The sequence below is a fragment of the Rhodoferax sp. ZS1R25 genome, from assembly GCF_056521335.1.
The window spans coordinates 507,323-561,857 of sequence record NZ_JBWMAZ010000001.1 but is presented as its reverse complement, the minus strand read 5'-3'; the positions used below and the strand labels follow the sequence as shown (position 1 = coordinate 561,857).

General features: G+C 63.9%; 60 protein-coding genes (2 of these 60 cut by a window edge). 23 read left to right on the top strand and 37 right to left on the bottom strand.

Features of this window, described 5'->3' with window-relative positions; translation table 11 throughout:
* From AC097R_RS02665 to AC097R_RS02655, 3 genes are all read left to right on the top strand, one after another.
* A protein-coding gene (locus AC097R_RS02665) for a TPR end-of-group domain-containing protein (protein WP_479596053.1) crosses the window boundary here: on the top strand, positions 1-248 show its 3' portion. 1,891 nt of this gene lie to the left of the window's left edge; the window shows 248 of its 2,139 coding nt (coding positions 1,892-2,139); its start codon lies beyond the left edge, outside the window; its stop codon occupies positions 246-248.
* A gap of 1 nt (position 249) precedes the next feature.
* Positions 250-831 carry a DUF1439 domain-containing protein gene (locus tag AC097R_RS02660; protein WP_479596052.1) on the top strand — a complete coding sequence of 194 codons (582 nt, stop codon included), beginning with the start codon at positions 250-252 and terminating at the stop codon, positions 829-831.
* Positions 832-952: 121 nt separating this feature from the next.
* A complete protein-coding gene (locus tag AC097R_RS02655) occupies positions 953-2,506 on the top strand; it encodes a methyl-accepting chemotaxis protein (protein WP_479596051.1) in 1,554 nt (517 codons plus the stop codon).
* A gap of 13 nt (positions 2,507-2,519) precedes the next feature.
* On the opposite strand, the gene AC097R_RS02650 is transcribed toward AC097R_RS02655, so the two are convergent.
* Positions 2,520-2,954 (bottom strand): DUF2798 domain-containing protein, encoded by a 435-nt coding sequence (locus tag AC097R_RS02650; protein WP_479596050.1) that lies wholly within the window; start codon positions 2,952-2,954, stop codon positions 2,520-2,522.
* Positions 2,955-3,041: 87 nt separating this feature from the next.
* Here AC097R_RS02650 and AC097R_RS02645 point away from each other — a divergent pair, with 87 nt between their 5' ends.
* Both AC097R_RS02645 and AC097R_RS02640 read left to right on the top strand, forming a co-directional pair.
* Positions 3,042-3,524, top strand: coding sequence for a MarR family winged helix-turn-helix transcriptional regulator (locus AC097R_RS02645; protein ID WP_479596049.1), 483 nt, complete (start codon positions 3,042-3,044; stop codon positions 3,522-3,524).
* Complete coding sequence (locus AC097R_RS02640) at positions 3,517-4,290, top strand: tRNA-uridine aminocarboxypropyltransferase (RefSeq protein WP_479596048.1); 774 nt, start codon at positions 3,517-3,519, stop codon at positions 4,288-4,290. The genes AC097R_RS02645 and AC097R_RS02640 overlap by 8 nt, the downstream gene beginning before the upstream one ends.
* A gap of 4 nt (positions 4,291-4,294) precedes the next feature.
* On the opposite strand, the gene alkB is transcribed toward AC097R_RS02640, so the two are convergent.
* Complete coding sequence (gene alkB / locus AC097R_RS02635; RefSeq protein WP_479596047.1) at positions 4,295-4,945, bottom strand: DNA oxidative demethylase AlkB; 651 nt, start codon at positions 4,943-4,945, stop codon at positions 4,295-4,297.
* A 205-nt stretch (positions 4,946-5,150) separates the two neighbouring features.
* On the opposite strand from alkB, the gene AC097R_RS02630 reads away from it, so the two are divergent.
* On the top strand, positions 5,151-6,605 hold the full coding sequence (locus tag AC097R_RS02630; RefSeq protein WP_479596046.1) for a sensor domain-containing diguanylate cyclase: 1,455 nt from the start codon (positions 5,151-5,153) through the stop codon (positions 6,603-6,605).
* 52 nt (positions 6,606-6,657) lie between these two features.
* Here the strand turns inward: AC097R_RS02630 and AC097R_RS02625 are convergent, their stop codons facing one another.
* On the bottom strand, positions 6,658-7,512 hold the full coding sequence (locus AC097R_RS02625) for a pirin family protein (RefSeq protein WP_479596045.1): 855 nt from the start codon (positions 7,510-7,512) through the stop codon (positions 6,658-6,660).
* Between the two features lie 113 nt (positions 7,513-7,625).
* On the opposite strand from AC097R_RS02625, the gene AC097R_RS02620 reads away from it, so the two are divergent.
* Positions 7,626-8,519, top strand: coding sequence for a LysR family transcriptional regulator (locus AC097R_RS02620; RefSeq protein ID WP_479596044.1), 894 nt, complete (start codon positions 7,626-7,628; stop codon positions 8,517-8,519).
* Between the two features lie 10 nt (positions 8,520-8,529).
* Here AC097R_RS02620 and AC097R_RS02615 read toward each other — a convergent pair whose 3' ends face one another.
* Positions 8,530-9,840, bottom strand: a complete 1,311-nt coding sequence (locus tag AC097R_RS02615) for a homoserine dehydrogenase (RefSeq protein WP_479598082.1) — start codon at positions 9,838-9,840, stop codon at positions 8,530-8,532.
* Positions 9,841-10,188: 348 nt separating this feature from the next.
* Here AC097R_RS02615 and AC097R_RS02610 point away from each other — a divergent pair, with 348 nt between their 5' ends.
* Positions 10,189-10,440 carry a hypothetical protein gene (locus AC097R_RS02610; RefSeq protein ID WP_479596043.1) on the top strand — a complete coding sequence of 84 codons (252 nt, stop codon included), beginning with the start codon at positions 10,189-10,191 and terminating at the stop codon, positions 10,438-10,440.
* A 12-nt stretch (positions 10,441-10,452) separates the two neighbouring features.
* A complete protein-coding gene (locus AC097R_RS02605) occupies positions 10,453-11,334 on the top strand; it encodes a PA4780 family RIO1-like protein kinase (RefSeq protein ID WP_479596042.1) in 882 nt (293 codons plus the stop codon).
* Between the two features lie 4 nt (positions 11,335-11,338).
* Here AC097R_RS02605 and fabF read toward each other — a convergent pair whose 3' ends face one another.
* On the bottom strand, positions 11,339-12,619 hold the full coding sequence (gene fabF / locus AC097R_RS02600) for a beta-ketoacyl-ACP synthase II (RefSeq protein WP_479596041.1): 1,281 nt from the start codon (positions 12,617-12,619) through the stop codon (positions 11,339-11,341).
* Between the two features lie 121 nt (positions 12,620-12,740).
* Between fabF and AC097R_RS02595 the strand changes: the two genes are divergently transcribed.
* A complete protein-coding gene (locus AC097R_RS02595; RefSeq protein ID WP_479596040.1) occupies positions 12,741-13,334 on the top strand; it encodes a TetR/AcrR family transcriptional regulator in 594 nt (197 codons plus the stop codon).
* Between the two features lie 43 nt (positions 13,335-13,377).
* Here the strand turns inward: AC097R_RS02595 and AC097R_RS02590 are convergent, their stop codons facing one another.
* Entirely contained in the window at positions 13,378-14,022 is a 645-nt protein-coding gene (locus AC097R_RS02590; RefSeq protein WP_479596039.1) for a TetR/AcrR family transcriptional regulator, read from the bottom strand.
* 98 nt (positions 14,023-14,120) lie between these two features.
* Between AC097R_RS02590 and AC097R_RS02585 the strand changes: the two genes are divergently transcribed.
* From AC097R_RS02585 to AC097R_RS02570, 4 genes are read left to right on the top strand one after another with little or no spacing between them, the layout of a single operon-like run.
* Complete coding sequence (locus tag AC097R_RS02585; protein WP_479596038.1) at positions 14,121-14,531, top strand: VOC family protein; 411 nt, start codon at positions 14,121-14,123, stop codon at positions 14,529-14,531.
* 17 nt (positions 14,532-14,548) lie between these two features.
* The gene (locus AC097R_RS02580) at positions 14,549-15,073 is read left to right on the top strand and encodes an SRPBCC family protein (RefSeq protein WP_479596037.1); all 525 of its coding nucleotides are present in this window, start codon (positions 14,549-14,551) and stop codon (positions 15,071-15,073) included.
* Positions 15,074-15,077: 4 nt separating this feature from the next.
* Positions 15,078-15,431 (top strand): GFA family protein, encoded by a 354-nt coding sequence (locus tag AC097R_RS02575; protein ID WP_479596036.1) that lies wholly within the window; start codon positions 15,078-15,080, stop codon positions 15,429-15,431.
* On the top strand, positions 15,428-16,870 hold the full coding sequence (locus AC097R_RS02570; RefSeq protein WP_479596035.1) for a DHA2 family efflux MFS transporter permease subunit: 1,443 nt from the start codon (positions 15,428-15,430) through the stop codon (positions 16,868-16,870). The genes AC097R_RS02575 and AC097R_RS02570 overlap by 4 nt, the downstream gene beginning before the upstream one ends.
* Before the next feature lie 8 nt (positions 16,871-16,878).
* Here the strand turns inward: AC097R_RS02570 and AC097R_RS02565 are convergent, their stop codons facing one another.
* Entirely contained in the window at positions 16,879-17,592 is a 714-nt protein-coding gene (locus tag AC097R_RS02565; protein ID WP_479596034.1) for a hypothetical protein, read from the bottom strand.
* 166 nt (positions 17,593-17,758) lie between these two features.
* Between AC097R_RS02565 and AC097R_RS02560 the strand changes: the two genes are divergently transcribed.
* Positions 17,759-18,163, top strand: coding sequence for a 5-carboxymethyl-2-hydroxymuconate isomerase (locus tag AC097R_RS02560; protein ID WP_479596033.1), 405 nt, complete (start codon positions 17,759-17,761; stop codon positions 18,161-18,163).
* A gap of 14 nt (positions 18,164-18,177) precedes the next feature.
* Positions 18,178-19,059: a hypothetical protein gene (locus AC097R_RS02555; protein ID WP_479596032.1), complete on the top strand. Its 882-nt coding sequence runs from the start codon at positions 18,178-18,180 to the stop codon at positions 19,057-19,059.
* Between the two features lie 21 nt (positions 19,060-19,080).
* Here the strand turns inward: AC097R_RS02555 and AC097R_RS02550 are convergent, their stop codons facing one another.
* Entirely contained in the window at positions 19,081-20,685 is a 1,605-nt protein-coding gene (locus tag AC097R_RS02550) for an EAL domain-containing protein (protein WP_479596031.1), read from the bottom strand.
* A 47-nt stretch (positions 20,686-20,732) separates the two neighbouring features.
* Positions 20,733-21,380: a pyridoxamine 5'-phosphate oxidase family protein gene (locus AC097R_RS02545; RefSeq protein WP_479596030.1), complete on the bottom strand. Its 648-nt coding sequence runs from the start codon at positions 21,378-21,380 to the stop codon at positions 20,733-20,735.
* Between the two features lie 113 nt (positions 21,381-21,493).
* Here AC097R_RS02545 and pdxR point away from each other — a divergent pair, with 113 nt between their 5' ends.
* Entirely contained in the window at positions 21,494-22,948 is a 1,455-nt protein-coding gene (gene pdxR / locus AC097R_RS02540; protein WP_479596029.1) for a MocR-like pyridoxine biosynthesis transcription factor PdxR, read from the top strand.
* 9 nt (positions 22,949-22,957) lie between these two features.
* Here pdxR and AC097R_RS02535 read toward each other — a convergent pair whose 3' ends face one another.
* Positions 22,958-23,452, bottom strand: a complete 495-nt coding sequence (locus AC097R_RS02535) for a MepB family protein (protein ID WP_479596028.1) — start codon at positions 23,450-23,452, stop codon at positions 22,958-22,960.
* Between the two features lie 41 nt (positions 23,453-23,493).
* Between AC097R_RS02535 and AC097R_RS02530 the strand changes: the two genes are divergently transcribed.
* A complete protein-coding gene (locus AC097R_RS02530) occupies positions 23,494-25,002 on the top strand; it encodes a PglL family O-oligosaccharyltransferase (protein ID WP_479596027.1) in 1,509 nt (502 codons plus the stop codon).
* A gap of 74 nt (positions 25,003-25,076) precedes the next feature.
* Here AC097R_RS02530 and AC097R_RS02525 read toward each other — a convergent pair whose 3' ends face one another.
* The 5 genes from AC097R_RS02525 to AC097R_RS02505 form a co-directional block, all read right to left on the bottom strand.
* Positions 25,077-25,595, bottom strand: coding sequence for an RNA polymerase sigma factor (locus AC097R_RS02525; protein WP_479596026.1), 519 nt, complete (start codon positions 25,593-25,595; stop codon positions 25,077-25,079).
* A gap of 21 nt (positions 25,596-25,616) precedes the next feature.
* Complete coding sequence (locus AC097R_RS02520; RefSeq protein WP_479596025.1) at positions 25,617-25,823, bottom strand: YgaP-like transmembrane domain; 207 nt, start codon at positions 25,821-25,823, stop codon at positions 25,617-25,619.
* Positions 25,824-25,907: 84 nt separating this feature from the next.
* A complete protein-coding gene (rarD, locus tag AC097R_RS02515; RefSeq protein ID WP_479596024.1) occupies positions 25,908-26,780 on the bottom strand; it encodes an EamA family transporter RarD in 873 nt (290 codons plus the stop codon).
* A gap of 67 nt (positions 26,781-26,847) precedes the next feature.
* A complete protein-coding gene (locus AC097R_RS02510; protein ID WP_479596023.1) occupies positions 26,848-27,711 on the bottom strand; it encodes a bile acid:sodium symporter family protein in 864 nt (287 codons plus the stop codon).
* Positions 27,708-28,232 (bottom strand): Mpo1 family 2-hydroxy fatty acid dioxygenase, encoded by a 525-nt coding sequence (locus tag AC097R_RS02505; protein WP_479596022.1) that lies wholly within the window; start codon positions 28,230-28,232, stop codon positions 27,708-27,710. The genes AC097R_RS02510 and AC097R_RS02505 overlap by 4 nt, the downstream gene beginning before the upstream one ends.
* Before the next feature lie 102 nt (positions 28,233-28,334).
* Here AC097R_RS02505 and AC097R_RS02500 point away from each other — a divergent pair, with 102 nt between their 5' ends.
* Positions 28,335-29,057 (top strand): Crp/Fnr family transcriptional regulator, encoded by a 723-nt coding sequence (locus AC097R_RS02500; protein WP_479596021.1) that lies wholly within the window; start codon positions 28,335-28,337, stop codon positions 29,055-29,057.
* Positions 29,058-29,380: 323 nt separating this feature from the next.
* Here the strand turns inward: AC097R_RS02500 and AC097R_RS02495 are convergent, their stop codons facing one another.
* The 5 genes from AC097R_RS02495 to AC097R_RS02475 are packed head-to-tail and all read right to left on the bottom strand — an operon-like array spanning position 29,381 to position 33,451.
* On the bottom strand, positions 29,381-30,805 hold the full coding sequence (locus AC097R_RS02495; RefSeq protein ID WP_479596020.1) for a carboxylesterase family protein: 1,425 nt from the start codon (positions 30,803-30,805) through the stop codon (positions 29,381-29,383).
* A gap of 24 nt (positions 30,806-30,829) precedes the next feature.
* Entirely contained in the window at positions 30,830-32,161 is a 1,332-nt protein-coding gene (locus AC097R_RS02490) for a replication-associated recombination protein A (protein ID WP_479596019.1), read from the bottom strand.
* Between the two features lie 56 nt (positions 32,162-32,217).
* The gene (locus AC097R_RS02485) at positions 32,218-32,574 is read right to left on the bottom strand and encodes a TfoX/Sxy family protein (RefSeq protein WP_479596018.1); all 357 of its coding nucleotides are present in this window, start codon (positions 32,572-32,574) and stop codon (positions 32,218-32,220) included.
* On the bottom strand, positions 32,571-32,984 hold the full coding sequence (locus AC097R_RS02480) for an MmcQ/YjbR family DNA-binding protein (protein ID WP_479596017.1): 414 nt from the start codon (positions 32,982-32,984) through the stop codon (positions 32,571-32,573). The genes AC097R_RS02485 and AC097R_RS02480 overlap by 4 nt, the downstream gene beginning before the upstream one ends.
* Positions 32,985-33,019: 35 nt before the next feature.
* Positions 33,020-33,451 (bottom strand): YybH family protein, encoded by a 432-nt coding sequence (locus tag AC097R_RS02475; protein WP_479596016.1) that lies wholly within the window; start codon positions 33,449-33,451, stop codon positions 33,020-33,022.
* A gap of 291 nt (positions 33,452-33,742) precedes the next feature.
* Between AC097R_RS02475 and AC097R_RS02470 the strand changes: the two genes are divergently transcribed.
* Positions 33,743-34,531, top strand: coding sequence for a helix-turn-helix transcriptional regulator (locus AC097R_RS02470; RefSeq protein ID WP_479596015.1), 789 nt, complete (start codon positions 33,743-33,745; stop codon positions 34,529-34,531).
* A 62-nt stretch (positions 34,532-34,593) separates the two neighbouring features.
* Here the strand turns inward: AC097R_RS02470 and AC097R_RS02465 are convergent, their stop codons facing one another.
* The 3 genes from AC097R_RS02465 to AC097R_RS02455 form a co-directional block, all read right to left on the bottom strand.
* Positions 34,594-35,271, bottom strand: coding sequence for a glutathione S-transferase family protein (locus AC097R_RS02465; RefSeq protein WP_479596014.1), 678 nt, complete (start codon positions 35,269-35,271; stop codon positions 34,594-34,596).
* A 66-nt stretch (positions 35,272-35,337) separates the two neighbouring features.
* The gene (locus AC097R_RS02460) at positions 35,338-35,958 is read right to left on the bottom strand and encodes a cysteine hydrolase family protein (protein WP_479596013.1); all 621 of its coding nucleotides are present in this window, start codon (positions 35,956-35,958) and stop codon (positions 35,338-35,340) included.
* A 38-nt stretch (positions 35,959-35,996) separates the two neighbouring features.
* Positions 35,997-36,749 (bottom strand): SDR family oxidoreductase, encoded by a 753-nt coding sequence (locus tag AC097R_RS02455; protein ID WP_479596012.1) that lies wholly within the window; start codon positions 36,747-36,749, stop codon positions 35,997-35,999.
* 143 nt (positions 36,750-36,892) lie between these two features.
* Between AC097R_RS02455 and AC097R_RS02450 the strand changes: the two genes are divergently transcribed.
* Positions 36,893-37,807, top strand: a complete 915-nt coding sequence (locus AC097R_RS02450; protein ID WP_479596011.1) for a LysR family transcriptional regulator — start codon at positions 36,893-36,895, stop codon at positions 37,805-37,807.
* A gap of 62 nt (positions 37,808-37,869) precedes the next feature.
* Here the strand turns inward: AC097R_RS02450 and gap are convergent, their stop codons facing one another.
* Both gap and tkt read right to left on the bottom strand, forming a co-directional pair.
* Positions 37,870-38,868 (bottom strand): type I glyceraldehyde-3-phosphate dehydrogenase, encoded by a 999-nt coding sequence (gap, locus tag AC097R_RS02445; protein ID WP_479596010.1) that lies wholly within the window; start codon positions 38,866-38,868, stop codon positions 37,870-37,872.
* A 46-nt stretch (positions 38,869-38,914) separates the two neighbouring features.
* Positions 38,915-40,990, bottom strand: coding sequence for a transketolase (tkt, locus tag AC097R_RS02440; RefSeq protein ID WP_479596009.1), 2,076 nt, complete (start codon positions 40,988-40,990; stop codon positions 38,915-38,917).
* 132 nt (positions 40,991-41,122) lie between these two features.
* Here tkt and AC097R_RS02435 point away from each other — a divergent pair, with 132 nt between their 5' ends.
* Together AC097R_RS02435 and AC097R_RS02430 are read left to right on the top strand one after the other, a co-directional pair.
* Positions 41,123-42,244: an NADH:flavin oxidoreductase/NADH oxidase gene (locus AC097R_RS02435; RefSeq protein ID WP_479596008.1), complete on the top strand. Its 1,122-nt coding sequence runs from the start codon at positions 41,123-41,125 to the stop codon at positions 42,242-42,244.
* A gap of 12 nt (positions 42,245-42,256) precedes the next feature.
* On the top strand, positions 42,257-42,640 hold the full coding sequence (locus AC097R_RS02430; RefSeq protein WP_479596007.1) for an S-adenosylmethionine decarboxylase family protein: 384 nt from the start codon (positions 42,257-42,259) through the stop codon (positions 42,638-42,640).
* Positions 42,641-42,681: 41 nt separating this feature from the next.
* Here AC097R_RS02430 and AC097R_RS02425 read toward each other — a convergent pair whose 3' ends face one another.
* The 12 genes from AC097R_RS02425 to AC097R_RS02370 all read right to left on the bottom strand — a co-directional run.
* Positions 42,682-43,314, bottom strand: coding sequence for a PEPxxWA-CTERM sorting domain-containing protein (locus tag AC097R_RS02425; RefSeq protein ID WP_479596006.1), 633 nt, complete (start codon positions 43,312-43,314; stop codon positions 42,682-42,684).
* A 139-nt stretch (positions 43,315-43,453) separates the two neighbouring features.
* On the bottom strand, positions 43,454-45,286 hold the full coding sequence (locus AC097R_RS02420) for a M48 family metallopeptidase (RefSeq protein WP_479596005.1): 1,833 nt from the start codon (positions 45,284-45,286) through the stop codon (positions 43,454-43,456).
* Between the two features lie 134 nt (positions 45,287-45,420).
* Positions 45,421-47,694 carry a penicillin-binding protein 1A gene (locus tag AC097R_RS02415; RefSeq protein ID WP_479596004.1) on the bottom strand — a complete coding sequence of 758 codons (2,274 nt, stop codon included), beginning with the start codon at positions 47,692-47,694 and terminating at the stop codon, positions 45,421-45,423.
* An 89-nt stretch (positions 47,695-47,783) separates the two neighbouring features.
* Positions 47,784-48,596 (bottom strand): hypothetical protein, encoded by an 813-nt coding sequence (locus tag AC097R_RS02410; protein ID WP_479596003.1) that lies wholly within the window; start codon positions 48,594-48,596, stop codon positions 47,784-47,786.
* Positions 48,597-48,628: 32 nt separating this feature from the next.
* Complete coding sequence (locus tag AC097R_RS02405; protein WP_479596002.1) at positions 48,629-49,561, bottom strand: TIGR01777 family oxidoreductase; 933 nt, start codon at positions 49,559-49,561, stop codon at positions 48,629-48,631.
* Positions 49,558-50,004 carry a cell division protein gene (locus AC097R_RS02400; RefSeq protein WP_479596001.1) on the bottom strand — a complete coding sequence of 149 codons (447 nt, stop codon included), beginning with the start codon at positions 50,002-50,004 and terminating at the stop codon, positions 49,558-49,560. Before AC097R_RS02400 ends, AC097R_RS02405 begins: the two co-directional genes overlap by 4 nt.
* A gap of 27 nt (positions 50,005-50,031) precedes the next feature.
* Positions 50,032-50,454 carry a thiol-disulfide oxidoreductase DCC family protein gene (locus tag AC097R_RS02395; protein ID WP_479596000.1) on the bottom strand — a complete coding sequence of 141 codons (423 nt, stop codon included), beginning with the start codon at positions 50,452-50,454 and terminating at the stop codon, positions 50,032-50,034.
* Positions 50,451-50,993: a GbsR/MarR family transcriptional regulator gene (locus tag AC097R_RS02390; RefSeq protein ID WP_479595999.1), complete on the bottom strand. Its 543-nt coding sequence runs from the start codon at positions 50,991-50,993 to the stop codon at positions 50,451-50,453. The genes AC097R_RS02395 and AC097R_RS02390 overlap by 4 nt, the downstream gene beginning before the upstream one ends.
* A 64-nt stretch (positions 50,994-51,057) precedes the next feature.
* Entirely contained in the window at positions 51,058-52,671 is a 1,614-nt protein-coding gene (locus tag AC097R_RS02385) for an FAD-dependent oxidoreductase (RefSeq protein WP_479595998.1), read from the bottom strand.
* Positions 52,671-54,245, bottom strand: coding sequence for a polyamine aminopropyltransferase (locus AC097R_RS02380; RefSeq protein ID WP_479595997.1), 1,575 nt, complete (start codon positions 54,243-54,245; stop codon positions 52,671-52,673). The genes AC097R_RS02385 and AC097R_RS02380 overlap by 1 nt, the downstream gene beginning before the upstream one ends.
* The gene (locus AC097R_RS02375; protein ID WP_479595996.1) at positions 54,242-54,460 is read right to left on the bottom strand and encodes a DUF350 domain-containing protein; all 219 of its coding nucleotides are present in this window, start codon (positions 54,458-54,460) and stop codon (positions 54,242-54,244) included. The genes AC097R_RS02380 and AC097R_RS02375 overlap by 4 nt, the downstream gene beginning before the upstream one ends.
* A 36-nt stretch (positions 54,461-54,496) precedes the next feature.
* Positions 54,497-54,535, bottom strand: the final stretch of a protein-coding gene (locus AC097R_RS02370; protein WP_479595995.1) for a transporter substrate-binding and LysM peptidoglycan-binding domain-containing protein. 1,101 nt of this gene lie beyond the right edge of the window; the window shows 39 of its 1,140 coding nt (coding positions 1,102-1,140); its start codon lies beyond the right edge, outside the window — the gene reads right to left on this strand; its stop codon occupies positions 54,497-54,499.

The window sequence follows — 54,535 nt, the reverse complement described above, 5'->3', positions numbered from 1 at the left end:
CCGCGGTGATGGCCACGCTGATAGGCCCCAAGTTTGACCCGGCCAAACAGACCAACGGCACGCTGATGTACAACCTGGCCTGCCACTACGCCGTGGCCGGCGACAAGCCCCACATGCTGGAGAGCATCACCGCCGCCCGCCGCCTGGGCAAGCGGCAAGAGCAGTTCATGGCCGACTCCGACTTTGAGAAGTACTGGAAGGACGCGGAGTTTTTGAAGGTGCTGGCGGCCACCCAGCCAGAGACCTGACATGCGCCGCCGCTGGTTTCTCCCCACCCTGTTGTGCCTGCCGCTCACCCGGCTGGCATGGGCGGCAGAGCCCGAGGCAGAAGACGAGCCTGGCGCGCAGCCGCACTACAAGGTGTCCATGGCGGCGCTGCAGGCTTCAGTGGGGCAGCGCTTTCCGCTGCGCTACCCGGTGCCGGGGCTGCTGAATCTGGATGTGCAGGTGCCTGCGCTACGCCTGCTGCCCGCGCAAAACCGGCTGGGGGCCGAGGCGGTGGTAGAGGCCGCGGGCCCCGCGCTGAACCGCAGCCACCAGGGCACGCTGGACGTGGAGTTTGCGCTGCGTTACGAGGCGACGGACCGCACGGTGCGCGCACACCAGCTGCGCCTGAAGCGCCTGCAGTTCCCCACCCTGCCGCCCGCGGCCATGGCGCTGATCAACGTGTATGGCCCGGCCCTGGCCGAGCGCGTGCTGCTGGAGGTGGTGGTGCACCGCATGCGCCCGCAAGACCTGGCCCTGCCCGACGGCCTGGGCATGCAGCCCGGCAGCATCACCGTGACGGACCAGGGGCTGACGATTGGGTTTGTGCCTAAGCCGCTGCCGTGACTAGGTAGGCCGGGCCGCGTGTTCAAACGCCGATGCCCGTTGCGAACTCTTGCCAAATGCCGCAGACTCAGCGGGGAGCAATCGTGACATTCACCTTGCAAAGCAGGAAAGTTTGGACCTCATGAAAAACCTCAAAATTGGCGTTCGCCTTGGTGTGTGTTTTGGTGTTGTGCTTTTGCTGCTAGCCAGTGTGGCTGTGTTGGGGCTGAGCCGCATGGCGCAGATCAATCAAGCGACCGCGCTCATCACGCACATCAATAACCCCGAGAGCAGGTTGGCGGTCACCATGCGCATTGATGTCAACCGATTCGGCGCGGCGGCGCGTGACATCGTGCTGTTAGCGGACCCTGCTGAAATGAATGCGGTCAACAGTGACCTGCAAAAAAACCGCGCGGAATACGACGCAGCGGAAGAAGCGCTAGGCAAGATGTTTGCCACGGAGGCAGGAACCACGCCCAAGGAAAAAGAGCTTTTTTCCAAAGTTAAGGAACTCAAGAACCAGACCCAACCGGCCTTGGCCAAGGTGGTCGATCTGGGCTTGGTCAATAAAAATGAGGAGGCCACCACGGTGCTCATGAAAGAGGCCTTGCCATCTCAACGTGCCTGGCTGAATACATTGGGCGAGTTGGCCGACTTTGAAACCAAAGCGAGTGAGGAAGCCGCCAGTGCGGCAGATGAGGAATACAAATCTGCACGCACGCTGATGCTGGCGCTGAGTGCCCTGGCCATTGCGGCCGGTGTTACCGCTGCCTTTTTTATTACACGTTCCATCGTGGCGCCCATCAACACCGCGGTGCGGTTGGCGCAAACGGTGGCGGCGGGTGATCTGACATCGCGCATTGATGTCAACACGCGGGATGAAACAGGGCAGTTGCTTGCCGCAATGAAGGACATGCAGGAAAACCTGGTGAAGGTGGTGTCGACGGTGCGCGGCGGCTCAGAATCCGTGGCCACGGCAAGCGCCCAAATTGCGCAAGGCAACAATGACTTGAGCCAGCGCACCGAAGAGCAGGCCAGCGCCCTGGAAGAGACAGCCGCCTCCATGGAAGAGCTGGGCTCCACCGTCAAACAAAACGCCGACAACGCCCACCAGGCCAATCAGCTGGCCCAGAGCGCCAGCACGGTGGCGGTCAGGGGTGGCGAGGTGGTAGCCCAGGTGGTGGACACCATGGCGGGAATCAACGCCAGCTCCAAGAAGATCGTGGACATCATCAGCGTGATCGATGGCATCGCTTTTCAGACCAATATTTTGGCGTTGAATGCTGCGGTGGAGGCGGCGCGGGCTGGCGAACAAGGCCGGGGCTTTGCCGTGGTGGCGTCTGAGGTGCGGAGTCTGGCAGGGCGCAGCGCCGAAGCCGCGAAAGAAATCAAATCGCTGATCTCTGCGAGTGTGGAACGGGTGGAGGCAGGTTCAGCGCTGGTGCGACAGGCGGGTACCACCATGGATGAGGTGGTGGGCTCGATTCGCCGTGTCACAGACATCGTGGGTGAGATCAGTGCGGCCAGTACCGAGCAGAGCCAGGGCGTAGCCCAGATCGGTGAAGCGGTACAGCAAATGGACCAAGTCACACAGCAAAACGCTGCGCTGGTGGAAGAGATGGCCGCTGCGGCGTCGAGCCTCAGGGGCCAAGCCCAGGAACTGGTCGGCACCGTGGCGGCTTTTAAACTGGCTTGAGGCGCGCTCGCCGCTACAGAGCGGCGCGGGCTTTCATCTGGTCTATCTTGGGCTTCATGTAGAAGCCCATGAAGAGCCCAATCACCAGTCCCACAGGTAGTGAGCGGCTGAACGCCTGCCACCAAAAGCGAGACAGCGTAGCGTCCCACGGGCTGTTGATGAGCGAGATCACCAGGGCCAGCACGCTTTCAATCACACACGCTGTCAGCAACGACACCAGCAGCTTTCGCCCGAACGGGCTCATGCGCGGCAGGCGCTCTGTGGCTAGGCGGTCCAGCCGGCCAATGCCCACCAGGATCAACGGCAGCACGACCAGGCTGGTCACAAAGTTGCGCGCCCAGATGGGCAGGAAATCAACACCCGGCCCCACGTTGGCCCAGGTCATGAAGGCACTTAGCAGCAGCGCCACGGTAGGCAGGATGAGGATGGCGGGGAAGAGTTTGCGCACGGGATGGGTTGGCAGCGGCGGCCTGATAGTTGACAATATCAACATTGTATTAATTATTGGTTGAAGTTGTCAACCAATTGCATCCCCATGCCGTCCAAACCCTCTGGCCCCCTGCAGGCAGATCCTGCCGCCACCGTGTCCACCTTCGTCGCCTTTATGACGGCGTTTGGCGGCGCCCAGCAGTTGCTCAAAACCCGCATGCAAGCCGACGCCGAGCAGGGCCTGGGGCCGCTGCACCTGCGCGCGCTGTGCCTGTGCCAGCGCAACCCGGGGGGCTCGCAGCAGCAGCTGGTGCAATCCCTGCTGCGGGACAAGGGGCAGATCGCCCGGCTGATCCGCGAGCTGGAGGAGCGCGGCCTGCTGGTGCGCACGCCCGACGAGCGGGACCGCCGCGTGTGGTGCCTGACCGTGACGCCCGAGGGCGAAGCCAAGTGCGCCTGGTTCTCCGCGCTGGAGGCCCGCGTGGCCCAGGACCTGCTGGGCACGCTGAGCCAAGACGACAGCGCGCTGCTGGACCAGGTGCTGGCCGTGGTGCAGGGGCAGCTGGACCGGTTGAATACCGATGCGTGAGGCCGCTGCACAGGCGCCACATGCGTCCCACGCGCCTCATGCGGTTTCGCGCCTGCGCACCGCGCGGCTGGCGCGCAGCACCAAGCCGTTTCTGGCACGCGGCGGCATGAAGACCGAGCGCTGCCCGGACTGCCGCGTGGCACCGGCACACTGCATCTGCGCGCTGCGTCCGCAGGTGCCCACGCGTGCGGGCGTGTGCCTGCTGATGGCGGACATTGAACCCATCAAACCCAGCAACACGGGCTGGCTGATTGCCGATGTGGTGGCCGACACCTGGGCTTTTGGTTGGGCCCGCACCGAGGTAGACCCCGCGCTGCTGGCCCTGCTGGCCGATCCGCAGTGGCAGCCGTATGTGGTGTTCCCCGGCGAGTTTGTGGCCGAGGGGCGGGTGGTGAACACGCTACCCCCAGCGGCCGAGGATATGCCGGGCAAACGGCCTTTGTTCATCCTGCTGGATGCCACCTGGCCAGAAGCACGCAAGATGTTTCGCAAGAGCCCGTATCTGGACCAATTGCCGGTGCTGAGCCTGCAGCCCGAGCAGATATCGCGCTACCGCCTGCGCCGCAGCCGGCGCGACGACCACTTTTGCACCAGCGAGGTGGGCGCCCTGTGCCTGGAGCTGGCCGGCGAAACGCGGGCCGCGCAGATGCTGGAGGCTTGGCTGGATGTGTTCAGCGAACACTACCTGCGCGCCAAGAACCAGCTGCCACCCCGCTGGGACAGCGAGGTGCATGCGCGGTTGCAGGCACTTGAGCGCGGGGGCTAGAGGCCTAACCGACCTTGCGAAACGTCACATTCACGCGCCGCCGCCCCACCAGCGGGTGGTCGCCATCCGCCACCGGCAGCACGCCGTGGAAAGCCAGCCGGGACGGGCCGCCCCAGACGACCACGTCGCCATGGGCCAGGCGCAAGCGCTGGGTTTTGCCCGTGCGCTGCAGGCCGCCGAACAGAAAGGTGGCGGGCAGGCCCAGTGAGAGGGACACCACGGGCGCGCGCAGGTCGCGTTCGTCGCGGTCCTGGTGCAGGCCGAGTTTGTTGCCGGGCAGGTACTGGTTGATCATGCAGGAGTCGGGCACAAAGTCGGGGTAGCCGGCCTCAGTGGCGGCGCCTATGGCAAAGCGCAACAGGCACTCCGGAATGGCGGGCCAGGGCTGGCGGGTGCCGGGGTTGCTGGTGGCGTAGCGGTAGCCGCCGGGCTCGGACACCCAGCCCATGCTGCCGCAGCGCGTGGTCTGGATGGACATGGTGTGGCCCCCCGGTGTTTGCAGGTGGCGCAACGGCAACTCGGCGATGACGGACTCGACCGCGGCCAGCATCTGTACATCGCCCTCGCGGCCCAGGCCGCGCAGCAGCACGGCGCCCGGCGCTAGCGGAATGCGCAGGTCTTCGGTCGGCAGGGGCAGGTCGTCAAACAGGTCCACGGGCGGGCTGGGAGGTTGTGAATACTGTATTTTTGCACAGTATTCAAATCACAGCTTGCGTCGGCTGGGCTTGGCTTGTCATCCTGAAATTAAGCGCACAGAATCCGCCACAGGGAGCAATTCCGACGTCGCGCGCCGGCACTTGCCGGCAGATGCCCTCGCAGAAGGGCGCAAGCTGGCGATGCGTATGGCTGGAAAGCGTGCGATGGATCAACGTATTGCGGACATGTCACTGGTGACGCCAGCCAATGGGCCAGCCGGCGTATCGGGTCGGCAACGCCAGTGGGCGATGGTGACCAGTGGGCTGCTGGTGGTCTGGGGCGCGGTGTTGACGCCGCTTGCCAACAATCTGTGGTCCCCTGTGCCCGGCTACATGGCAGCATTTGGCACGGCCATGTTTGTGACCAACGTGCTGCTGGCGGCGTTGCTCTTCAACCGCGGCGTGGCCGAGCGCAGTGCGGCCACCGTCAAGCTGGGGTCGGCCTACCTGTTTGTTGCGGCGATTTTCTTGCCGCTGATGGCGGCCTTTCCCGGTGCGTTTGTGCCCGGCAATCTGATCGGGCAGACGGTCAGCGCTGTCTGGCTCTGGAGTTTTTGGCACGCGGGGTTTGCGGTGCTGATCTTGCGCTACGCCTTTGGCATCCACCGTCTGGCGGCGGGCCATGCCGCAAAACGCCCGTGGCCTGCCCGTGAATGCATTGCCATCGTGGCGGCGGCGGCGGTGCTGGCATGCATTGCCACCGTGGGCCTGCCTTGGCTGCCGGCGCTCTTCACCAATGGGATGACCTTTTTTGAAGGGCCGATGCAGCTGATCGCCTGGGGCGTGCTGAGCTTGAATGCAGCGGCCTTGTTCAGCGTTGTGCGCATCCGCGACAAAACGTCAGAACAAGTCTGGCTCGCGGTGGGGATGATTGCGGCCTGCCTGGATGTGTGGCTGACGTTCCATGGTTCCGACCGGTTTTCAGTGGGGTGGTACCTGGCCAAGGTGGGCAGCCTGTTCACGTCCATGGTGGTGCTCATGTCGCTGTTTGTGGACTTGACGTCGCTGTACCGCCGCGTGTCGCAGGCCAACACGATGCTGGCGCAGCTGGCCAGCCGGGACGGCCTGACCGGCCTGGCGAACCGACGCACGTTTGACATGATGCTCGCCACCGAATGGCGGCGCGCCCAGCGGCTGCAGCAGCCGCTGGCCTTGCTGATGCTGGACGTGGACCATTTCAAGGCCTACAACGAGACCTACGGCCATCTGGGCGGGGACGACTGCCTGCGCCGCGTGGCTAGCCTCATTGCCACCCAGGGCGAGCGGCCTGGCGATCTGGCAGCGCGCTATGGTGGGGAGGAGTTCGCGGTCATCCTCCCCAACACCGACGTCGCTGGTGCCAGCAACCTGGCCACACGCATCCGCGACGCGGTGGCCGCACTGGGGTTGGCCCACACGCAATCCAGCCTGCAAAGGGTGTCCATCAGCATCGGCGTGGCTGTTGTGCTGCCCCACCAGGAGCAGCAGCCTTCGGCACTCATTTCGCTGGCAGACCGGGCGCTGTACAAAGCCAAGCATTTGGGGCGGGACCGCGTGCACGTCGCAGCAGAGCCGACCCACACCCCCCCGGTGGACATGGGTAGCCCCCGCGTGGCCGCCAACGTTTCGCTATCACTTTAGTAGCTTCTAGCGCACGTTCTACGGGGCCTGCAGGCCCATTTGATGCCAAAAACTACATGCGCCCCTGCTGGCGCAACAACTGGGCCCGCTCGCGGATGCCGGTCTCGCCGCGCTGCAGCGCGGCTGCACTGGTGTGCACCGAGTAGTTCCCCATGAACAGCTCGTGCGGGTGCGGCACGCCCGAGCCGAGCACGAAGGCGGTGTCCGTCTGCGCTTCAAATTTAATGGCGCCGCCGGCGTCGTCAAACACCGCCAGGTCGCCCGTGCGCAGCGCCGCGGGCGCGGTCAGCACGCCTTCGCCCACGGCGGCCCAGGCCACGGTATGACCAGCGGGTGGCACAAAGCGCCAGGTCTCGCCAGCCTGCAGGTGCACGCCCAGGTAGGTCATGTTGGACGGTGCGGGGATCGGGCTGGTCTGGCCGCCGTAGGTGCCCAGCAGCACGCGGGCAGGGCCCACATGCGGCACGCCTTCGGGGCCCAGGTAGATGCTGTGCGCCTCGGCCAGCTCCAACGCGGGCGGCATGGCCACCCAGAGCTGGAAGCCCAGCACGCGTTCGGCGTTGTCGGGTTGGCCGGTGTGCCAGACGCCGCCGCCGGCCATCATCCATTCCACGCCGCCATTGGGCAGCACGCCGCGCGCGCCGTGTTCGCCGGTGGTGTCTTCGTAGGCGGTCTGGCCGCTCATCAAATAGGTGAGCGTGGCAATGCCCGAGTGCGGGTGCATGCCAAAGCGCGGTGGCTGGCCACCGGCGGCCACTTCAAAGCGGTCCAGAAAGATAAAGGGCTTGAGCACTTCGCCCAGGTCGCCAGGGCTGACCAGGCGTGTGATGGCGCCATGCGTGCTGCCGCGGGTGCGGTGGACGATGGGGCGTTGGACAGTGACTTCAGCGGTGGCGGTTGCAGACATGGCGGGCTCCTTCAAAGCGGTGAATCAAGCGATGTCTGTAGGTTAGGGCTTGCACCATTACTTGTGTAGACGCCACAATTGGCATTGACTATGCCGTTTTTGTGAGGAATGTGATGTTGGACCTGAACCAGATGGCGCTGTTTGTGCAGGTGGTGCAAGCCGGGAGCTTTGCCGAGGCGTCGCGCCGCCTGGGCATGCCGCCCACCACGCTGAGCCGCCAGGTGGCGCAGCTGGAGGACAGCCTGCAGGCCCGGCTGCTGCAGCGGACCACCCGCAAGCTGACGCTGACCGACGCGGGGCGCACGCTGTTTGACCAAAGCGCGGCGCAGATTGCCACGCTGCAGGACGCGGCCAGCGCGCTGGCCGGCAACGACCAAACCCCCAAGGGCCATGTGCGTGTGGCCGCGCCCTCGGGCTTTTTTGACTACTTTGAGATGGACTGGGTGGCCGGGTTTTTGGCGCAGCACCCGGGTGTGCAGCTGGAATTTGTGCTGAGCGACGGCATGGCCGATGTGATTGGCGAGGGCATTGACGTGGCGTTTCGCGGCAGCGGCGAGTTGCCGGACTCCAGCCTGGTCGCGCGCAAGGTGGCCAGCAGCTACCTGGCGCTGGCGGCCAGCCCCGCCTACCTGGCCGCGCGCGGCACGCCGCAGACCATCGACGACCTGGCGGCGCACGACTGCATTTGCCCGGCCCACACGGGCGGCCACGGCACCTGGAACCTCAACGGACCCAACGGCCCCGTGCAAGTGCCCGTGAAAGGGCGCGTGGGTGCGAACACCAGCCAGGCGCAGAAGAAGGCCGCCGAGGCGGGCCTGGGCCTATGCCTGCTGCCGATCAACGCGCTGCAGGGCAGCCTGCGCAGCGGCACGCTGGTGGAGGTGCTGCCCGGTGTGGCCAGCGCGCCGGCCGGCATGTACGTGGTCTACCCCAGCCGCCGCCACGTGCCGCGCGCGGTGACGGCGTTTGTGGAGATGGCGGTGCAGCGGCTGCTGGCGGTGATTTAAGTCGCGCAGTTCAGGCCAGCCGCTCCATGCGCAGCGTGCTGGCAAAGCCCATGACGTGGGGCAGCGCCTCCAGCTGCACCAGGGCGGCGCGCAGCACGCGCTCCTGCACGGCATCTGTCAGCAGTACCAGCGCGTTCAGCTCGGCATCCTCCGCGTGGTCAAACTGCTCCAGCTGGTGCACGCGCACACCGGCTTGGGCCAGCAGGCCCATCACCTGCGGCACCGTGCGCGCCGCGCGGGCCACGTCCAGCCGCACATACCAGGCGGTCTCTACATCGGCTATGGGCGCCACAGGCAGCGCGTGGATGGCACTGTGCTGAAAAGCCAGCGACGGCACGCGGTGGCGGTGCGCCACCTCTGCGCTGCGGGCCAGGTCCACCAGGTCTGCAATCACGGCGGAGGCGGTTTGCTCTGAGCCTGCACCGGCGCCGTAGTACAGGGTCACGCCCGCGGCATCGCTTTTCACCATCACGGCGTTCATGGAGCCATTCACATGCGCCAGCAAATGGTCTGCGGCCACCAACGTAGGGTGCACGCGCAGTTCCAGCCCGTGCAAATGCCGCTTGGCAATGCCCAGCAGCTTGACGCGGTAGCCCAGGCGCTCGGCCAACGCAATGTCCACCGCGTCCAGCGCGGTGATGCCTTCTACGTGCACCTGGTCCAACTGCAGCGGCACGCCAAACGCGTTGGCAGCCAGCAGCGTGAGCTTGTGCGCGGCGTCCACGCCTTCCACATCGAAGGTGGGGTCGGCCTCGGCGTAGCCCAGGCGCTGTGCGTCGGCCAAGGCATCGGCAAAGCTCACACCCTTGCTTTTCATCTCCGACAGGATGTAGTTGGTGGTGCCGTTAATGATGCCGGCGACCCATTCGATGCGGTTGGCGGTCAGGCCTTCGCGCAGCGCCTTGATGATGGGGATGCTGACGGCCACCGCACCCTCGTACGCCACCACCACGCCCTGCGCCTGGGCAGCGGCAAAGATCTCGTCGCTATATTCGGCCAGCAGGGCCTTGTTGGCGGTGACCACGTGCTTGCCATTGGCAATGGCCCGCAGCACCAGGTCGCGCGCCAGCGTGGTGCCACCCATCACCTCCACCACCACGTCAATGTCAGGGTGGTTCACCACCGCATAAGGGTCATCGGTCAGCGCCACCGTGCCGCCCACAATGCTGGCGGCGCGCGCCAGGTTGCGCACGGCAATCATCACCAGCTCCATACGCCGGCCGCTGCGGGCGGAAATCACCTCGGCGTTGCGCTGCAAGACGGTGAAGGTGCCGGCACCCACAGTGCCCAAGCCCAGCATGCCAATGCGCAGGGGGGCAATGGCGTGCGCGGGCGCCGCCGGGGTGTGGCTGCTGACAGCAAAACTAGCGAGATGATCCTGGTACATAAAACTCTCCGAACAGTTGCGAACCCAGCTGCCTGTGCTGGGTTGTTCGGGGAGATACACCAGGAGGCAGCCGGAGCGGCCACCTGCACGACGCTCAGGCGGCCGTGGTTGTAATGGTGGTAATCATGCTGGCAGCCCGGGTCCGCGCCAAAAGCATGGCGCTGAAGGGGGTGAGGCGGGGGCTGCACAACATGGAATAAGGATAGCACGGGCGACTGGCCCGGCCCAAGCGGCGACAATCACCCCATCGCCGCCGACGGCACCGCCCAAAGAAACACTCCCATGACCGATAACTACAAAGCCGCAGAACTGGCCCGCGAAGCCGCCCTGTGCGAACCCTGCCGTGGCATCCAGCGCAACTGGCGCCGCGCCCCCGGCCACGCCGAACTGGTGCAGGGCGACAACCGCAAGGAAGAGCGCGATGGGCGCGCGGTGACCGTGACGCGCTACCGCTGCGACCGCTGTGGCTCCATCTGGGACTACGAGAACAACAAAGCCAACCAGCAAGCCGGCTGGTCGCTGCCCCGCCGTTAATCACGGCAGACCATGAAAGCTCCCCCCAGACTGCAGTCCCTCGTGGAAGAGGGCCTGATTGACACCGTGGTGCGCCAGCTCATGAGCGGCAAGGAGGCCATGGTGTTTGTGGTGCGCGCGGGCGAGCAAACGCTGTGCGCCAAGATCTACAAAGAGGCCACGCACCGCAGCTTCCGCCAGGCGGTGGATTACACCGAGAACCGCAAGGTGAAGAACTCGCGCTCGGCGCGCGCCATGGCCAAGGGCAGCAAGTTTGGCCGCCAGGAGCAAGAGGCCGCGTGGCAAAGCGCCGAGGTGGACGCGCTGTACCGCCTGGCCGCAGCTGGCGTGCGCGTGCCGCAGCCGATTAACTTTCACGACGGCGTGCTGCTGATGGAGCTGGTGACCGATGCCGACGGCGACGCAGCCCCGCGCCTGAACGATGTGGCCTTCACGCCGGAGCAGGCGCTGCAACACCACGCCACGCTGGTGGCCGAGGTGGTGCGCATGCTGTGTGCGGGCGTGGTGCATGGGGATTTGTCGGAATTCAACATCCTGCTGGCGCACATGCCAGGCGAGGATGGCGCTGAAGGCAGGGACGAACCCGTGATCATCGACCTGCCGCAGGCGGTGGACGCCGCAGGCAACAACCATGCCCAGCGCATGCTGCTGCGCGATGTGGCCAACCTGCGCGACTTCTTTGGCCAGTTTGCGCCCGCGCTCTTGAAGACCGACTACGGCCCGGAGATCTGGAGCCTGTACCAGGGCGGCCTGCTGAGCAACGAAACGCTACTCACGGGCCACTACGAACGTGCCAACGCCGATGTGGACATGGAGGCCGTGCTGCGCGAGATTGACGATGCCCGCGCCGAAGACGCGGCACGCCGGCTGCGCATGGCCACCGCAGCGCAGTAGAGACCTAGGCGCCTTCCACCCAGCGCTTGAGCACCACGCTGGCATTCACACCGCCGAAGCCAAAGCCATTGGACAAGGCGTAGTCCATCGCCATGGGGCGCGCGGTCAGTCGCACCAGGTCCAGCCCCTGCGCCAGCGGGTCGGGCGTGTGCAGGTTGAGTGTGGGCGGCGCGATCTGGTCGCGCAGGGCCAGGATGGTGAAGATGGCCTCTACCGCACCCGCAGCCCCCAGCAGATGCCCCGTGGCGGATTTGGTGGCGCTGATGGCGGGGCTGGCGCTGGCAAACACGGTGCGAAACGCCGACAGCTCGGCCGCATCGCCCACCTGCGTGGAGGTGGCATGCGCGTTGACATGCTGCACCTGGCTTGGCTGCAGGCCCGCCTGGCGTAAGGCCAGTTGCATGGCGCGCGTAGCGCCGCTGCCATCTTCCGGGCCCGATGTCACGTGGTGCGCATCGGCACTGGTGCCATAGCCCACCAGTTCCGCCAACGGTGTGGCACCGCGCTGCAGCGCATGCTCCAGCGATTCCAGCACCAGCACCCCCGCGCCTTCGCCCACGATGAAGCCATCGCGCGCGCTGTCAAACGGGCGGGAGGCCTCGCTGGGGCGGTCGCTGTAGCCGGTGGACAGCGCGCGGGCGGCAGCGAATCCGGCCTGGGTGACCAGATGGATGGCCGCCTCGGTGCCGCCACACACGGCCACATCGGCCTCGCCGCTGCGAATCAGGCGCGCGCCGTCGCCCAGGGCCTGCACACTGGCGGCACACGCGGTGACGGGGGCGCCTATCGGGCCCTTGAATCCATGCCGGATAGAGACATGGCCTGCCGCCAGGTTGGCCAGAAACGACGGCACGGTGAAGGGCGACAGGCGTCGTGGGCCGCGCTGGTCGGTGGTGCGCACGGCTTCTGCAATCGCGGGAAAACCGCCAATGCCGGACGCAATCACCGTCGCGGTGCGCTCCTGCGCCTGCGCGTTATGGGGGTGCCAATCCGCCTGCGCCAGGGCCTGTTCGGCTGCAGCCAGCGCCAGCACGATAAAGCGGTCCATCTTCTTGCGGTCTTTGGCGGGCACCACGCGGTCGATGTCCAGCCCCGCGGTGGCGTCATCCGCTAGCGACGGCACGCGGGCGCCCACCTGGGCCTCCAGCCCCGCGCAAAACTCGTCTGGCAGGCGCTGCAAGCCGCTGGCACCGGCCAACAGATGTTGCCAGACCACCTCCACCCCACAGCCCAGCGGAGTGACCAAGCCCATGCCCGTGATGACGATCCGTGACGCTGCATGCATAGTGATTCCTAGATATGTACCAATCGGTATTTATGTTGGCATTGTGGCACACGACCTCACACGAATGCATTCGCTACCGAAAGGTATGAAAATACGGCCATCGCACATTGAAAGCACAACTATGGCCATGGGACGCCCGCGCGGGTTTGATGCAGACGCAACGCTGGACACGGTGGTGGAGACGTTTTGGCAGCACGGTTTTGAGGGCACGACCATGGCCACGCTGACCGCGGCCACCGGCCTGAACAAGCCCAGCCTGTACACCGCTTTTGGCAGCAAGGAGGAGATGTTCCGCACGGCCTTTGCCCGCTACCGCGAACGCCAGGCGGCGTTCACCGGCAACCTGCTGGCCGACCCCAACGCGCGCGCGGGGGTGGAAAACGTGTTGCTGGCGCTGGTGGACAGCCTGACCCAGCCGGGCATGCCGCATGGCTGTTTGATGGTGCACGGCTGCCTGGTGGGCAGCGCCGACAGCGCGGCGGTGCGCGACGAACTGCAGCTGCGCCGCAAAGCCACGGAGACCCGGATCCGCGAACGGCTGAAGCTTGCCCAGGCAGAGGGCGAGTTCGCAGCCGCGGTGGATGTGGCGGACTTTGCCCGCTTTATCGGCACGGTGATCCAGGGCGTGGCGGTGCAGGCGGCCAGTGGCGCACCGCGCAAGGCGCTGCACCGGGTGGTGAAACTGGCCATGATGGCGTGGCCCGCCAACGCCTGAATTGCTATAAAAGCAGGAGCTGTCTGCGCAATATCGACGGGGGCTATAGGCCTTTTTCGACCATATCCAGCAGGCGCTGGCCAAACTGTGAAAAGTACGGGCCCACGGGCGCGGCCAGCGGGCCGTCCACCACCAGCATGGCCAGGCCATGCACCGCAGACCACGCCAGAATCTCGGCCCCCGGGCGGTGCGCCAGCGGCATGACGCCGGCACGCACCAGCAGGTCCACCGCATCGCACAGCAGCTCATACGGGTTGCGCCCCCCAGGACCGGCCGTGGGCAATTCGGGCGTGGCCTGAATGAGCTTGTCCGACGGCGCAAACGCGGTGCGGAACAGGCCCGGTTCGGTCTGCGCGAAGCGCAGGTAGCCGGTGCCCACGGCGCGCACACTGGCACGCGCGTGGTCGGCGGCTGACAGGTCGGCGGGCAGCGCAGCCAGTTCATCCTCCATGGCCTTGGCGACGGCCTGCAAGGCCGCCGCGCGCACCGCCTGCAGCAGCACCTGCTGGCTGGCGAAGTGGCGGTAGGCCGCATTGGGTGCCACGCCAACGCGGCGTGTGGCTTCGCGCAGCCCGACAGCCGCAGGGCCACCCTCGCGTGCCAGCGCAATGCCGGCGTCCAGCAGGGCGCGGCGCAGGTCACCATGGCGGTAGGTTTCTCGGGGGGGCGGGGAGGCAGAAGGAGGCATGGCAATCACATGTGGACAGCGTCCATTATCTTTGTTATTCTTTGTGGACGGTGTACACAATTAGCGCCGCATCCCTGCTTTACGCCAAGGAGATCGCCATGAAAGTTGAGCCCTATGTGTTTTTCAATGGTCGCTGCGACGAAGCCATTGCCTTCTACCAAAAGGCACTCGGCGCGGAGGTGACCTTCCAGATGCGCACCAACGAGTCGCCCGACCCGATACCGCCGGGTTCACTGCCCGCAGGGTTTGAGAACAAAATCATGCACGCCAACCTGCGCATCGGCGATACCAGCCTCATGGTGTCGGACGGCAACAGCGACACGCAGCGCAACTTCCAGGGTTTTACGCTGTCGTTGGGTGTGGCTGACGTGGCCGAGGCCGAACGCGCCTTCACCGCGTTGGCAGCGGGTGGCAAGGTCAAGATGCCGCTGACGAAGACCTTCTGGTCGCCAGCCTTTGGCATGCTGGAAGACCAGTTTGGTGTGGGCTGGATGGTGATCGCCCCCTAGGGCGCTGAAGGAAACTTATGCTCATCGTTCTTGCCATTGCCGTCGTTATCTTGGGCGTGCTGGTGTACGCGTCCACCAAGCCGGATAGCTTCCACGTGGAGCGCTCGGTTCGCATCAGCGCACCGCCTGACGCTATTTTTCCGCTCATCAACGACCTGCACCGCTGGGACGCCTGGACGCCCTACAACAAGGATCCGGCGATGAAGAAGACCTATAGCGGCAGCGCTGCTGGTGTGGGGGCCCACTACGCGTGGGAGGGCAACAAGCAGGTGGGGCAAGGCGAGATCGGCATCCGCGAGACACAGCCACCGCAGCTGCTGGTGTTCGACCTGCACATGATCAAACCGTTCGAGGGACGCAATGTGGCCCGCTTCCAGCTGGAACCCGAGGGCGACGCCACGCGCGTGACCTGGAGCCTGGACGACACGCACCGCCTGGTGCACAAGGTGATGGGCATCTTCCTGAACCTGGACAAAATGATTGGCAAAGACTTTGCGGTGGGCCTGGCCCAGTTGAAGGCTGTGGTGGAGCAGAAGGGATAGATCCATGAACCAGACCTACCAGGGAAGCTGCCACTGCGGGCAGATCGCGTTCGAGGTGGAGGGCGAGCTGACCAACGCCACCGATTGCAACTGTTCCATCTGCCAGCGCAAGGGCACGCTGATGTGGTTTGTGCCACGTGCCCAGTTGCGCCTGCAAACACCACCGGACGCGATGCGCAGCTATACCTTCCACAAGCACGTGATTCACCACTACTTTTGCCCTACCTGCGGCATGCATCCGTTTGGCGAGGGTGTGGGGCCGGACGGGTCTGCAATGGCCGCAATCAACATCCGTTGCCTGGAAGGCGTGGATGTGTACGACATTCCCGTGCACCACCACGACGGGCGCGCCCTGTGAGTGCGGCGCACCCACTGGCGCACAAGCGCTGGTCGGCCCTCATCCTGCTGTGCCTGGGGGAGTTGATGATCGTGCTGGATACGACCATCGTGAACGTGGCACTGCCCTCCATCCAGGCGGACCTGAAATTCAGTGAGACCGCGCTGGTGTGGGTGGTGAACGCCTACATGCTGACCTTTGGCGGCCTCATGCTGCTGGGCGGGCGGCTGGGCGATTTGTATGGGCAGCGCAAGCTGTTTGTTGCGGGCATTGTGTTGTTCACGCTCGCATCGCTGGCCTGCGGACTGGCGAACTCACAAGGGCTGCTGGTGGCCGCGCGCGCGGTACAGGGCGTGGGCGGTGCGGTGGTGTCGGCGGTGGCTCTGTCGCTCATCATGAATTTGTTTGCCGAACCCGAGGACCGCGCCAAGGCCATGGGTGTGTACGGCTTTGTGTGCGCCGGTGGCGGCAGCCTGGGGGTGCTGCTGGGCGGCGTGCTCACCAGCACGCTGAGCTGGCACTGGGTGTTTCTGGTGAACCTGCCCGTGGGCGTGGCGATTTGCGTGGCCAGCATGGCACTGCTGCCGCAGGACAGGCCACCGGCCCAGCGCCCGCGGCTGGATGTGGCTGGCGCACTCGCGGTCACGCTGTCGTTGATGCTGGCGGTGTACGCCATCGTCAACGGCAACGCCGTGGGCTGGACCACGCTGCAAACCCTGGGCATGCTGGGCGGTGCGGTGTTGCTGTTCTTGGCCTTCGTCACCATCGAATCACGCGTGCAGGCGCCGCTGGTGCCGCTGGGCCTGTTCAAACTACGCAACCTATCCATTGCCAACGGCATTGGTGTGCTGTGGGCGGCGGCCATGTTTGCCTCGTTCTTTGTATCGGCGCTGTACATGCAGCTGGTGCTGAACTACAGCGCCATGCAGGTGGGGCTGGCCTTCCTGCCGTCGAACCTGCTCATGGCCGTGTTCTCGCTGGGCCTGTCGGCCAAGATGGTGATGCGCTGGGGCATCCGCGTGCCGCTGTGCCTGGGCCTGCTGCTGGCCACCGTGGGACTGGCGCTGTTTGCGCGTGCGCCGGTCAACGGTGACATGTGGCGCGATGTGATTCCCGGCATGCTGCTGTTGGGCCTGGGCGCCGGCATGGCGCTCAACCCCTTGCTGCTGGTGGCCATGGACGATGTGGGGCCCGAACAATCCGGCTTGGCGTCGGGCGTGGTGAACACCTCGTTCATGATGGGCGGCGCCCTGGGCCTGGCCGTGCTGGCCAGCCTCGCCGACGCCCGCACCGACACCCTGCGCAACGCAGGTGCCAGCATGGCCGAGGCACTAAACGGCGGCTACCAACTCGCGTTTTTGCTGGGGGCAGCGTGTGGGTTGGCGGCGGCGGTGTTGGGGGTTTTGCTGCGGCCTGCGAAGGCCGCAGCGGACGCGGCAGTCGCCGCGCCGATGCACTAGCAACAGGCCTACAGGCCGAGCCTCTTCACCAAGTCTGCCGTGACCTTGGCGACCTGGTCCACGATGTCCTTGCGCAAACGGTCTTGCAAGGCTGGATCGTTGTTATCTGCCAGCTTGTACTGGATGCCATAGGCCTTGGGGTCAATCACTTTGGGAGGCATGGGGCTGCTGCCCCAACTGGCCGCCTGGACTTCACCTTTGGGGTCCACGATGTTGGCATAGAGGTAGCTGGTGACATACGCATCCCCCACGGAGGACAGGCTCAAGGTACGCAGCAGAATGCCAACACCATCGCCATGCGCGTTTTCGGGCCTGTACTTGTTCACCACCACGATTGCATCGAGCTGGTGAACACGCGCCAGTTCAGCCAAGTCTTTGGCCAAACGCTCTTGCGGGGAGCTCACGAAAAAGCCGCTGGCATTCATCCGCTGGGTCCAGTCCGTGCGCGGATAGCTCACGGGTTTGATTTTCCAATTCGGGCGCACCACCGCCAGTTGCCTGGCGAGGGTGGTTTCAATGGTGGCGTTGATTTGGTCACCCATCTCAATCTGTGTGTACTCATTGTTAAAGACCGTCAGACCGATCTTCGTGAAGTTGGCTTTCTCAGGCACCAGCGTGACGATGCCCACGGTTTTGATCTGTTGTTCGGCTTGCTGCGACAAACGGGGAGCGGCACAGCCGGTCAGTGCCAAGGCGATGGCTAAAAGAAATAATCGTTTCATGGTTGTAGTGGAAAAGAAAGTTGTGTGACAGCGAACCTGTGACCACCGTCCGCGCCAGGCTCCCATAGTGCAGAATGCATCCGCTACTAAAACAGGAGCTGCTCGGGCAGCTTTCACAGGGGCCACGAGCCTATTTCGTATTGATCACCGAGTAAAGGATTCCCATATGCCCCATCTGGTCATTCTGTACACCGCCAACCTGGACCGGGAGACCGATATGTCAACCCTGTGCCGCACGATGGCCGACACCATGCTGGCGCAGCGCGACGAGGCGGGCAAGCAAGTGTTCCCCACCGGGGGTGTGCGTGTGCTGGCCTACCCGGCCGCGCACAGTGCAGTGGCCGATGGCAAGGGGGACTATGGCTTTGTCTACCTGAACCTGCGCATCGCGCGCGGGCGCAGCGCGGCGGTGCAAAAGCAGATGGGGGATGCCTTGACCGCTGCGGTAGGTGCGCACTTTGCCCCGCTGCTGGCGCAAAAACCCTTGGGGATCACGCTGCAGATTGACGAGGGGACCGAGGTGTTTGACGGCAAGCACAGCACGCTGCATCCGCTGTTCAACAAAGCCTGAGTGCGCGCCACACCATGAACCGCATGCGTGGCTGGGGTTTGCTGCTGGCGGTGGCCGTGCCGCTGCTGATTTTCTTCAGCTGGTCGCGCCTGGGTGGGGAGAAGGCACGCATCAACCTGGACCGCTATGCCGACTGGTCGGCCAACAACGGCAGCGTGCTGGTGCGGCCCCTGGCCGAGTATTTTTTGCAGCACAAAAAACTGGCCACGCCCGGCGATGTGGTGCTGCCAGCTGTGCCCAAAAACAATGGCGTGAAAAGCTGGGCCCTGCAGCCCGACACCACGCTGCTGGTGGAATTGGATGCCAAAGTGGATGGGCGCGCCGTGCAACTGCGTTTTGTGCCGCTGGTGCGCTCGGCCACCGGCATTTTTTACGACTGTGTGAGTGCCACGTCGCCCGTGCAAGTGGGCCGGTTTTGCCAGGGGGAGGTGCTGAAGTCCGAGGCCGATATTCCTGCGCAGCTGCAGGCCAATGCCCAGGCGCTGCAGAACCTGCCCGCAGTGCTGAGTGCGTCAGGCGTGGATCTGCCAGCGGGCGGTGTGGCTGGCAGCGTAGTGGTGGTGCCGGCCAACGCGGCGGACCTGAACCACTGCGGCTTTCAGTGCGTCAAGCCGCAAAGCTGCGTGACACCCCGGCCTCTGGCCTGCGGCCGCACAGTGGACGAGGGCAATAGCCGCCACCTGGACGTGAGCGCCACCAGCGATGATTTCCAGGGCAACCAGTTTGCCACCCGCAGCGCGGCCGATGCGGCCTGCGTGCAGGCGCTGGGCACGGGCTACCGCGTAGCGAACGCAGCCAGCCTGGGCGGTGTGTTCAAGCTGGCAGGGGGCAATGAATACTGGGTGCACAACGACCTGCGCGCGCAGGACAACTGCTGGGCCAGCGACGGCCGCTAAGCCCTTGACCATTTCAGCGTCTCAGGGCGCCGTGCGCTGTGTCTGCAGGTAGGCCAGAAACTGCGGCAAAGGCATGGGGCGGGCGAAGTAGTAGCCCTGGCCGTACTCCACCCCCAGCGTGCGCAGCTGGGTAGCCTGGGCAGCGGTTTCAATACCCTCGGCAATCACCTGGCTGTGCACAGCCTTGGCGATGCCGATGATTTCGGGGATCAGGCTGGAGCGCAGCGTGACATCTTCCATCTCGAACACAAACGACTTGTCGATCTTGATGAAGTCGGGCGCCACTTTCTTGACCATACCCAGGTTGGAATAGCCGGTGCCGAAGTCGTCCAGCGAGATCAGGTAACCATCGGCCTTCAGGCGTTGCAGATGCGGCACGATTTCGGGCGAGAAGTTGTACTCGGTCACCTCCAGCTCGATCTGCAGGTCGCTGCGCCGCAGGGCCTGCAGCTGGGCTTGCAGGTGGTTGTGGATGACATCACGCTGCAGGTTGTGTGGAAAGAAGTTCAACGCCACTTTGAAGCTACCCTGCTGCGCCGGCAGATGCACGCCCAGCTCGCGCAGCGCGTGGGCGCTGGCCGCGGCGTCAAACGCCCAGGCCAGCTTCTGGCGCATGAGCGCGGGGATGAACTGGTCGGGGTAGACCAGGGTGTGACCATCGCGCAGCCGCGTCAGCACCTCGCAGCCCACGATGCGGCCTGTGGCCAGCTCCAGAATGGGCTGGTAGTGGCATTCCAGGTTGCTGGCGTTGCACAGGTCTTGGATGCGGTACTCCATGGACTGGTAATGCCGGCAGCGCCGCCGCACCACGTCGCTGGTCAAAAAACCCAGCAGCAGGCACACGCAGCCTGCAGCCACCAGCACCGCCAGGTGCGCCTGCAACAAGGCCCACACGCCGACGGCCGACTGGACCGAGATGGGGCTGACACCGGGCTCGGTGGTGGTGACCAGCACCAGGCCACGGCTCCAGTCCAGCTGCAAATGCGGCGTATCGGCGGCCACCATGGGTGCGGTCAACTGGCTTTGCTTGCCTTTGAACACCTGGGTGCGCTGGTTGCCCGCGCCAGCCCACACGCTGTCGGCGCCTTGCACCCACACATCGCGCGTGGCGTTGGGCTCGATGGCCACCTGAAAGTGCCCGCGCTCCACCACAGTGATGACGATGGCACCCTGGGACAGCTGCAGCAGGCTGCCGCGGTAGTAGCGGCCAATGGAGCCGTCAATGCCACCCGTGCCCGGAGGGCGGGGTGCCGCCAACAGACCAATGCTGGTGTTGCAAAACAGTTGGCGCTGGCTGTCCAGCAGCCCGATGTCGCGTGCATAGCGGTGGCTGAACAGCAAGCTGCGCAGCTGGTTCAGGTTTTCGGGCGAACACTCGGGTTTGTAGGACTGGTTGAGTTCGTCCAGCAACTCGCGGATATCGGTCTGCACCACCTGCATGGTGCGCACAATCTGCGCGTGGCCCGCCTCAATGTCTTGCACCTTGAGCTGCAGCATGAGCAGCACCACCGCAGCAGCCAGCGCCAGGGCCAGTGCGTAGCCACACAGCGCACCCACCAAGGTGGGGTGGCGGCCCAACAGGCGGATCAGTGACACCGGATGTTCGGTGGGGGAAGACAAGGGCATGAGAAATTATGGAGGATTCCCCGGACCCTGTCTCGCCCGTCAGTGGCTCATGGCGCAGCCCACTGTTGCACGTAGGTCGGCGCGGCGATGTTGCACAGCGGGTCCACCACGGGCGGGGTAGCCGTCACCGCAAAGGGCAGCACGCCGGCCCAGGCGGGGTGGGCCATGTCCTCCGCGTCGTCCACCGGGCCGCCGCTGCGCACTTTGCAGGCGGCTTCGTCCAACGCAATGCGCATGACGGTAGTGGCCGCGAACTCTTTGTCGCTACCGGGGCGGGCCTCATGCTGGCGGCCGGGGGCCAGGTGCTGCATGAAGGCGTCCAGCGCAGCGCGCTTGTCTTCCACGCGTTCAAACGCGCCATACACCATGGCGGAGCGGTAGTTCATCGAGTGGTTGAACGCCGAACGCGCCAGCACCAGACCGTCCAAGTGGGTGATGGTGACGCAGGCCTGCGTGCCCTTTTGCAGCAGCTTGAGCAGGCGTCCACCGTTGGAGCCGTGGATGTAGAGGTACTCGCCTTCGCGCCAGCAGGCCGTGGGGATGCAGTGCGTGCCTTTTTCGTCCGCAAAGGCCAGGTGGCACAGGTAGGCGGCGTCGATGATGGCATGCAGGGTGGCGCGGTCGTAGTGCGCGTTCTCGGCAATGCGGCGTACGCGGGTGCGGTCGGAGGGGGCCTGGGCGGCGGTGTCTGGCACGGGGTTCCTTTCAAGGGATGGAGGGGTGAAGCGAGCGCAGAATGTAGGGCAAATGTGGTTCCAAATTAAGATCCATTAATAGACTATTTTTTAGAACCACGATTTAGGCTTCCATGGACTACCAGTTGCTCTTCAGCCGTTTTCAGGCCGATACCGCGCATGCACGCTGGCCCCAGCAGCGCCAGCTGCACGAGTGCCTGCGCGGTGCCATCCGCCAGGGCACGCTGGCCAGCGGTACGCGCTTGCTGGCCAGCCGTGCACTGGCGCAGGAGTTGGGCGTGTCGCGCAACACCGTGCTCTACGCCTACGACCAATTGGCCACCGAGGGCTTTGTGCAACCCGCGCGACGGGGCACGGTGGTGGCTTCTCTGGCGGCGGTGCTGCCGCAGCGGGCCACCGCACCCACGCTGCGCACGGGGTTGTCGCGGCGTACGCAGGGGCTGCCGGCCTTGCCGGGGTCGGAGATGTCGGTAGCGTTTGCGCCCGGCGTGCCGGCGCTGGGCAGCTTTCCCATCACGCTGTGGCGCCGCCTGCTGGACCGGGCCTGGAGCGCCCTGCAGCCCGCACAGCTGAACTACGCTGACCCCGCAGGCGAGCTGGCGCTGCGCAGCGCCATTGCCGACCACCTGCGCGTGGCACGTGGCGCGCTGGTGGACAGTGCGCAGGTGTTCATCACCGATGGCACGCAGAGCAGCCTGGACCTGGTGGCCCGCGCGTTTGCCGACCCCGGCGACAAGGTGTGGATGGAGAACCCCGGCTACCAAGGCGCGCTGGCCGCATTCCGCGGTGCGCAGCTCAAGCCCATCGGCATTGCGGTGGACGAAGAGGGCCTGGCACCGCTGGCCAGCGACTGGCTGCGGCACCGGCCCAAGCTGATCTACGTTACGCCCTCGCACCAGTACCCCGTAGGCAGCGTGCTGAGCCTGGAGCGGCGCATGGCGCTGATTGGTCAAGCGCGCAACGCGGCGGCCCTGATCATCGAAGACGACTATGACAGCGAGTTCCGCCACGAAGGGCCACCACTGTCGTGCATGCAAGGGCTGGCGGCCGATGCGCCGGTGCTGTACCTGGGCACCTTCAGCAAGACCATGTTTCCTGCGCTGCGCGTGGGGTTTGTGGTGGTGCCAGCGGCATTGGCGCCGCCCCTGACCGCCCTGCTGGCGCGCGCGGCACCGCGCGGGCGCACGGCCGACCAATTGGCGCTGGCCGAGTTCATGCGCAGCGGCCACTTCAGCTTGCACCTGCGGCGCATGCGGCGCCTGTACCGGCAGCGGCGCGATGCACTGGTGGCGGCGCTGGAGCAGCAGCTGGGCGATGTGGCCACGGTACACGGCGGCTCGGCCGGCATGCACCTGGCACTGCGCCTGCATGACCGCGCGGCTGACGATGTGGCGATGAGCGAGCGGCTCATGCAGCGCGGTATCGTCGCGCCCGCGCTGAGCCTGCATGCGGTGGGCACGCGCCACCAGCCCTGGCGTGGCTTTCTGCTGGGCTATGCGCAGGTGCCTGCCGAAACCATGGCGCCACTGGTAGCCACGCTGGCTACGGTCGTGCGGGGGCGGCGCTAGGCCGGGCGGCTACACACCGTAGAGGCGTCGGGCGCGCTCCAGATCCACCGCACCGTCGCTCAGGTTCACGAAACAGTCGCGCTGCCACTGCTGGGTCTTCTCGGCCTGGCGGCTGGTGGGCGTATCCCACGGCGGGTAGACGCGCAACGCGCGCTTACCGCCCTGGCCATGTACCGACACCACGCCCTGCTGGCGCAACACCGCCATGGGGAACACAAACTGCCCCACCTGCGCCCCGCGGCGCACGCTGACCACACAGCAGTCCACCGGATCCGCCATGTCGAAGGGCTGGATGGGCCCAGCCCCCACGCGCTGCCACAGCGTAACGAACTGGCCCACCTTGGTGGGCGTGATCTTGGCCGCGCGAAAACGCACACGCAGGCCCGCCACCATCAGCGCATAGGCGCCGTAGTCGGCACTCTCGGCCTCGGCCTGCGGCGTGCTGCACTCCCACCCAAGGGGTTGGTAGAGCTGGGTGTGGGCGAGAAGCAGGTCGGGGTGCATGGATAAAAAATGCGTTCAGAAAGTTTGGACAATACACGCCTATGCCACACGCTCCTTCTGCCCCCCACGCGCGCCAGCCCCTCGTCACTGCGTGGGTGCTGCTGGTGGGCGCGGCCATCGTGTTGCCGTGGGTCAATCCCTTCACCTGGGGGCCTGATCCGGCCATGGTCCAGGGGCTTTTGTCGGGGCTGGGGGTCGTGGTCTTGTTGTGCTGCGGCGCGTGGGGGCAGCTGTCTGCCCGCACGTTGGCCCACACCGTCGCCGGCGCTTGGCTGCTGGCAGCGTTGCTCAGTGCGGTGGCGGGTTTGATGCAGTACTTTGGCTGGGCCGATGTACGCACCGCGCCGTGGATCAATGCGGCCGACCTAGGCCAAGCCTATGCCAACCTGCGCCAGCGCAACCAGTTTGCCTCGCTCACCTCGCTGGGCCTGCTATCGCTGCTGTACTTGGCAGGGGAACACACGGGAGCGGGCCATCGCCGGCTGCGCCTCGGGGCGATCGCGCTGGCCCTGGTGCTGCTGGCGTTGGGCAATGCGGCCAGTGTCTCGCGCACCGGGGCGCTGCAGTGGGTATTGATCGTGGGACTGGGCCTGTTGTGGGAGCGCAATGGCCAGCGCACCACGCTGCGCTGGAGCGCGCTGGCTCTGGGCCTGTACCTGACCGCGGCGCTGCTGACACCCCATATTTCACCATCGTCCGACAGCCTGGGCAGCGGCCCGAGCTTGGGCGTGGTGGAACGGTTTCAGGAAAACTCGGGCTGCGGCGACCGCACCGTGCTGTGGCGCAATGTGGTGGAGCTGATCGCCCAGAAGCCTTGGCTGGGTTGGGGCTGGGGCGGGCTGAAGTTCGCCCACTTCATCCACCCCTACCAGGGCGAGCGCTTTTGCGAGATCCTGGACAACGCGCACAACCTGCCGCTGCACCTGGCGGTGGAGCTGGGCCTGCCGCTGGCCGTGCTGCTGTGCGGGGCCATGCTGGCTGCCGTGGCCTGGGCCAAGCCCTGGCGCGAGACACGGCCCGCACGGCAACTGGCCTGGGCCGGGCTGGCGGTAATAGGCCTGCACAGCCTGCTGGAGTACCCGCTGTGGTACGGCCCCTTCCAGATGGCGGTAGGCCTGTGCCTGTGGCTGCTGTGGGCCACCCGCAGCGCGCCGCCACCAGCCCGCCCCGCGCTGGCCGCAACGCTGACGGCCATGGCCGCCTGCGCCCTGCCGCTGCTGGCCTACGCCGGCTGGGACTACGCGCGCGTGAGCCAACTCTTTCTGCCACCCACCTTACGCGCCGAGGCCTACCGCGAGGACACGCTGGAGAAAGTGCGTGGCTCCTGGCTGTTCCGCAAGGAGGTGCTATTTGCCGAGGTGACCACCACCCCGCCCACGCCAGAGAACGCCGCGGCGCTGTACGTCGGGGCGCTGGAGACGCTGCGCTTTTCGCCCGAGCCCAAGGTGATCACCTGCCTGCTGGAAAGCGCCCGCCTCCTGGGCCGCGAGAACGCCATCACCCAACGCATTCGCACCCAGGCGCTGGCCGTATACCCCAACGATTTCTGAGGTGATGAGGGGCTTGCTACTGATTTAGTAGCTGCTCGCGCATATTCCACGGGGGCCAGAGGCCTATTTTGCTCTTAATCTGCCAGTAAATACTCCCGCGTCAGCGTGCGGGCACGGTGCAGCCGGCTCTTGGTGGCGGCCGCGGTCAGGCCGAGCTGGGCCGCGATTTCGGCAATCGACAGCTCCACAAAGTCGCGCAGCAGGATGACTTCCAGGTACTGCGGTGGCAGCGACTGCAGCGCACTTACCAGGTCCATGCGCAGCGCGTCGTCGCTGTTGCGCGCGGCCCAGGCGTCCACCGCAGCCTCGTCCCAGGGGTCGTAGGCCATGGCCAGGCGGCCCAGGCGGCGGCACTCGCGCTTCACAATCTGGAACAGCCAACCCGAAAACGCTGCCAACGTGCGCACCGACTGCAGCTTGCGCGAAAGCACCATCAGCGCCTCCTGCACCGCGTCGTCCACATCGCTGATCAGGCAGTGCCGTTGCGCGTAGCGCCGGATGTCGGGCCGGCACACGCGCAGCAGCGCGTCCAGCGCGCCAGGGTCGCCGGCGTGCGCCGACACCAGCACCTGCTGGCTGGCGGCGGAGGTCATGGCATTGCTCACGGCCGCGCGTCAGCCCACGGGCTTGCGGCCCACCATGGCGCACATGGGGCAAAAACCCACCAAGCCAGTAAACGCAAAGCTGGCCACGCCAGCCCCCACCACCCAGCCCAGTACACCGGGCACCAGCAGCACGGCGGCCACCGCGCCGCCCAATCCCACCACGACCCGCACCACGCGCTCCCCCATGGGAACATTTTTGACATACCAAGCAGACATTGCAGTTTCCTTTGATTCAGGGTTTGGGAACATTCCCATCTCCTAAGAGGCGGGCCGCAAGGGTTTGGATTCGCGGTGCTGCAATTATTTTTGCTGGCGGCTGTTCCACCAGCCCTCCAGCCCATACACCGCCAGCGCCGCCCAGATGAGGCAGAAGCCCAGGGCGCGGGCGGGTACAAAAGTCTCACCGTACAGCCACACGCCCAGCAGCAGCTGCAGGCTGGGCGAGATGTACTGGAGGATGCCCATGGTGGACATGCTGACGCGCCGCGCACCCGCGGCGAAGAGCAACAAAGGCACGGCGGTGAGGGGCCCGGCCAGCAGAAGCCAGCCCAGCGTGGTCGCATCGCCCTGCACCAGCGCACCCTGGCCCTGCCAGGACCACCAAGCCAACAGACCGGCGGCCACGGGGCTCAGCACCAGGGTTTCCAGCGTCAGCCCCTCCAGCGCGCCCAGGGCGCCCACCTTGCGCAGCAGGCCGTAGAAGCCAAAAGTAATAGCCAGCACCAGCGCCACCCAGGGCACGCGCCCGGCCTGCACCGTGAGCCACAGCACCCCAGCCGCCGCCACGGCCACGGCCAACCACTGCCCGGGCCGTGGGCGCTCATGCAAAAACACAAAGCCCAGCGCCACATTCACCAGCGGCAGGATGAAATAGCCCAGGCTGGCGTCCAGCACATGGGCGTTTTGCACCGCCCACACATAGGTGGACCAGTTGGCCGCCAGCAGCACGGCCGACAGTGCAAACGCCCCCAGCACGCGCGGGCTGCGCAGCCCAGAACCCAACCAGGCCCAGTGCTTGCGCACGGCCAGCACGCCCAGCAAAAACACCAGCGACCAGACGGTGCGGTGCATCACCACCTCGAAGGCGTTGACCGAGGCCAGCTGTTTGAAAAAGAGGGGGAACAGGCCCCAGGCCGTGTAGGCCAGGGCCGCGTACAAAACGCCGAGTTGCATGGGAGGGGGAAAGCGGGGAGGGTTAAAAGGCCGGGTCGCTAGCTTACCCGGCCTGTCCCGCCCCGCGTCAGGCTGCGGGCTTGGTCCGCAACACCAGCAGACCAAACAGCGTGGCCGTGAGGTACATGCTCACCGAGTAAATGGCGGCTGGCAACGCCAGCTGCAAATTGCCCAGCACCGACAGCGCGATGAAGATGGCCAGCGTGGAGTTGTGGATGCCGATCTCGAAGCTCACCGCCGTGGCCATGGACTTGTTCAGGCCGGCCCAGCGCGACAGGTAGTAGCCGCACAGCAGGCTGATGAGGTTGAAGGCCAGCACCAGCGGGCCCAGGCTGGCAAACGAGGCACTCAGCGCCGACCATTCCTTGACAATGGCGATCACCGAGAACGCTGCCAGCACCAGCGCGCTGAACACCTTCATGGGCTGGCCCATGCGCTGCGCAAACCCGGGTTGCCGGCTGCTGACCAGCATGCCAATGGCCACCGGCACCAGAATCACCCCCACCACCTCGAACACCTTGCCAAACTGCAGCGGCACCACCTGGCCCGACTGCACAAAGGCCGCGATGGCCCAGTTGGCAATGAGCGGCAGGCTGACGATGGACAGCACGGTGTTGATGGCGGTCAGCGAGATATTCATGGCCACATTGCCGCCAAACAGATGGCTGAACAGGTTGGCCGACACACCGCCCGGCGAGGCCGCCAGCAACATCAGGCCCACGGCAAATACGGGCTCAATGCCCATCACGCGGATCAGCAGGTAGGCCGCACCGGGCAGCAGGAACATTTGCAATGCAAGTGCGAGCAGCACCGAGCGCGGGTGCTCGCGCAGGCGCCGAAAATCATCGACAGACAGGGACAAACCCAGCCCGAACATGACCAAGGCCAGCGCAACCAGCAGGAGCGTGGGCAGCAGGGCAGTGAAATTCATGCAGCGGCACCCGCGGCGTGGGCGGGCGCCACACCCAGGCGGCGGTCCATCTCGGCCTTCACGTCCAGGCGCAGGTGCAGGTAGAACGCCACTTCGGCGGTCAGAAACAAGGGGCCGACCAGCAGGCCGACCAGGTCATCCACAAAGGCTGGCTTCTTGCCCTCGTAGTAGTGACCCAGAAACTGGATGGCCCAGCCCACCACAAACAGACCAATGCCCGAGGCCAGCCACACGGTAGTGGACTGCGCCGCAAACCACTGGCTGAGCCAGAGGCTGACAGCCATCTGCGCAGCCATGACCAAGCCAAAGCGGAGGTCCAGCCGTAGGTAAAAAACCACTGATAACACCGCCAGCAGCACAGCTGGGGTGATGGCCACACCACCCAACATCCAGCCCGGCCGGGCCAGCAAAATGGTCACGGCCAGCACGATCATGGGAATGCCCACAAAGTGGGTAGCCACGTTGCGCGGGTCCTGGTGGTAGGCCGCGTACTGCGTGAGGTGGTCGGTCAGGGTTTTCATGTGGGTCTCCTTCTTGTATTGACGAGGCGCCATGATCCGCCTAGCCTTGCGCCTGCGTCTGTCGGGTAGCCGACACAATGCGCGTCATCCGTACAAACCACTATGCCCGACCTGTCCGACTTGCCTCACCTCTCGCGTTACTTGGCCGTGCTGCAGTCCGGCCGCTGGTTTGCCCAGCTGCCCGCCGAATTTGCCCAGGCCCTGCTGCACATGGCCAAGCTGCGCACGCTGCAAACGGGCGATGCCCTGTTCCTGCGCGACAGCCCGCCCTGCGGCCTGTATGCACTGGTGTCGGGCGCCATCCGCATCTCGGGCCAAAGCGGTGTGCGCAACGACGCGCGCGAGGCCCTGCTGGTGATGCTGACGCCGCCGCAGTGGTTTGGCGAGATCTCGGTGTTTGACGGTTCGGCCCGCACCCACCATGCCCATGCGGCCGAACCCTGCACGCTGATGCAGGTACCGCACGAAGAACTACTGGCCTGGTTGCAAGCCCACCCCGCGCACTGGCGCGACCTGGCCGTGCTGATGGCGGACAAGCTGCGCATGGCCTTTGTGAGCATGGAGGAGCAAACCGTGCTGAGCGCCCCGCTGCGCCTGGCGCGCCGCCTGGTGGGGATGGCCCAGGGCTACGGCCAGCGCACCGAAGATGGCAGCACCCAGCGCGTGCTGGCCGTGACGCAGGAAGAGTTGGCGCTGATGATTGGCGTATCGCGCCAGACCACCAATCAGATCCTCAACGACCTCAAGGGCCGACACATCCTGCGCATCCAGCGCGGTGAGCTGGAGATCCTGGACCTATCGGCGCTGCGTGCGCTGTGCCAGTAGCCAAACCGAAAGCGCTGCATCCAACTATTTTTGACAACGGAACGGACCCACCGCATGGTCGTTCCTATGCAGTCACCCAAAGTGCATGCTTTTCTAGCAAATGCTTGCGGAACCGGGTGGCATAGTCTTCCGCCACGGCAGCCTTGACGCTTGGGCGCTGAGCCAAAGCACGACGCCAATTTGGCGCCCGGTTCAACCCATCAAATCCAGGGTGGGTGACTGATAAGAGTCAACTGTGTTTGTGACATTAGAAGACGCGCTGTAAAAAAAGCCGCCATAGTCCCGGCGTCACTGCCGAGCGCGTTGCGGCGACGGAGGGCTAGTCAGGTCCGTTCGATGCCCGCGAAGGTGCGCAGGACTTCGGCCGCATGGGCCGTGGGGTCGTATGGTGGGTTGCCGATGCTGTGCGCGGTGGGTTCCGTCGTCACGGTGTTCCAAAGCCGGTCGTGGTTGCCTGCGGCGAAGTCGAGAAGGGCGTCGCGGACAAAAGTTTCACGAACAATCTGCTCGTCGCTAGCGTCTGGGCTTTGCTGGCCAACAATACCGTACATTTCGGTGCCATGAACGGCGGGGATTCCTTCTACAGGGCCAACACTCAGCAAATAAGCGCGGCCACCCGCAGCAGCGTGAGCAAGTGCGCCTCGTGTCTGGGGTAGCGTGAACGAGTAGTCGGTGAGCAGCAAACCGCGAACCTGCACTGGGTTACGTCCGTCAACGTCGTACGCGGCGATAATTTTTCGGGCGCGGCTGCGTGGGATGCGGTTGCGGTTGGCGAATTCCTTGACCAGGTTGTCGATGCTCCCAGGGTCAAAATCCTCGGTCTTGTGAAGAACCCACCAACCGGTCTCGTAGGTGGTACTGCTAAACAAGATGTCGATGCCTTTGTGCCGTCCAGACTCGAGAACGCGCATGGGGTGGTCGGTAAGAATGCCGTTTGGTTGGTGAGAGTCATCGACGGTGGCGACGCATTCGTTGTCTACGCCGTGCCCGACGCCAGGATCTGTGTACACCGTCTTACTCATCGTCTCGGCAAGGAGCTTCGCCTCGATGTTCAGTAGCTGCTCGGGATCATCCTGAATCCCGAGTGCGGTAAGAACCGCCACGGCGCGCTCTTCGGCGCTCCAAGCCGGTACCTGGCGTGAGGGCATACCCGAGAATGCGGCGATACGGTGGAATAGCCCATCGGCTGACTGTGCCGCGAGTAGAGCGAGTGCAGAAAAGGCACCAGCGCTGTGGCCAGTGATAGTGACATTTTCTGGGTCGCCACCGAAGCGGGCAATGTTCGTCTGCACCCATCTGAGCGCGGTGATGATGTCTTGCAGACACAGGTTTGTGGCCTCTGCGAGTGCACCGCCATATTGTGAGAGGGACAGCGCACCGAATGCGCCGAGTCGATAGTTAATTGATACCCCGATAACACGACCTGTCGCAGCGAGCCCAGACGCATTCGACACGGTCTGGGTGTTCGCCCCGCTCATCCACCCGCCGCCAAAAATGTAGACGACCACAGGCAGTCGCTCGCCGCCGATGTCTTCGGGCGCCCAGACGTTGAGGTTCAGACAGTCCTCGCTAAATCCGTTGTCGGCCTCCAGCCAGCTGGTGTCGCCAGCTTGCAGCGGGGCGGGCCCCTTCTGGTCATAGGGTAGGTCCGGGTTGAACGGCAGCAAAGTGGGACGGCGAAAACGTTCTGCGGTGGCATAGGGGATTCCCAGCCATGCGCGGGTTGCTGGAGTAGGGATATAGGTCATGGTTTGGGATTTTTCGTTGGTGGATTATTCTGCGTCGGGTTCGGGGAAGGCATCGGCTGAATTGCCGCTTCGCAACTGCGTCCAGTGGCGAAGCCGCTCGTTAATTTGTCGCTCGTAGCCGCCAGTTGTGGGTTCGTAAAAAATCTGACGAGGCATATCTTCGGGAAAGTAGTTCGCGCCAGAGAAGCCTGTCTCGGTGTCGGGGTCGTACTGGTAGTTTTTGCCGTAGCCCAAATCTTTCATGAGACGGGTCGGGGCATTCAGAATGTGCGCGGGTGGCATCAGCGAGCCCGTGCGTTTCGCTGCGGCGTTGGCTTTGTTAAATCCTCGGTAAACACCGATGGATTTGGGTGCGGTGGCGAGGTAGAGCACGGCTTGCGCGATGGCGAGCTCACCTTCGGGCGAACCGAGGCGCTCGTACACATCCCATGCGGCGAGCGCTTGCCGTACCGCATTGGGGTCAGCCAGGCCGATGTCTTCGTTTGCGAATCGGGTGATGCGGCGGGCGATGAACAACGGGTCTTCGCCGCCGTCGAGCATCCGCGCTAGCCAGTAGAGCGCAGCGTCGGGGTCGGAACCCCGCATGGATTTGTGAAGAGCGGAGATAAGGTTGTAGTGTCCTTCTTGCGATTTGTCATACAGCGGTGCTCGCTTTTGCACCGCTGCGGCGAGGGCAGCCGAGTCAACCGGTGCTGGCAGCAAATGCACCTGCTCGATCATGTTCAGCAGGTAACGGCCATCGCCATCCGCCATAGCAACCAAGGCCTGGCGCGCATAGTCATCGAGCGGTAACCGTTCGCCGACCAGGTTTTCGGCGCGGGCGATAAGGGCGTTCAGCGCGGTGTCGTCGAGACGCTTGAGGACGAACACCTGACAGCGGGACAGCAGCGCGCCATTGAGCTCGAAGCTGGGATTCTCAGTCGTCGCCCCGACAAGGATGACGGTACCGTCTTCGACGTAGGGTAGAAATGAGTCCTGTTGCGCACGGTTAAAGCGGTGAATCTCGTCGATGAACAGTAGTGTTTTTTGCCCAACTTCACGTCGATGCTTCGCAGCCAGAAAAATTCGGCGAAGATCGGCGACGCCTGAAAACGTAGCAGAAAGTGGCTCAAAGGCGAGGTCAGTTTGCTTGGCGAGCAGTCGTGCGATGGTGGTCTTGCCACAGCCAGGCGGCCCCCACAACACCATTGAGACCAAGCGTTGAGACTCAATCATCCTTCCGATGGGCGCGTGTTCCGCAAGTAAATGCGCCTGTCCGACCACATCGGACAAGATGTGTGGACGCAGTCTGTCTGCCAATGGCCGCGATGCGCCATCGACCTCGAACAGTGAGGCTGTGGTATTTGTATGCGTCATGTGCTTGGTCCTTGCGTTGCGGGGGGATTCACCACGGTGCGCGCCATCGCCGTGAATTACCCTTTTGCGCTCTTGACCGCCGCACGGTAGGCCCGCTCGGCCCACTGCTGCAGTTGCTCATGATCCTCAACCACATCCACAGGCACTTCCCAGTAGGACTTCAGCGCATGCTGTTCGCCTTCGCTCACGTAGCCTAGGGCATGAGAACCAGCAGCCTCGTAGTTCTTGCGCGAATCGTCATCAACCTTGAAGTAGATGCCCCCATGCCACGCCATGGCAAAGACATGCTCTTGCCGATAGAGTGCAACGGCGCCGAACAAAGGCCGTGTCGTGATCTTTGCCCAGGACGAGAGCTGATCTACGTAGTGATCTGCAAGTGCTTGGGTTTTCTGAGATTGCTGGCTCTTGCTCACGCACTGTCCTTCTTTGGCCTATCCCGCACCAGCATCATTTCGACCACCAACTGATAGGAAGTCTTGACCAGTTCCGTAATCAACTGCGGGGAAATGCCCCGACCCGCGCTGATGGATATCCAGTGTCCCTTGTCAAGGTAGCGTCCAAAAGTTACCGTTTGGAAGCGATCGCGCAGCGCACTCGCATGGTCTGGATCGGCTTTTAGTGTGATGATCCTCTCGTGGGGATCATCGGTGACGATCATGAAAAGTTTGTCGCCGACCTTGTACACGTCCAGCTTTTCCACGAACGGGCGGCCGTGGCTCACGCCGGGCAGCGATGCCGCCACTTCTCGAGCCAGCGTCTGAAGCTGGCGCGGCGAAAGGCGTCTGGTGCCAGATTTCTGGTCGCCAGAATCGCGCACGTTCATAGGAACATCGTTAACAAGGAACGCTGCGTTCCGGATCAGGAGGCCGAGGGCGTTGTCATGGACTGCGTGATCGCCCAGTTCGAATGCACGATACGCCATGTGCCCATGATCTTCCGGAAGACCTCAGTCGTGTTCCAGGCGCGTAGCAGTTGCTCGGCGCCGTTGGCATCCACAACATAGGTGCGCAGGTTGTAGATCAAGACGGCCAGGTCACTTGCCTCGCTGGTGATCACGTGTGGATTGAGATACTCACTGCGCACGATGTGCGGGTTTTTGTACAGTTTTTGGATGTGTGCGACGACGGCATCACGCCCCATCAACAGGCTCTCGAGAATAGGATCGAAGTAGCTGATGTCCTCATGGTAGTTGTCGAGATAGCCGCGGTTGTCTCCTGCGCTCCACCGCTCATTCAGCGAGCGCTCCAGCTCAAACACTTCCTGCGTGACCTTTTGAAGATTGCTGCTCATCGTCTATTTCCTTGTTTCCTAAAATGCTATTTTTTCGCACTTTCTGCAAGAAATAAAGGCAAAATTGACATTTTGCTGGCACTTATCGGACAAACCTGGCCATAGCGGCGTGCGATCTCCGCGCTGAAAGGAATCAATGAAATGAGGCAAGCATCAAGAGACCAGGTTCAGAAAATCCGTTATCAGCCCAAAGACTCGTACCCCTATGGCCTGGAGGTGTTCCGTGTCTCAGACCTGCGTCGAAGGACGAGCCGAGAAGACATGCGCCGGACGTACGGCTATACCTTCTACATGCTGATACTCGTCACCGAGGGTCAGGGCAATCAAATGCTGGACTTCGAGCCTTGCGCAGGCGCGTCTGGGAGTCTGATCATGGTTCACCCTGGGCAGGCGCATAACTTTGGAGAGCGCGAAGATTGGGATGGCTGGATACTTTTGGTGCGTCCCGATTTTCTCTGGCCCGCGTCATCGCTCAAGGACCTTCACTTGGGCTTCGATATAAAGCGCTTTCCAGCCCGCGTCCACATGGATGCCAAGGGTCTGGAGCGTGCAGAATCCGCCATCGAATGGATGAGGCAGGATGCGGCATGCCATGACGAACACAGCCCACAGCATTTGCGGCAAGACTTGGACGGATCTGCGGAATTTGTCGAGGACATGCAGTCTCATCTGCGATATTGCTTTTATGCGCTGGTTTCATGGCTTGCCATTACCTACAGGGACAAGCACCAGGATGATCAGCGCAGGCGACCGGCGCTGATGCGTTTTTATCAATTCAAGGACTTGGTAGAGCAGCATTTCCGCGAATGGAAAAACATCGGTACTTACGCAAGTGAGATGGGGTGCACCGAAAGAAGCCTCACGCGTGCCGCGCTGGACGCTGAAGGCATCAGCGCTAAGGAGTACGTCTTAAGACGGCTTGGTCTGGAGGCGAAACGTCTACTGATACACGTCGATTGGCCCGTTGGCGTTATTGCCGATCATCTCGGCTTCAAAGAGGCCACGCATTTCAGTAAATTCTTTCGGCGCATCGCAGGCGTGACGCCTCAGCAATTCCGATCCGTGAATGGGCATGGTTAAAACGGGTGCTATCGCCTAACTCGAGTTCAATTCGCGCTGCCTTACCGACCAGTTATGTCACGCTATACAGTCGCTAAAAGTGCGTCCTTTTCCTGCAAGTGCTTGAGAAACCGGGTGGCATAGTCTTCCGCCACGGCCGCCTTGACGCTTGGGCGCTGAACCAAAGCATGACGCCAATCCGATATCCGCTTCAGCTCATCAAACACGGGGTGGGTGGACCCCAAGTCAAGTATGTCGAAGTAGCGAAAAACCGGGGCAATGGCAGCATCGACCATGCTGAAGTTTTCACCAGCGAAATAAGGGCCCTCCGACATATCGGACTCCAACCGCTCTAGCTTGCTCCTTAAAGCGGCTGCTTTGGCGCGGGCTGTATCGTGGTCGGAAGCGTTCAGGAATCCCCATGCATCCGACAACGTGACAGACGCGAATTCAATCCAAGCACGGTGTTGTGCTCGGAGTAGCGCATTCTCTGGATGCAAAGCTGGCTCGGGTTGTACATCCTCCACATATTCGCAGATGGCCACGCTCTCGAATAGAACGGACTCGCGCCCGTTGGCGTGTAGAACTTTGAGCAATGGAACCTTGCCCGTTGGCGACATGGCAAGGAACCAGTCTGGTTTGTCGTGAAGATCCACACTAACCCGCTCGAAGGCGATCCCTTTTTCGAGCAACACAATGGCGACCCGCTGAACGAATGGGCATAGGGGATGACTGATAAGTGTCAGCTGTGTTTGTGACATTGGAATGCGCCCTGTAAAAATGAGTCCCCCGCGGATGGGGGTGGTCCTGTGGCAGACAGTTGGGTTTTAGGGCTTCAAGAAATCTTGCGTAGTCACCGCATTGCCGTAAAAGGGCAAGATATCTGTCAGGAACGAGGCTTGCTGCTCCTGCGTGAAGGCTGCTGACGCGTCGTGGATGACGTTGGTGTGGTAGCCAAGGTCGTGCGCATTGCGCAGCGTTGATTCCACACACTGGCGCAGCGCATAGCCCATCAGATAGATGTCTTCGATCTTGTTGTTGCGCAGGTAGCTGTCCAACGTGGTGGCGGCAAAGGCGCTGCTGCCGCCAGTGCGCTCGGTGATCACATGCTCTCCGGCAGCAGGCTCGAAGCCCGGAAAAAACTCCGTCTGCTTGCCGAGGAAAGATTGATACGCGGGGATCATCGTGCGTAGTCCGTACTTGCCCTGACCCAATGCCTTGTAGCTCGGCTCCAGCACCATGGCGACGTGGATCACCTCCATGTCCCGACGACGGGCTTCGGCGAGCACTTTTTTGGCGTTCACGACCGAGTCGTCGAACTGCTTGCGATCCTGGAATTGAGGGTTGATGCTGCCGGTAACGGCCACCCAATCATTTTGGTATTCGATGAGGATCAGCGCGCTTTTGCGAAATGCACTGGGCTGAGCGGGTGTGGAAAGCGTATTCATAGAAGAGTTTTTAAAGTGTGGGTTAAGTGTGGTTTCAATCAGCCATTCAGCGTGCGGCCGCCGTCCACGATGATTTCGGAGCCGACCGTCCATCGGGACTCGTCGGAAGCCAGGTACAGCACCGCCTTGGCCACTTCCTCCGGCGTGCCGAAGCGGCCAAACGGAATGGTTGCGGTAATGTCCTTGTTGACCTGGTCACGGTAGGCATCGGGGATACCGAGCTTGTCGTACAGCGGCGTTTCGACAGGGCCGGGACTGACGGCGTTAACGCGGATGCCGCGTCCGAGCAGTTCGCTCGAAAGCGTTTTCGACAGATTCAGAAACGCGGCCTTGGTCGCGGCATACACCGACGAATTCGCCGCGCCGACGTGCGCATTGACTGACGTATTGAGCACCACCGATGCGGGGCTCGCGAAGACAGGCAACAGCGCCTGGATCAGGAAATAGGGTCCCTTGACGTTGATGTCAAACGAGCGATCGAACATTTCTTCTGTCCACGCTTCGATCGGCATCCAAACGGAGACGCCAGCGTTGAGAAAGGCGATGTCCAGCTGGCCATAGTGCGCCTGGACGGCCTGCGCCAACGCCTTCTGGGCAGCCACACTGGCTGAGTCGGCGCGCAGTACCAGGACCTCACTACCCAGTTCTGCCTGGGCCTTTGCGATGGAATCCGGATTGACACCGGTGACGATGACGCGTGCGCCTTCGGCGAGGAACTGTTTGGCCGTTTCCAGGCCAATGCCGCTGGTGCCGCCGGTGATGAGAGTACGTTTGCCTTGCAATCGGGACATGAAAGTTTTCCTGTAGGTTATTTATGGTCAGCCAACCTTGGCTGACCTGCCGTGGGGAGAACTATGCACTCATGCAATGAATTGGATAAGATCGTATATTTGTATATGTTTCATGCTTCAATTGCATTAATCAAGGATTTCACGTGGACCGTTTTTTGTGGATGACATGCTTCGCCCGTGCCGTTGAGACGGGCAGCTTCTCCGCTGCGGGCCGCGACTTGGGGCTAGGACAGCCGAACGTCAGCCGCTACGTGGCGGCACTGGAAGATCATCTACAAACGCGGCTGCTGCACCGGTCAACGCGCAAGCTTGCCCTCACGCCAGAGGGGGAACGCTACTACGCGGAAGCGCGGCGAATTCTTGACGCCGTGGACGAATCAGAGTCGTCGTTCAAGGCGAACGTTGATCCGTCCGGATTGCTGCGTGTTGCCTGTCCGACCGCGCTGAGCTATGCATTTGTGTTGCCGCATGTGCCCGCATTCCTGGAGCGTTATCCAGGACTGACGCTGGACCTCCAGACCAATGACCGCTATGTGAATCTCGTCGATGAGGGGGCTGAACTCGCGATTCGGATCGGGCATTTGGAAGACAGCGCACTACGCGCGCGGCGCATAGGTTTGTTCAAACGCGTGTGCGTTGCCAGCAAAGGATATCTGGCCAAACGTGGAGTCCCCGCTGCTCCCGACGATCTACGCGGGCACGATTGCGTGGTCTACACCCTACTGTCGTCAGGCGCCACCTGGCGTTTTCGGGATACAGAAGTTCCGGTAACCGGCAGGCTTCGGGTCAGCTCACCCGAAGCCGCACGCGAATCTGTCAACGCGGGGCTAGGGGTCGGCCTTGGCCCGGAATGGTTGTTCGAAGACGGGTTGAAGAACGGTAATTTGCAATTGCTGCTGACAGAATATGACGCCCCGCCTGTGCCGATACAAATCGTTTATGTGGCAAACAGACTTCTTCCGAAGCGGGCCATCGTCTTCATGGATTTCATCGCCGAAGCATTTTCAAAGGTTCCCGCACTCAACGTAGATCAGCCTAATCCGGCGCGGGTCACATGAAACAAAAAAGCCCGCACCTTCGCAGGTACGGGCTTGGCACAGACCGGAGTCTGGAACGTTGTTTACTTCGAAACCACGCGGGCCATTTCCAACACCTTGTTGGAGTAACCCCATTCGTTGTCGTACCAGCTCACCAGCTTGACGAAGGTGCCATCCAGGGCGATGGAGGCTTCCGCGTCGTAGATGGAAGTGCGGCTGTCGCCACGGAAGTCGGTGGCCACGACCTTGTCTTCGGTGTAACCCAGCACGCCCTTCAGGGCGCCTTCGGATTGGGCCTTCAGCTCGGCGTTGATTTCAGCCAGCGTGGCGGAGGTGTTCAGTTCCACGGTCAGGTCGACCACAGACACATCGCTGGTGGGCACGCGGAAGGACATGCCGGTGAGCTTTTTGTTCAGTGCGGGAATGACCACACCCACAGCCTTGGCAGCGCCGGTGCTGGAAGGAATGATGTTTTCCAGAATGCCGCGGCCGCCGCGCCAGTCTTTGTTGGAAGGACCGTCCACGGTTTTTTGCGTGGCGGTGGTGGCGTGCACCGTGGTCATCAGGCCGCGCTTGATGCCGAACTTGTCATGGATCACCTTCGCCAGAGGGGCCAAGCAGTTGGTGGTGCAGGACGCGTTGGAGATGATGGCCTCACCCTTGTAGGTGGTGTGGTTCACGCCGTACACGAACATGGGGGTGTCGTCCTTGGAAGGCGCCGACAGGATGACCTTCTTGGCGCCGGCGTCGATGTGCTTTTGCGCGGTTTCCTTGGTCAGGAACAGGCCGGTGGATTCGACCACGATGTCGGCACCGACGTCAGACCACTTCAGGTTCGCGGGGTCACGCTCTTGCGTCAGGCGGATCTTCTTGCCGTTGACGATGAGGGCGCCGTTGTCGATGGACACATCGCCCTTGAAGCGGCCGTGCACGCTGTCGTACTGCAGCATGTACGCCAGGTAGTCAGGTTCCAGCAGGTCGTTGATGCCGACGATTTCCACGTCGTTGAAGTTCTGGATGGCGGCACGGAACACCATGCGGCCGATGCGGCCAAAGCCGTTGATACCAATCTTGATTGTCATTTGCTTCTCACTTCACTAAAAAAGTCGTAGGACACAGAAACCAGAATTACTTGCGGGCCAGCGCAGCTTGCACGGTGTCGGCCACGTTCTCGGCGGTAAAGCCAAAGTGCTTGAACAGCACAGGCGCGGGCGCGGATTCACCATAGGTATCCAGGCCCACCACGGCCGCAGTGCCGTATTTCCACCAGCCACCGGTGGAACCCATTTCGACCGCCACACGTGGCAGGCCGGCGGGCAACACCTCTGACTTGTACTCGCTGCTTTGCAGGTCAAACGTGGTGGTGGAAGGCATGGACACCACTCGCACCGCGATCTTGCGCTCGGCCAGCAGCTTTTGCGCGGCAATGGCCAATTGCACTTCGGAGCCGGTGGCAATGATCACAGCCTGGGTCTTCTTTTTGAGGCCCACGTCGGACGGCTCGGACAGCACGTAAGCGCCCTTGCTGATCGCGTCCAGACCGGAGGCGTTGGGCGCATCGGCAGCGTCTGTCTTGGCAATGTAGGCAATGTTCTGGCGGCTCAAAAGCAGGGCCGTGGGTTTGCTCTTGTTTTGCAAAGCAACCGTCCAGGCCACAGCAGTTTCTGCGGTGTCCGCAGGGCGCCATACGTCCAGGTTGGGGATCAGGCGCAGGCTGGCGGCGTGTTCCACCGACTGGTGGGTGGGGCCATCTTCGCCCAGACCGATGGAGTCGTGCGTGAACACGTGCACCACGCGCAGCTTCATCAGTGCGGCCATGCGGATGGCATTGCGGCTGTAGTCGCTGAAGGTGAGGAAGGTGCCGCCGTAGGGAATGAAGCCACCGTGCAGGGCCACGCCGTTCATGATGGCGGCCATGCCGAATTCACGCACGCCGTAGTTGATGTGGCGGCCACCTTGGCCGGCCTCGTTGGTCACCACAGCACCGGTCAGCGCGTCAAAGCGCAGGTTGGGCGTGCTCTTGGTGTTGGTCAAGTTGGATCCGGTCAAATCGGCCGAACCACCCAGCAGCTCAGGCAATGCGGCAGTGAACGATTCGAGTGCCAGCTGGCTGGCCTTGCGGCTGGCCACGGTTTCGCCCTTTTGGTGGGCGGCAATCACGGTGTCCACCGCGGTTTGCACAAACGACTTGGGCAGCTCGCCCTTCATGCGGCGCAGCAGCTCTTTGGCCAGCTCGGGAAAAGCGGCCTTGTAGGCGGCGAACTTGTCGTTCCAGGCGGCCTCAGCGGCCTTGCCTTTTTCCTTGGCGTCCCAGTCGCCATACACCTCTTTGGGGATGACGAAGGGCGCGTGGCTCCAGCCGATGGCTTCGCGCGTGAGCTTGATTTCTTCAGCGCCCAAGGGTTCGCCGTGGGCCTTGGAGGTGTTGGCACGGTTGGGGCTGCCCTTGCCGATGTGGGTCTTGCTGATGATCAGGGTGGGGCGGTTGTCGGTGCCGGCCTTGGCTTGTGCAATGGCTGCGGATACAGCGGCTGCGTCGTGGCCGTCCACGGGGCCAATCACGTTCCAGCCATAGGCCACAAAGCGTTGGGCGGTGTTGTCGATGAACCAGGGCGCGACCTGGCCGTCGATGGAGATGCCGTTGTCGTCGTACAGCGCAATCAGCTTGCCCAACTTCCAGGCGCCAGCCAGTGCGGCGGCTTCGTGGCTGATGCCTTCCATGAGGCAGCCGTCCCCCATGAAAACGTAGGTGTGGTGGTCCACCACAGTATGGCCTTCACGGTTGAATTCCGTGGCCAGCAGCTTTTCAGCCAGCGCAAAGCCCACGGCATTGGTAATGCCCTGGCCCAGCGGGCCGGTGGTGGTTTCCACGCCAGCGGTGTAGCCGAATTCGGGGTGACCCGGGGTCTTGCTGTGCAGTTGGCGGAAGTTCTTGAGTTCGGCGATGGGCAGCTTGTAGCCGGTCAGGTGCAACAGCGCGTAGATCAGCATGGAGCCGTGGCCGTTGGACAGGATGAAGCGGTCGCGGTTCAGCCAGTTGGGGTTGCTGGGGTTGTGGCTCAGGTGATCACCCCACAAGGCAACGGCCATGTCTGCCATGCCCATGGGGGCCCCGGGGTGACCCGAGTTGGCTTGTTGCACTGCGTCCATGGCAAGTGCGCGAATGGCATTTGCCATGTCTTTGGTATTGGGGGTGGGGGCCATGCAGGGCAACTCCGGGGTAAGGTTGGAAAACGGTGAGAAGGGCGAAACTCTCCCGATTTTACCGGGCCGCGCCGAAGGGGCGTTACAGGGCGGTACCGCCTGGAATTTGACCCATGGGCTATGCTTTTATGCATGAGCCTGCTTTTCACCCCCCTGAACCTGCCATCGCCCCGCGGCGGCCTCACCCTCTCCAACCGCATCGTCATTGCGCCCATGTGCCAATACCAGTCCGTCGATGGCGAGGCCACGGACTGGCACCTGATGCACTGGGCCAACCTGCTCAACAGCGGCGCCGGCCTGTTCACCATCGAAGCCACGGGCGTGTTGCCCGAAGGCCGTATCACCCCGGCGTGCCTGGGCTTGTGGGACGATCGCACCGAAGCCGCGCTGGCCGACAAGCTGGCGCGTGCGCGCAAACTGGCACCGCAGGTGCCAGTTTGCCTCCAGCTGGCCCACGCGGGACGCAAGGCATCCAGCCACATTCCCTGGGAAGGCGGCCAACTGATGGCGAAAGAAGAGGGCGGCTGGGAGACCTTTGGCCCCTCGGCGCTGCCCCAATTGCCGGGCGAAGCACCCCCCACGGAACTGGACGAGGCTGGCATGGAGCGCGTGAAAACTGCCTTTGTGGAAGCGGCCAGGCGGGCCGACCGCATGGGTATGGAGGCCATCGAAATCCACAGCGCGCACGGCTATCTATTGCACGAATTTTTGTCCCCCATTGCCAACCAGCGCCACGACGCCTACGGCGGCAATTTCGAGAATCGCATCCGCTTTCCGCTGGAAGTATTTGCGGCCGTGCGTGCTGTTTATGACGGCGTGCTGGGCCTCCGTCTGTCTGCAAGCGACTGGGTGGAAGGGGCCTGGGACGTGCACCAGAGCGCCGAGTTTGCCAAGCGGCTCAAAGCTCTGGGCTGCGATTTCATCCACGTGTCCAGCGGCGGCGTGTCACCACAGCAAAAGATTGCACTGGGGCCTAACTACCAGGTGGACTTTGCCCGGCAAATCCGCGAGACCAGCGGCCTGCTGACCATCGCCGTGGGCCTGATCACCGACCCGCACCAGGCCGAAGCCATTCTGCAAAGCGGAGAGGCCGACCTGGTGGGGCTGGCGCGCGCCTTTTTGTACCAACCCCGCTGGGGCTGGCAAGCCGCCGCCGCTTTGGGCGGCGAAGTACAGGCCCACCCGACCTACTGGCGCAGCCTGCCGCGCGAGGCGCAGGCCGTGTTTGGCCAGGTGGCCGTGGGCGGGCGCTAAGCAGGCGCAGCTATGCAGGGACTGCACCTGACTGCCGATTTGCACGGCTGCCGCTGTGGAATGGACTGGCTGACTGAGGCCGGCCCCCTGGGGGACTTCTGCGTGCGTGCTGTGGAGACAGCGGGGCTACAGGCCGTGTCGCAGGTCGTACATACCTTTCCCGCCACGGCGCAGGGCGCCGGTGGTGTCACGGCCACCGTGCTGCTAGCCGAGTCGCACCTGTGCGTGCACACCTGGCCGGAGCAGCGCGCGGTAACACTCGATGTGTACGTATGCAACATGGGCGGCGACCACTCGGCCAAGGCGCGGGCCTTGCTGGCAACGCTGCTGCAGCTGTTTGACGCGGCGCATGTGGAGCAGCACCAGCTGCTACGCGGCACACTGCCGCAGCCATAAAAAAAGGGAGCCTAGGCTCCCTTTTTTGCGATCCGCGCAGATCAGGCTTTGCGGCGCAGCGTGCGGCGGCGTGCGATGGAACCGATCAGGCCCAGACCGGCCAGCAGCATGGCGTAGGTTTCTGGCTCGGGAACGGCGGCCACGGTGGACTGCAGGAATTCCACACGCAGACCTGCGGGGTTGCCGCTGCCTTGGGCATAGTTGGTCAACACGAATTCCAGCGTGTTGGCGCCAGCGTTGAATCCGCTGTTGGCAGCGAAGCTGGAGTAGGAGGTGAAACCACCAGAAGTACCGATGTTCACGCCGTTCAGCTTGACGATCGCTGCGTTGTCGGCAGCGAATTGGCCGGAGAAGCTGGCGGTGTTGGCGTTAAAGCCGGTCAGGTTAAACGACAGAGTCCAGGAGTAGGTGCCGTTGACAGAGGGGTCCAGGGAGTCGGCCTGGTTGGCAGTGGGCGTGATCCACTTGGAAGCGGCAGTGTTGCCAATCCAGGGATTGATGGGCCAGGAGTTGTCGTAGCTCACGTAGCCGTAGCCAGCGCCATTGAGTACGTAGTTGGTGTCTTGCGAACCGCTGGCGAAGCTGCCGGTGTTCACCAAACCGGAGATGGAAGCTGCGTGTGCAGAGAGGAAAGAACTGGCGGCCAGAACGGCGGCGATGGCGATTTTTTTCATGAGTCCCGTGCGGTTACTGGCAAATTTTGCCAAGCTGCAATTGTAAGGAACGCCCTGGACGCCAAGCCGGCTTTGTGGGCCCACCAGGGCGCTGCCAGCGTGACTTTTTGCGCAATTGATCCAAGTTTCTGCGGCCGCGCTACTGGGCCCGCATGATCTGGTGGCGGCGCCAGTAGTGGCTGACCGCGACATTGAACGCGTCTTTTTGCTTGCCCAGCCCGGCCAATTTGAGCTTGGTGGTCTTGGCGCCTATCAGGCCTTTCTCATGCAGGGTGACGGTCATGCTGTCGCCAAAACTGCTCTCGTGGTACTGCAGGGCCTTGACGCTGTCCCAGGGCAACTCCTCCTCCCCGGAGGGCAGGATGCCGCTGTAGTTGACCTCAACTGACGCGCCATTCTTGAGCGAAAACACCACCGGCGGAAAGTACTTGAGCACGAGCGCCTGCTCTTCGTCGTTGGCCGGCTCGTAGCGGTAGGCCAGAGTCTGCTCGTGGTTCTGGGCGAACTGGGCCTCGTACTGCGCCCACAGGCGCTCCTCAATGGCTACGGACGTCAGGATCTCGTCGGCCCAGGTCGTGGTGGGCGTCTGGCGCACGATGGCGCCGTAGTCATCGGGCAGCACGACATGGCCCACGTGGCGCATGCGCTGGGCAATCGGCGGGTGGCTGTCAAACGGGTGCGGGATATGGGCGGTGCGCATGTCATCAAAGAAGTCGTCCGACGCCGCATACGGGTGCAGGCCCTGCGCCACCGCTTGGGCAATGCCCAAAGCTCCGTTGAGTTTGCGGTCGCTTTCAAACAGCGTGCGCTCGGTATTGGAGCGGTAGTGGTCATAGGCCGCAATTTTGATCAGCGATTGCACGATGCCCTGGGGCGACACCAGCTTGGCCGCCGTGCGGTCGGCTTTGAATTCTCGCGTCCGGCTGTCGCGCGACAGCGCGAGCTGAAACACCATGCGGTAGAGCTGCATGAACGGCACCACGACCAGCGCCAAGCCACCTTCACTGAGGCCGTGCATGTAGTGGTCGTACTGCTGCAGCTTGGGGCCCAGCAGCGCGCTGTTGCGCGTGTCACCGCCGCGGAAGTGGGCCAGCTCGTGGCCCAGCACGGCATCGGCCTCCTGCAGGCTCAGCACACGCAAGAGCGGAATGCTGACAAACAGGCTGCGCCCCTGCAGCGTCTTCTGGCCCACGGTGAGCGGGGTTTCGGTGACGAAGAAGTTGGTGTCTATGCCCGCCACGATGTGGTCAGGCGGTGCCGTCTTTAGGCGCGCCGCCATGTGGCGGATGCGGCGCCACAGCAAGGGGGCGTCGGCCTCGGTTACCACCTCGCCCTCTACCGTGTTGTTCAGCGCCACGCGCTGAAAAATCTTCATGACCACCACCCACACCGCGCCCAGGGCCAGCACGCCCGCAATCAGGATCAGCTTGAGGTAGTACTTGTGGAAGAAAAACGCCGTCAGCCAGAACGACAGCCACACCAGCGCAGCGCCCTGCACCACCACCGCAGCCGCGCTGGCCAGCATCATCAGGCGCCACCCCACCACAAAGCTGCGGTGCTGCAGCTTGCGGTTCACAAAGGCCAGCGCGCCCAGCGCAGCAATGGCCAACAGGACCAATACCCCACCCACCAGCGTCCAGCCGGCCACGCGGCGCACCAGGTGGAATTGCCACACCTCGCCATACGGCTGGCATACGGACTCCCGGTAGCGCTGCGCATCAGGTTCTGCATTGCTGCAAGCGGTGGACGGTGGGCGCTGGCGGTAGAAGGTGATCTGGGCTTGCTTCTCCTCGCTGGAAGCGTTGTTGTCGGCGTAGACACGCTCTTCCACCATGCGCTGGAAGGCCACGTCGTCCTGGTGCGCGGCGTAGCGCACGAAACCGTAGGTGAGCGCGGGGATGAAAAACAGCGCCAGCGCTGCAAAGCAAAGGACCTTGAGCAGCTGGCTGCGCAGTGCGGTGTCTGGATTCATGGATGCAGGCCTGAATGTGATTTGTTATGCCCAGCCACACCCTGGCGTGCAGCCTCCCGCACAAATTTTAGGGTCGCCGCTGGCGCGCGCCCTGCACGCTCGACAGCCGCCCGCAGCCGCTGGTCAGAAAATTCTCAGTGCACCACAGGCGCCCAAGGCGGCGCCAGGCTGGACTCCAGCGTGGGACGCACGGCCAAGGCCGGGCTGATGGGCTGGGCGTCCATGCCCAGGGTGCGCACAGAGCCATTGAAGGCCCATTCGCTGTAGCGCCAGTCGCCGTCGACACGCTCCACCCCTGCGGGCGGCTGCACCTCTTGCACCGGCACGCCCTTGAGGGCCGTGGCCATGAACTCGATCCAAGCGGGCAAGGCCAGCGCCGAGCCGGAGGCGCGCGAGCCCAGGCTGCGCGGTGTGTCATAGCCCACCCAGGCCACGGCCACCAGGCTGGGCTGGTAGCCGGCAAACCACGCGTCCACCACGTCGTTGGTCGTGCCGGTCTTGCCATACAAATCTGGGCGCTTGAGCGTGGCCTGGGCGCGGGCGGCGGTTCCCACGCGGGTCACGTCCTGCAGCAGGCTGGACACCAAAAAGGTGTTGCGCTGCGGCACGGTGCGCAGGGACTCGTCCAGCACCTGCACGGGCGCCTCAAACACCACTTCGCCACTGGCGCGGGTGATGCTCTTCACAAACTGCGGAGACACCCGGAAGCCCCCATTGGCCAGCACGGCATAGGCACCCGCCAGTTGCAGCGGGTTGGTAGAACCGGTACCCAGCGCCTGCGTCAGGTCGGCGGGCTGGCGTTCTACATCGAACCCGAAGCGGCTGGTCCAGTCGCGCGCGCCCTGGGGCGAGAGAAACTGCATGAGCCGGATGGAGACCAGGTTTTTGGAGCGCGCCAGTGCGTGGCGCAGCGTGATGGGACCATCGGTGCTGCCGTCGTCGTTCTCCGGTGCCCAGTCGCCCACGTTCTCCAACGGCGCGTCGTTGACCAGGGTGTCGGGCTGCACACCGTTTTCGATCGCACCGGAGTAGATGAAGGGCTTGTAGCTGGAGCCGGGCTGGCGCCAGCCCTGGGTCACGTGGTTGAACTGGTTGCGGTGGAAGTCAAAGCCGCCCACCAACGCGCGCACCTGGCCATTGAGCGGGTCCATCGCTACAAAGGCGCCCTCGGTTTCGGGCCATTGGACCAGGGACCAGCCCTTGCCCTGTTGCACGACACGTACGACTGCGCCGCGGCGCACTTTCAATTTGTTGGAGGCGGACTCGGCCAGGCCGCTCTGCGCGGCGCGCAGGCCGGCACCGTCGATCTGCAGCACCTCGCCCGAGGCCAGCACCACGGTCACGGCCTTGGGCGTGGCGCGCGTGACGATGGCCAGGCGCAGGTCATCGTCGTCATCAAAGTCGGCCAAGGCCTGGGCCACGGCAGGGTCTTCGTCCTTCAGCGTGGGGGCCAACGCCTCAAAGCCCTCGGGGCCGCGCCAGGCCTGGCGCTGGGAGTGCTCTACCAGCGTGCGACGCAAGGCCTTGTAGGCCGCCTGCTGTTCGGTGGAGCGGAGGGTGGTGGTGACGTTCAGGCCCGTGGTGTAGCTCAGCTCGCCAAACTGGGCGTAGACCTGCTGGCGCACCATCTCGGCCACGTACTCGGCGTGCACCTCCACATCATTGAGCTTGCGCACCACCAGCTTTTCCAGCAGCGCCTGCGCGTACTGCCCGCCGTCAATCACGCCCTGCGAGCGCATGCGGCCCAAGGCCACCAACTGCCGCGCACGGGCGCGCTCCAGGTTGTGGATGGGGTTGGCGAAGTAGGGGTTCTGCGGCAGGCCGGCCAGCATGGCGCACTCGGCCGCGCTGAGTGCGGACAGAGTTTTTCCAAAGTAGGTTTGTGCCGCGGCCTCAAAGCCGTAGGATCGCGAACCCAGGTAGATCTGGTTCATGTACAGCTCCAGCACCTGGTCTTTGCTGAGCTGTGATTCGATCTTGAAGGCCAACATGGCCTCCTTGAGCTTGCGCTCCAGCGTGCGCGAGCGGCTCAGAAAAAACGTGCGCGCCACCTGCTGCGTGATGGTGGAGGCGCCCTGCATACGCCCGCCGGTAACGATGGCCACCGCCGCACGCGCCATGCCCACAGGGTCCAGCCCGTGGTGCGAGTAGAAGCGCGAATCTTCCACTGCCAGCAGGCTGTCTTTCATCAGCGCGGGGATCTGGTCGATGCGCTGGTAGACCCGCTTCTCCGCACCAAAGCCGCCAATCTCCACGCCATCGGCCGTGAAGACGCGCAGCGGCTGCTTGGGCTGGTAGTTGGACAGCGAAGAGGTATCGGGCAGTTGCGGGTACAAAAAGGCGATGGCCGACAGCAGAAAGCCCAGTACCAGCACCGCAAGCACCAGGCCGATTTTCAGAACACGCATGGGCCAGGGGCCCCAGGGAATGGTTGGCATAAAGATAGAAAGGGTGAGGGCGCATTATGGGCAGGAGCCGCCGCGGCCCTGTATGCACGCTAGGCGAGCGCCGCCAGATGGTGGGCAAAGTGGGCCCGGCTGTCCTGAAAAAAGGTGTCCGGCATGATCCCGTAGTGCTGGAGGGCAGCCTCCACCGCGCCCAAGCCCACCTGCTCGGCCACGGCGTAGGCGGTGCGGCCATGCTGGATGCGCTCCTCCTTGTCGGCAAAGTTGCTGAACTGCAGGCCCCGGCCTTTTGCAAAGTAGGCAAACGCGATGCGGGGCCGCATGGCCAGGTATTTCGCCACGGGCCAATCCAGCTGCGCCACGGCCTCGTGCACGGCTTGGGCGACGATGGTGTCTTGTTCCCACAGGAAGAACGCATCGAACAACTCCCGGCGGCTTTCGGCAGAGAACGCAGCCCCGGTCACGCACGATGCATGGCATTGGTTGAGCGCGCGCAGCAAGCGCGGCGGGATCGTGCTCTCGGCGAATGCCGTGTGCCCATGCCGCTGAGAGAAGTGGTAGGCAGTGTAGGCCTCGGCGCACACGCGCCGATTGATGTCCCGAAAGCGGTCTGCAAACTGGTGCAGCGCTTGTTGCTGCTGGCGTTTGCGCTGTGATTGCAGCGCATATTGCAGCGCCAGGACCTGGCCCGCCAACATGCCTTTGGCAAAGTAGCCCGCACCCCACAGGGCGCCATGGGCGGCGATCAGCGGAAACACATTGCGACCACCCGAGTCCTCGTACAAATGGAAGTACACCGAGGCACGCTGTGGCAGGTCCGTCAGGCCACCTGCCAGGGCGTAGGCCGCGGCCCGTATGGCTGCGTATTCGGCGGCCAGAAATGCGGTGTCATCGCTATTCGTCACATGCCTCTCCTGTGTTGGTACTGTGCGTGAAGTCAAACCAGGTCTTCCAGCGCCTGCTGCAAGTCGGGGTGGGCAAACCGGTAGCCCGCGTCCACCAACCGCTGGGGCACGACCCGTTGCCCGTCCAGCAGCAGCTCGGCCATTTCACCGGCGACCCAGCGCAGGGGTGCCGCGGGCAGATGCAACCACACGGGCCGGTGCAGCACTTTTCCGGCCGTGCGGGCGAACTCGGCCTGGCGAACGGCTCCGGGTGCCACCGTGTTGTAGACGCCCAGCATGCGGGCATCCGCCATGGCGCGGGCCATGATCTGCAGCACATCGTGGCGGTGGATCCAGCTCATGACCTGCTGGCCATCGCCCAGGCGCCCACCCATGCCAAAACGGTAGGGCAACAACATCGGTGGCAAGGCGCCACCGGGCCCCAACACCACCCCCAAACGCAGCACCACCAGGCGCACGCCCTGGTCCGCCACAGGTTGGGCAGACGCTTCCCATCGCTGGCACAGCGTGGACATAAAGCCCTGCCCCGGTGCGCTGGACTCGGTCAGCCGTTCATCGCCATCGCGCACGCCGTAGTAGCCTATGGCGGACGCCTGCAGCCAGGTGGCGGGCTTGTGCGCGGCACGGTCCAACCACTGCAGCGGCGACTGCGTCACCCCCACGCGGCTGGCCAGCAATTGCGCCTGGCGCTGGGCGCTCCATCGCGGCCCGAGCACCGGGGCACCTGCCAGGTTGATGACGGTGTCGAAACCCTCTTCCACACCCAGCGCAGCGATGGAAGGCACGCACCGGGCGCGTGCCTGAAATTGCTTGGTTGCGCGCACGGGGTTGCGGGCCAGCAAGGTGACGGTGTGACCCGCGTCCAGCAGATGGTTCACCAACGCCGAGCCGATAAAACCGGTGCCCCCCGTTATCAGCACCCGCTGCGGGGGCATGGTCTGGAAGGGATTGGGGGAAGATGTCATGCGCGGTCCAGTCTCCAGAGCCACACCAGCGGCGGCACCATGATCAGCAAGGCGAAGGTATCCACCGCCACATGGGTCCACACGTGTGCCTGCAGCGAAAAGCCGATGTCCTGCGGCGCCCACAGCGCCAGCCCCGCCAGCAGCCAGAGCCAGGCCGCCGCAGTGCGCTGGCGGTTGCCGATATGCACCAGCGCCAGCATCCACAACGCGGTGCTCTGCATGGTGGCGGCAAACAACGAGATCCACCACAGCTGCTGGGCACGCGCCGCCACAGGCGCCGCACCCGACCAGAAATACTGCTCAATGCCGCGGTGGTAGTTGTCTAGCAGGGGCAGTTGGGCCATCCAGGGCAGTAGCACCGCCACCACCAGGTGAGCTACCGCCACGGCATACATCCAGCGGACCAGCCATGGGCGTGTGGAAGAAGAATCTTGGGTACGCATGGAAGGTCTTGGAAACAAGTGGCCAGGCTAGTCTTTGAAGAAGGGGTTGCCGACGGCACAGGTGCCGCCGTCGCACGCAGGCATCCGGCGGTACCCCAGCCAGCGCGAGAAGCGGTAGCGGTTGCGCGCAAAGCCGCGGTACAGCAGGGCCAGCAGCTGGCGCAGGCCCGGCACCCGCAGCGGCCACACCAGCCAACCCCGGCCGACCAGCGTGTACGCGGCCAGCAGGCTGTCGATGCCGACCAATACGGCGCCGGCGCGGGTTTGGCTGTGCATCTCGCGGTTCAGGGCCGCCATGTCCACGCCCAGCGGGCGGGGGTCAAAGCCCGGCGCTGCGATATCCACAAACTCCAAACGCCCCGCACGGTCCCAGCGACCCAGGCGCCGCATTTCAGCGGCGCAAAACGGGCACTGGCCGTCGAAGTAGAGCACCAGCGCGAGCGTCGTCATGGCTTGGCGTCCTTGTCTGGCCCCAGGAACTGGGCGATCTTGCCGCCGGTCTTGAGCAGGCGTTTCAGCGTGGGCGTGGGCAGGCGTTTGAAGTCGTCATACGCGCCCATGAACAGCTCCATGAACTCCAGCATGCCGTCCATCTTGGCCCGGGTGCTGGGGTCCAGCAGCGCGTCGGTCTGCGACTGGGCCGCACATTCGCGCAGCACCACCAGCGTGGGGTCCAGCTCGCGCTTCTTGCGCTCGTCCATCACCACGCGAAAAATCTCCCAGATGTCCTGGTGCGCCACGTAGTGGTCGCGCCGGTCGCCGGCGATATGGGTCACGCGCAGCAGGCCCCAGCCTTGCAGTTCCTTCAGGCTGTTGCTGACGTTGGAGCGCGCCACGTCCAGTGCCGCGGCAATGTCTTCGGCGTTGAGCGGCTGGGCACTGCAAAACACCAACGCATGGATCTGCGCCACGGTGCGGTTCACCCCCCAGCGCGACCCCATTTCGCCCCAGTGCAGGACGAATTTTTGGGTGGTGGGGCTGAGGTCCATCGATTTCTCTAATTTCTGTCGTTGCAGAAATTAGAGAACATTCTGTGCCACGCGTCAAGCAGTCTTATGCCCCCGCCCGGTGCCCCAGCGTGAACGCTTCCTCAAAGATGGAATAGCCTGCCCAGTCACTGTGGGCAAAGCGCAGGCGGCCGTGGGTCAAGGCAAATTGCTCTTGTTTTGATAGCTGCTTGCGCATAGTCGACGGGGGCTGGAAGCCGATTTCACCTTGAATGGAGGGCACGGGGATGGCCATGGCATGGCCGTAGCGCGTCAGCTCCATGCGCGTGGCCTTGGCGGGCAGGTCGGGGTGGGCGGTGGCCAGCTCGGCCAGGATGGTGTCGCGCCAATGGGTCCACGGCTGCTCCAGCAACTGCCTGCGCCCGGCGCTGGGACCGCCCGCCACGTCGCCCAGTGCGCGGTAGTGCGTGAGCACCGTGGCGCCGGGCACGGGGTGCAGGCTTTGGTGCATGGCGTCCACATAGCCCAGGCCCTGGGTGGCGCCTGCCTCTGCGTAAATCACGTTGTCCCAACTGGGTGCCGGGCCGGGCCGGTCAAACAGCGGCTCGCGGACGTGGATGTTGGCCACCAGCCAGGGCGCGTAGACCACGCGCTGCGCGGCTTGGCGCAGAAAGTCAGGCGCCCCCTCCACCACGCGCGCCGCCACAGAAATGGGCAGCGCCACGATCGCCTGCTGCGCCTGCCAGCGCTCCACCTGCTGCGTGGCGGTGTTGAAGGCATCCACCTCCACGCCGTGGCGGCCCTGCGCCACGCGCAGCACCACACAGCCCGTGCGCAGGCGCACACCCAGCGGGGCAGCCAGGCGGCGGGTGAGCCAGGCATTGCCCTCGGGCCAGGTCAGCAACCCCTCGCGCTCGGCCGACTCTGCCCCCGGCGCGTGGAAGCCATGGCGGCTGGCAAAGTAGTGGATGCCCGCCCAGGCCGACACGGTGGACAGCCCTGCGCCATAGTCGTCGCCGCAGCAGTAGTCCAGGTACCAGCGCAGGTGCGGGTCGGTCAGGCCGTTTTGTTCCAGGTATGCTATGAAAGTCATAGCTGCTAGCGCACGTTTGACGGGGGCTAGAGGCTTGTTTTGTAGTGGGATGGTCCACTTGGCGGCACTGCGTGCCTGCTCCACCAGCGCCGCAAAGCGCCGGTACTGCGCCAGCGTGGACTCCCCCACGCCCTGCACGGGCAGCAGGCCGTCTTGCCAGGCGCCGTGGAAGAACAGCCGCTCCTGTGGGCTGTGGCACAAGTGGCGCTCTTCGTATTGCCAGCGCCCGGCCACGCGCTGGCGCAGGCCCAGTTCTTCCAGCAGGTCTTGCACCTCGGGTGCGTCGTCGCTGGGCAAGGGCAGGTAGTGCGCGCCCAGCGGGCAGGCGATACCGCCCACCGCGCCGCCGCGCGCGTTGCCGCCCGCACTGTCTTCCAACTCCAGCAGCGCAAAGTCGTCGTGCCCGCGCAGGCGCAGCGCGCGGGCCGCGGCCAGGCCGGCCACACCGCCACCCGCGATGACGGTGTGTGTGCGGTGGGTGACGGCGGGAGCGGGCCAGTTGCTGCGGTCACGCAGCTGGTGGCCGCGGGCGTGGTCTATGCCGGTGAAGCCGCCGGTGATGTCCGTTTGCGCAGAGCACGCCACCAGAGGCACCGCGGCAGACGCCAGAAAGTGGCGGCGCTGCATCACTTCGCCACCCTGCCCCATTCCTCTTCGTACGTGGTCACTAGCACCTGGTTCGACAAGCGGTTCACCTCAGTCGGCACACGGCCCATATCCTGCGGAAAATCGAACAACAGCGGCAAGCTGGGCACGTTCAGAAAGCGCAGGCCAGCAGGTAGCGCGGTGGGCATGCGCCAAGGGCGTCGACTGGCCAGCACAAAGCCCCATTCGCCAAAGCTGGGCACATGGGCGTGGTAGGGCGTGGCGGTCAGGCCTACGGACTCGATGGTGGTGACCACGGTCCAGAAACTCTTGCGCGCAATCAGCGGTGAAGTCGTCTGCACCACCGCGTAGCCGCTGGCGGCCAGGTGCTTGTCCAGCAAGGCGTAGAAGGCGTTGGTGAACAGCTTGCCCACCGAGAAGTTGGTGGGATCGGGGAAGTCCACCACCACCACGTCAAACACCTCCTCCGTGCCCTGCAACCAGGTGAAGGCGTCGGTGTTGATGACCTTGACCTTGGGCGAGCGCAGCGATTCGCCATTGAGCGCGGCCAGCTCGGGCGTCTGGGTGAACAGCTTGGTCATGGCCGGGTCCAGCTCCACCAGCGTGACCTGCTCCACACCGGGGTATTTGAGGATTTCGCGCACCGCCATGCCATCACCACCGCCCAGCACTGCCACTTTTTTGGGCGCGGCGCCGGTGGCCGAGAAGGCCGCCATGGCGGGGTGCACCAGGGCCTCGTGGTAGCGGTATTCGTCGCGCTGGGCGAACTGCAGGTTGCCGTTGAGGAACAGGCGGTAGCCCATGCGCCCCTCGCCGGGTGCGTAGGTCACCACGATGCGCTGGTAGGGCGTGGTCTGCGCAATGACGGCCTTGTCCTGGTAAAGCTTGTCCTCAGCCCAGGTGGTGATGTGGTCGGCCACGACCATGCCCGCGCCCAGCAGGGCCAGCACCCCAACACAAGCCCACGCGTGGGCGGCAAAGCGACGCAACTCATGGCGGAACAGCCACAGCGCCCACAGCGCCACGACCGCATTCAGCAGCCCGAACAGCAGGCCCGTGCGCACCAGCCCCAGCTTGGGCACCAGCAGCAGCGGAAACGCCACCGACACCACCAGCGCGCCCAGGTAGTCAAAGGTCAGCACCTGCGAGACCAGATCCTTGAGCGCCACATTGCGCTTGAGGATGCGCATGACCAGCGGTATCTCCAGCCCCACCAGAATGCCCACCAGCAGCACCATGGCGTAAAGCACAAAACGAAACGATCCCGGTAGCAGGGCATGCGCTACAAAAAGAATAGCTGGCAGCGCACCACCGGCCAGGGCCACCATCAGTTCTATGCGCAAGAAATGGGCGCTGAGCTGACGCTCGAAAAAGCGCGACAGGTAGGAGCCAATGCCCATGGCAAACAGGTAGGCCCCGATGACGGTGCTGAACTGCAGCACCGAATCGCCCAGCAGGTAAGAGGCCAGCGCACCGGCGGCCAGCTCGTACACCAACCCGCAGGCCGCCACCACAAACACCGAGGCGAGCAGCGCGACCTCGACCGGGCGCGGCCCGGTGTGCTGCGCCTGCGGCTCCAATCCCTCAGCCTTCAATGGATGGCAGCCGCCACGATGATGCAAATGCCCAGCGACATGGCGGCAACCACCAGCGCCAACGCCTTGTTCTGCTTTTCCACAATCTCCAGCCACAGGTTGTAGGGCGTGATCTTGTCAATGATGATGAAACTGATCCAGAAAATCAGCACCCCCATCACCGCATACAGCACCGAGCCCAACACCACATCCGGTTTCAACCAATCCATGGTCATCTCCTTAAATGCGCCATGCGTTGCAGGCGCGAACCATCAGCCTTTGGGTACCACCAGCTTTTGTCCAACCTGGAT

Bases quoted from the DNA above. Each gene is read 5' to 3' on its own strand.
- AC097R_RS02550 (WP_479596031.1), bottom strand. From the start codon at position 20,685: ATGCCCTTGTCTTCCCCCACCGAACATCCGGTGTCACTGATCCGCCTG.
- AC097R_RS02500 (WP_479596021.1), top strand. From the start codon at position 28,335: ATGCCCGACCTGTCCGACTTGCCTCACCTCTCGCGTTACTTGGCCGTG.
- AC097R_RS02555 (WP_479596032.1), top strand. From the start codon at position 18,178: ATGAACCGCATGCGTGGCTGGGGTTTGCTGCTGGCGGTGGCCGTGCCG.
- AC097R_RS02405 (WP_479596002.1), bottom strand. From the start codon at position 49,561: ATGACATCTTCCCCCAATCCCTTCCAGACCATGCCCCCGCAGCGGGTG.
- AC097R_RS02490 (WP_479596019.1), bottom strand. From the start codon at position 32,161: ATGACGCATACAAATACCACAGCCTCACTGTTCGAGGTCGATGGCGCA.
- AC097R_RS02605 (WP_479596042.1), top strand. From the start codon at position 10,453: ATGAAAGCTCCCCCCAGACTGCAGTCCCTCGTGGAAGAGGGCCTGATT.
- AC097R_RS02655 (WP_479596051.1), top strand. From the start codon at position 953: ATGAAAAACCTCAAAATTGGCGTTCGCCTTGGTGTGTGTTTTGGTGTT.
- AC097R_RS02460 (WP_479596013.1), bottom strand. From the start codon at position 35,958: ATGAATACGCTTTCCACACCCGCTCAGCCCAGTGCATTTCGCAAAAGC.
- AC097R_RS02520 (WP_479596025.1), bottom strand. From the start codon at position 25,823: ATGTCTGCTTGGTATGTCAAAAATGTTCCCATGGGGGAGCGCGTGGTG.
- AC097R_RS02530 (WP_479596027.1), top strand. From the start codon at position 23,494: ATGCCACACGCTCCTTCTGCCCCCCACGCGCGCCAGCCCCTCGTCACT.
- AC097R_RS02495 (WP_479596020.1), bottom strand. From the start codon at position 30,805: ATGACCTATATCCCTACTCCAGCAACCCGCGCATGGCTGGGAATCCCC.
- AC097R_RS02385 (WP_479595998.1), bottom strand. From the start codon at position 52,671: ATGCAGCGCCGCCACTTTCTGGCGTCTGCCGCGGTGCCTCTGGTGGCG.
- AC097R_RS02625 (WP_479596045.1), bottom strand. From the start codon at position 7,512: ATGTCTGCAACCGCCACCGCTGAAGTCACTGTCCAACGCCCCATCGTC.
- fabF (WP_479596041.1), bottom strand. From the start codon at position 12,619: ATGCATGCAGCGTCACGGATCGTCATCACGGGCATGGGCTTGGTCACT.
- AC097R_RS02645 (WP_479596049.1), top strand. From the start codon at position 3,042: ATGCCGTCCAAACCCTCTGGCCCCCTGCAGGCAGATCCTGCCGCCACC.
- AC097R_RS02375 (WP_479595996.1), bottom strand. From the start codon at position 54,460: ATGACCATGGATTGGTTGAAACCGGATGTGGTGTTGGGCTCGGTGCTG.
- AC097R_RS02415 (WP_479596004.1), bottom strand. From the start codon at position 47,694: ATGCGTGTTCTGAAAATCGGCCTGGTGCTTGCGGTGCTGGTACTGGGC.
- AC097R_RS02425 (WP_479596006.1), bottom strand. From the start codon at position 43,314: ATGAAAAAAATCGCCATCGCCGCCGTTCTGGCCGCCAGTTCTTTCCTC.
- tkt (WP_479596009.1), bottom strand. From the start codon at position 40,990: ATGGCCCCCACCCCCAATACCAAAGACATGGCAAATGCCATTCGCGCA.
- AC097R_RS02505 (WP_479596022.1), bottom strand. From the start codon at position 28,232: ATGAAAACCCTGACCGACCACCTCACGCAGTACGCGGCCTACCACCAG.
- AC097R_RS02400 (WP_479596001.1), bottom strand. From the start codon at position 50,004: ATGCGTACCCAAGATTCTTCTTCCACACGCCCATGGCTGGTCCGCTGG.
- AC097R_RS02660 (WP_479596052.1), top strand. From the start codon at position 250: ATGCGCCGCCGCTGGTTTCTCCCCACCCTGTTGTGCCTGCCGCTCACC.
- gap (WP_479596010.1), bottom strand. From the start codon at position 38,868: ATGACAATCAAGATTGGTATCAACGGCTTTGGCCGCATCGGCCGCATG.
- AC097R_RS02510 (WP_479596023.1), bottom strand. From the start codon at position 27,711: ATGAATTTCACTGCCCTGCTGCCCACGCTCCTGCTGGTTGCGCTGGCC.
- AC097R_RS02480 (WP_479596017.1), bottom strand. From the start codon at position 32,984: ATGAACGTGCGCGATTCTGGCGACCAGAAATCTGGCACCAGACGCCTT.
- AC097R_RS02585 (WP_479596038.1), top strand. From the start codon at position 14,121: ATGAAAGTTGAGCCCTATGTGTTTTTCAATGGTCGCTGCGACGAAGCC.
- AC097R_RS02610 (WP_479596043.1), top strand. From the start codon at position 10,189: ATGACCGATAACTACAAAGCCGCAGAACTGGCCCGCGAAGCCGCCCTG.
- AC097R_RS02620 (WP_479596044.1), top strand. From the start codon at position 7,626: ATGTTGGACCTGAACCAGATGGCGCTGTTTGTGCAGGTGGTGCAAGCC.
- AC097R_RS02565 (WP_479596034.1), bottom strand. From the start codon at position 17,592: ATGAAACGATTATTTCTTTTAGCCATCGCCTTGGCACTGACCGGCTGT.
- AC097R_RS02525 (WP_479596026.1), bottom strand. From the start codon at position 25,595: ATGACCTCCGCCGCCAGCCAGCAGGTGCTGGTGTCGGCGCACGCCGGC.
- AC097R_RS02575 (WP_479596036.1), top strand. From the start codon at position 15,078: ATGAACCAGACCTACCAGGGAAGCTGCCACTGCGGGCAGATCGCGTTC.
- AC097R_RS02640 (WP_479596048.1), top strand. From the start codon at position 3,517: ATGCGTGAGGCCGCTGCACAGGCGCCACATGCGTCCCACGCGCCTCAT.
- rarD (WP_479596024.1), bottom strand. From the start codon at position 26,780: ATGCAACTCGGCGTTTTGTACGCGGCCCTGGCCTACACGGCCTGGGGC.
- AC097R_RS02435 (WP_479596008.1), top strand. From the start codon at position 41,123: ATGAGCCTGCTTTTCACCCCCCTGAACCTGCCATCGCCCCGCGGCGGC.
- AC097R_RS02455 (WP_479596012.1), bottom strand. From the start codon at position 36,749: ATGTCCCGATTGCAAGGCAAACGTACTCTCATCACCGGCGGCACCAGC.
- AC097R_RS02595 (WP_479596040.1), top strand. From the start codon at position 12,741: ATGGCCATGGGACGCCCGCGCGGGTTTGATGCAGACGCAACGCTGGAC.
- AC097R_RS02580 (WP_479596037.1), top strand. From the start codon at position 14,549: ATGCTCATCGTTCTTGCCATTGCCGTCGTTATCTTGGGCGTGCTGGTG.
- AC097R_RS02560 (WP_479596033.1), top strand. From the start codon at position 17,759: ATGCCCCATCTGGTCATTCTGTACACCGCCAACCTGGACCGGGAGACC.
- AC097R_RS02395 (WP_479596000.1), bottom strand. From the start codon at position 50,454: ATGACGACGCTCGCGCTGGTGCTCTACTTCGACGGCCAGTGCCCGTTT.
- AC097R_RS02390 (WP_479595999.1), bottom strand. From the start codon at position 50,993: ATGGACCTCAGCCCCACCACCCAAAAATTCGTCCTGCACTGGGGCGAA.
- AC097R_RS02590 (WP_479596039.1), bottom strand. From the start codon at position 14,022: ATGCCTCCTTCTGCCTCCCCGCCCCCCCGAGAAACCTACCGCCATGGT.
- AC097R_RS02470 (WP_479596015.1), top strand. From the start codon at position 33,743: ATGCTGATACTCGTCACCGAGGGTCAGGGCAATCAAATGCTGGACTTC.
- AC097R_RS02465 (WP_479596014.1), bottom strand. From the start codon at position 35,271: ATGTCACAAACACAGCTGACACTTATCAGTCATCCCCTATGCCCATTC.
- AC097R_RS02475 (WP_479596016.1), bottom strand. From the start codon at position 33,451: ATGAGCAGCAATCTTCAAAAGGTCACGCAGGAAGTGTTTGAGCTGGAG.
- AC097R_RS02420 (WP_479596005.1), bottom strand. From the start codon at position 45,286: ATGAATCCAGACACCGCACTGCGCAGCCAGCTGCTCAAGGTCCTTTGC.
- AC097R_RS02630 (WP_479596046.1), top strand. From the start codon at position 5,151: ATGGATCAACGTATTGCGGACATGTCACTGGTGACGCCAGCCAATGGG.
- AC097R_RS02535 (WP_479596028.1), bottom strand. From the start codon at position 23,452: ATGCACCCCGACCTGCTTCTCGCCCACACCCAGCTCTACCAACCCCTT.
- pdxR (WP_479596029.1), top strand. From the start codon at position 21,494: ATGGACTACCAGTTGCTCTTCAGCCGTTTTCAGGCCGATACCGCGCAT.
- AC097R_RS02430 (WP_479596007.1), top strand. From the start codon at position 42,257: ATGCAGGGACTGCACCTGACTGCCGATTTGCACGGCTGCCGCTGTGGA.